At 62.2% G+C, this 56,991-nt stretch carries 56 protein-coding genes, 1 other RNA gene and 1 riboswitch (1 of these 58 only partly in view); of the genes, 26 read left to right on the top strand and 31 right to left on the bottom strand.

Annotated elements, in window-relative coordinates:
* Positions 1–215, top strand: partial view of a helix-turn-helix transcriptional regulator gene (locus tag B5E43_RS15340; protein ID WP_206406976.1) — the 3' end only. The gene continues 1,456 nt to the left of window position 1, outside the view; the window shows 215 of its 1,671 coding nt (coding positions 1,457–1,671); the start codon falls outside the window, past its left edge; its stop codon occupies positions 213–215.
* 61 nt (positions 216–276) lie between these two features.
* On the opposite strand, the gene B5E43_RS09675 is transcribed toward B5E43_RS15340, so the two are convergent.
* Complete coding sequence (locus B5E43_RS09675; RefSeq protein ID WP_087396211.1) at positions 277–540, bottom strand: metal-sensing transcriptional repressor; 264 nt, start codon at positions 538–540, stop codon at positions 277–279.
* A complete protein-coding gene (locus B5E43_RS09670) occupies positions 537–3,125 on the bottom strand; it encodes a heavy metal translocating P-type ATPase (RefSeq protein WP_087396209.1) in 2,589 nt (862 codons plus the stop codon). The genes B5E43_RS09675 and B5E43_RS09670 overlap by 4 nt, the downstream gene beginning before the upstream one ends.
* 221 nt (positions 3,126–3,346) lie before the next feature.
* Here B5E43_RS09670 and B5E43_RS09665 point away from each other — a divergent pair, with 221 nt between their 5' ends.
* The 6 genes from B5E43_RS09665 to B5E43_RS09640 all read left to right on the top strand — a co-directional run bounded on the left by B5E43_RS09665 (position 3,347) and on the right by B5E43_RS09640 (position 11,184).
* Positions 3,347–4,780, top strand: coding sequence for a HAMP domain-containing sensor histidine kinase (locus tag B5E43_RS09665; RefSeq protein WP_087396207.1), 1,434 nt, complete (start codon positions 3,347–3,349; stop codon positions 4,778–4,780).
* Positions 4,758–5,450 carry a response regulator transcription factor gene (locus B5E43_RS09660; protein WP_087396205.1) on the top strand — a complete coding sequence of 231 codons (693 nt, stop codon included), beginning with the start codon at positions 4,758–4,760 and terminating at the stop codon, positions 5,448–5,450. The genes B5E43_RS09665 and B5E43_RS09660 overlap by 23 nt, the downstream gene beginning before the upstream one ends.
* A 170-nt stretch (positions 5,451–5,620) precedes the next feature.
* On the top strand, positions 5,621–7,360 hold the full coding sequence (locus B5E43_RS09655) for an HlyD family efflux transporter periplasmic adaptor subunit (RefSeq protein WP_158099015.1): 1,740 nt from the start codon (positions 5,621–5,623) through the stop codon (positions 7,358–7,360).
* A 1-nt stretch (position 7,361) separates the two neighbouring features.
* On the top strand, positions 7,362–8,108 hold the full coding sequence (locus B5E43_RS09650; protein WP_087396200.1) for an ABC transporter ATP-binding protein: 747 nt from the start codon (positions 7,362–7,364) through the stop codon (positions 8,106–8,108).
* Entirely contained in the window at positions 8,105–9,295 is a 1,191-nt protein-coding gene (locus tag B5E43_RS09645; protein ID WP_087396197.1) for an ABC transporter permease, read from the top strand. Before B5E43_RS09650 ends, B5E43_RS09645 begins: the two co-directional genes overlap by 4 nt.
* 20 nt (positions 9,296–9,315) lie before the next feature.
* Positions 9,316–11,184: an S-layer homology domain-containing protein gene (locus B5E43_RS09640; protein WP_087396194.1), complete on the top strand. Its 1,869-nt coding sequence runs from the start codon at positions 9,316–9,318 to the stop codon at positions 11,182–11,184.
* Positions 11,185–11,260: 76 nt separating this feature from the next.
* Here the strand turns inward: B5E43_RS09640 and B5E43_RS09635 are convergent, their stop codons facing one another.
* The gene (locus B5E43_RS09635; RefSeq protein WP_242964789.1) at positions 11,261–11,791 is read right to left on the bottom strand and encodes a QueT transporter family protein; all 531 of its coding nucleotides are present in this window, start codon (positions 11,789–11,791) and stop codon (positions 11,261–11,263) included.
* A 376-nt stretch (positions 11,792–12,167) separates the two neighbouring features.
* Between B5E43_RS09635 and B5E43_RS09630 the strand changes: the two genes are divergently transcribed.
* The 3 genes from B5E43_RS09630 to B5E43_RS09620 all read left to right on the top strand — a co-directional run bounded on the left by B5E43_RS09630 (position 12,168) and on the right by B5E43_RS09620 (position 15,758).
* Positions 12,168–12,635 (top strand): SseB family protein, encoded by a 468-nt coding sequence (locus B5E43_RS09630; RefSeq protein WP_158099014.1) that lies wholly within the window; start codon positions 12,168–12,170, stop codon positions 12,633–12,635.
* 318 nt (positions 12,636–12,953) lie between these two features.
* Positions 12,954–13,883, top strand: coding sequence for a LysR family transcriptional regulator (locus B5E43_RS09625; RefSeq protein ID WP_158099013.1), 930 nt, complete (start codon positions 12,954–12,956; stop codon positions 13,881–13,883).
* A 60-nt stretch (positions 13,884–13,943) separates the two neighbouring features.
* Positions 13,944–14,034, top strand: a riboswitch (ZMP/ZTP riboswitch).
* A gap of 59 nt (positions 14,035–14,093) precedes the next feature.
* On the top strand, positions 14,094–15,758 hold the full coding sequence (locus tag B5E43_RS09620; protein WP_087396188.1) for a formate--tetrahydrofolate ligase: 1,665 nt from the start codon (positions 14,094–14,096) through the stop codon (positions 15,756–15,758).
* Positions 15,759–15,818: 60 nt separating this feature from the next.
* Here B5E43_RS09620 and B5E43_RS09615 read toward each other — a convergent pair whose 3' ends face one another.
* The 6 genes from B5E43_RS09615 to B5E43_RS09590 are packed head-to-tail and all read right to left on the bottom strand — an operon-like array spanning position 15,819 to position 20,678.
* Complete coding sequence (locus B5E43_RS09615; protein WP_087396186.1) at positions 15,819–16,253, bottom strand: acetolactate synthase; 435 nt, start codon at positions 16,251–16,253, stop codon at positions 15,819–15,821.
* 16 nt (positions 16,254–16,269) lie between these two features.
* On the bottom strand, positions 16,270–17,571 hold the full coding sequence (locus B5E43_RS09610; protein WP_087396184.1) for a phenylacetate--CoA ligase: 1,302 nt from the start codon (positions 17,569–17,571) through the stop codon (positions 16,270–16,272).
* A gap of 37 nt (positions 17,572–17,608) precedes the next feature.
* Positions 17,609–17,977, bottom strand: a complete 369-nt coding sequence (locus B5E43_RS09605) for a CrcB family protein (RefSeq protein ID WP_087396182.1) — start codon at positions 17,975–17,977, stop codon at positions 17,609–17,611.
* A gap of 3 nt (positions 17,978–17,980) precedes the next feature.
* Positions 17,981–18,553, bottom strand: a complete 573-nt coding sequence (locus B5E43_RS09600) for an indolepyruvate oxidoreductase subunit beta (RefSeq protein WP_087396180.1) — start codon at positions 18,551–18,553, stop codon at positions 17,981–17,983.
* Between the two features lie 4 nt (positions 18,554–18,557).
* Positions 18,558–20,303 (bottom strand): indolepyruvate ferredoxin oxidoreductase subunit alpha, encoded by a 1,746-nt coding sequence (gene iorA / locus B5E43_RS09595; RefSeq protein WP_087396178.1) that lies wholly within the window; start codon positions 20,301–20,303, stop codon positions 18,558–18,560.
* A gap of 60 nt (positions 20,304–20,363) precedes the next feature.
* Positions 20,364–20,678: a YerC/YecD family TrpR-related protein gene (locus B5E43_RS09590; protein ID WP_087396175.1), complete on the bottom strand. Its 315-nt coding sequence runs from the start codon at positions 20,676–20,678 to the stop codon at positions 20,364–20,366.
* A 300-nt stretch (positions 20,679–20,978) separates the two neighbouring features.
* On the opposite strand from B5E43_RS09590, the gene B5E43_RS09585 reads away from it, so the two are divergent.
* Entirely contained in the window at positions 20,979–22,613 is a 1,635-nt protein-coding gene (locus B5E43_RS09585; protein WP_087396173.1) for a class I adenylate-forming enzyme family protein, read from the top strand.
* A 122-nt stretch (positions 22,614–22,735) separates the two neighbouring features.
* Entirely contained in the window at positions 22,736–23,674 is a 939-nt protein-coding gene (locus B5E43_RS09580; RefSeq protein ID WP_158099012.1) for an AEC family transporter, read from the top strand.
* 60 nt (positions 23,675–23,734) lie between these two features.
* Here B5E43_RS09580 and B5E43_RS09575 read toward each other — a convergent pair whose 3' ends face one another.
* The 20 genes from B5E43_RS09575 to B5E43_RS09480 form a co-directional block, all read right to left on the bottom strand.
* The gene (locus B5E43_RS09575) at positions 23,735–24,298 is read right to left on the bottom strand and encodes a DUF2313 domain-containing protein (RefSeq protein ID WP_087396170.1); all 564 of its coding nucleotides are present in this window, start codon (positions 24,296–24,298) and stop codon (positions 23,735–23,737) included.
* A complete protein-coding gene (locus B5E43_RS09570; RefSeq protein WP_087396168.1) occupies positions 24,295–25,350 on the bottom strand; it encodes a baseplate J/gp47 family protein in 1,056 nt (351 codons plus the stop codon). Before B5E43_RS09570 ends, B5E43_RS09575 begins: the two co-directional genes overlap by 4 nt.
* 13 nt (positions 25,351–25,363) lie before the next feature.
* Entirely contained in the window at positions 25,364–25,717 is a 354-nt protein-coding gene (locus tag B5E43_RS09565) for a hypothetical protein (RefSeq protein ID WP_087396166.1), read from the bottom strand.
* Between the two features lie 2 nt (positions 25,718–25,719).
* On the bottom strand, positions 25,720–26,130 hold the full coding sequence (locus tag B5E43_RS09560) for a hypothetical protein (RefSeq protein ID WP_143382983.1): 411 nt from the start codon (positions 26,128–26,130) through the stop codon (positions 25,720–25,722).
* A gap of 3 nt (positions 26,131–26,133) precedes the next feature.
* Positions 26,134–27,084, bottom strand: a complete 951-nt coding sequence (locus tag B5E43_RS09555) for a hypothetical protein (RefSeq protein ID WP_087396163.1) — start codon at positions 27,082–27,084, stop codon at positions 26,134–26,136.
* Positions 27,081–27,659, bottom strand: a complete 579-nt coding sequence (locus tag B5E43_RS09550; RefSeq protein WP_242964788.1) for a LysM peptidoglycan-binding domain-containing protein — start codon at positions 27,657–27,659, stop codon at positions 27,081–27,083. Before B5E43_RS09550 ends, B5E43_RS09555 begins: the two co-directional genes overlap by 4 nt.
* A 12-nt stretch (positions 27,660–27,671) precedes the next feature.
* Positions 27,672–28,289, bottom strand: coding sequence for a hypothetical protein (locus B5E43_RS09545; RefSeq protein ID WP_087396161.1), 618 nt, complete (start codon positions 28,287–28,289; stop codon positions 27,672–27,674).
* The gene (locus tag B5E43_RS09540) at positions 28,286–28,546 is read right to left on the bottom strand and encodes a hypothetical protein (protein WP_087396159.1); all 261 of its coding nucleotides are present in this window, start codon (positions 28,544–28,546) and stop codon (positions 28,286–28,288) included. The genes B5E43_RS09545 and B5E43_RS09540 overlap by 4 nt, the downstream gene beginning before the upstream one ends.
* Positions 28,540–28,923 (bottom strand): hypothetical protein, encoded by a 384-nt coding sequence (locus B5E43_RS09535; RefSeq protein ID WP_087396157.1) that lies wholly within the window; start codon positions 28,921–28,923, stop codon positions 28,540–28,542. The genes B5E43_RS09540 and B5E43_RS09535 overlap by 7 nt, the downstream gene beginning before the upstream one ends.
* Positions 28,924–28,928: 5 nt before the next feature.
* Positions 28,929–29,318: a hypothetical protein gene (locus B5E43_RS09530; protein WP_087396155.1), complete on the bottom strand. Its 390-nt coding sequence runs from the start codon at positions 29,316–29,318 to the stop codon at positions 28,929–28,931.
* A gap of 188 nt (positions 29,319–29,506) precedes the next feature.
* The gene (locus tag B5E43_RS09525; RefSeq protein WP_087396153.1) at positions 29,507–30,565 is read right to left on the bottom strand and encodes a phage tail sheath C-terminal domain-containing protein; all 1,059 of its coding nucleotides are present in this window, start codon (positions 30,563–30,565) and stop codon (positions 29,507–29,509) included.
* The gene (locus B5E43_RS09520) at positions 30,562–31,065 is read right to left on the bottom strand and encodes a hypothetical protein (protein ID WP_087396152.1); all 504 of its coding nucleotides are present in this window, start codon (positions 31,063–31,065) and stop codon (positions 30,562–30,564) included. The genes B5E43_RS09525 and B5E43_RS09520 overlap by 4 nt, the downstream gene beginning before the upstream one ends.
* Positions 31,062–31,385, bottom strand: a complete 324-nt coding sequence (locus tag B5E43_RS09515) for a hypothetical protein (RefSeq protein ID WP_087396150.1) — start codon at positions 31,383–31,385, stop codon at positions 31,062–31,064. Before B5E43_RS09515 ends, B5E43_RS09520 begins: the two co-directional genes overlap by 4 nt.
* The gene (locus tag B5E43_RS09510; protein ID WP_087396148.1) at positions 31,382–31,732 is read right to left on the bottom strand and encodes a hypothetical protein; all 351 of its coding nucleotides are present in this window, start codon (positions 31,730–31,732) and stop codon (positions 31,382–31,384) included. The genes B5E43_RS09515 and B5E43_RS09510 overlap by 4 nt, the downstream gene beginning before the upstream one ends.
* Before the next feature lie 2 nt (positions 31,733–31,734).
* Positions 31,735–32,748, bottom strand: coding sequence for a phage major capsid protein (locus tag B5E43_RS09505; RefSeq protein ID WP_087396264.1), 1,014 nt, complete (start codon positions 32,746–32,748; stop codon positions 31,735–31,737).
* A 20-nt stretch (positions 32,749–32,768) separates the two neighbouring features.
* Entirely contained in the window at positions 32,769–33,107 is a 339-nt protein-coding gene (locus B5E43_RS09500) for a hypothetical protein (RefSeq protein WP_087396146.1), read from the bottom strand.
* Positions 33,108–33,162: 55 nt separating this feature from the next.
* A complete protein-coding gene (locus B5E43_RS09495; RefSeq protein ID WP_087396144.1) occupies positions 33,163–34,092 on the bottom strand; it encodes a hypothetical protein in 930 nt (309 codons plus the stop codon).
* Positions 34,089–35,228, bottom strand: coding sequence for a serine/threonine protein phosphatase (locus tag B5E43_RS09490; protein WP_087396142.1), 1,140 nt, complete (start codon positions 35,226–35,228; stop codon positions 34,089–34,091). Before B5E43_RS09490 ends, B5E43_RS09495 begins: the two co-directional genes overlap by 4 nt.
* 42 nt (positions 35,229–35,270) lie before the next feature.
* On the bottom strand, positions 35,271–36,524 hold the full coding sequence (locus B5E43_RS09485) for a PBSX family phage terminase large subunit (protein ID WP_087396262.1): 1,254 nt from the start codon (positions 36,522–36,524) through the stop codon (positions 35,271–35,273).
* 12 nt (positions 36,525–36,536) lie between these two features.
* Positions 36,537–36,833 carry a hypothetical protein gene (locus tag B5E43_RS09480; RefSeq protein ID WP_087396140.1) on the bottom strand — a complete coding sequence of 99 codons (297 nt, stop codon included), beginning with the start codon at positions 36,831–36,833 and terminating at the stop codon, positions 36,537–36,539.
* 250 nt (positions 36,834–37,083) lie between these two features.
* Here B5E43_RS09480 and B5E43_RS09475 point away from each other — a divergent pair, with 250 nt between their 5' ends.
* From B5E43_RS09475 to B5E43_RS09450, 6 genes are all read left to right on the top strand, one after another.
* The gene (locus tag B5E43_RS09475; RefSeq protein WP_087396138.1) at positions 37,084–38,229 is read left to right on the top strand and encodes a D-alanyl-D-alanine carboxypeptidase family protein; all 1,146 of its coding nucleotides are present in this window, start codon (positions 37,084–37,086) and stop codon (positions 38,227–38,229) included.
* A gap of 195 nt (positions 38,230–38,424) precedes the next feature.
* Positions 38,425–40,563 carry a 1,4-alpha-glucan branching protein GlgB gene (gene glgB, locus B5E43_RS09470; protein WP_242964787.1) on the top strand — a complete coding sequence of 713 codons (2,139 nt, stop codon included), beginning with the start codon at positions 38,425–38,427 and terminating at the stop codon, positions 40,561–40,563.
* An 84-nt stretch (positions 40,564–40,647) separates the two neighbouring features.
* Positions 40,648–41,856: a glucose-1-phosphate adenylyltransferase gene (locus B5E43_RS09465; protein ID WP_087396136.1), complete on the top strand. Its 1,209-nt coding sequence runs from the start codon at positions 40,648–40,650 to the stop codon at positions 41,854–41,856.
* Positions 41,853–42,968: a glucose-1-phosphate adenylyltransferase subunit GlgD gene (gene glgD, locus B5E43_RS09460; RefSeq protein ID WP_087396134.1), complete on the top strand. Its 1,116-nt coding sequence runs from the start codon at positions 41,853–41,855 to the stop codon at positions 42,966–42,968. The genes B5E43_RS09465 and glgD overlap by 4 nt, the downstream gene beginning before the upstream one ends.
* 134 nt (positions 42,969–43,102) lie before the next feature.
* A complete protein-coding gene (gene glgA, locus B5E43_RS09455; protein ID WP_087396132.1) occupies positions 43,103–44,539 on the top strand; it encodes a glycogen synthase GlgA in 1,437 nt (478 codons plus the stop codon).
* A gap of 202 nt (positions 44,540–44,741) precedes the next feature.
* Positions 44,742–47,174: a glycogen/starch/alpha-glucan phosphorylase gene (locus B5E43_RS09450; protein ID WP_087396130.1), complete on the top strand. Its 2,433-nt coding sequence runs from the start codon at positions 44,742–44,744 to the stop codon at positions 47,172–47,174.
* A gap of 72 nt (positions 47,175–47,246) precedes the next feature.
* Here B5E43_RS09450 and B5E43_RS09445 read toward each other — a convergent pair whose 3' ends face one another.
* On the bottom strand, positions 47,247–48,152 hold the full coding sequence (locus B5E43_RS09445) for a LysR family transcriptional regulator (RefSeq protein ID WP_087396128.1): 906 nt from the start codon (positions 48,150–48,152) through the stop codon (positions 47,247–47,249).
* A 34-nt stretch (positions 48,153–48,186) separates the two neighbouring features.
* The gene (locus B5E43_RS09440) at positions 48,187–49,110 is read right to left on the bottom strand and encodes a carbon-nitrogen hydrolase family protein (RefSeq protein WP_087396126.1); all 924 of its coding nucleotides are present in this window, start codon (positions 49,108–49,110) and stop codon (positions 48,187–48,189) included.
* Between the two features lie 322 nt (positions 49,111–49,432).
* Between B5E43_RS09440 and B5E43_RS09435 the strand changes: the two genes are divergently transcribed.
* From B5E43_RS09435 to dnaX, 8 genes are all read left to right on the top strand, one after another.
* Positions 49,433–50,155 (top strand): creatininase family protein, encoded by a 723-nt coding sequence (locus tag B5E43_RS09435; protein WP_087396124.1) that lies wholly within the window; start codon positions 49,433–49,435, stop codon positions 50,153–50,155.
* Between the two features lie 35 nt (positions 50,156–50,190).
* Positions 50,191–50,739 carry a TRAP transporter small permease gene (locus B5E43_RS09430; protein ID WP_087396122.1) on the top strand — a complete coding sequence of 183 codons (549 nt, stop codon included), beginning with the start codon at positions 50,191–50,193 and terminating at the stop codon, positions 50,737–50,739.
* A gap of 16 nt (positions 50,740–50,755) precedes the next feature.
* A complete protein-coding gene (locus B5E43_RS09425; protein WP_087396120.1) occupies positions 50,756–52,033 on the top strand; it encodes a TRAP transporter large permease in 1,278 nt (425 codons plus the stop codon).
* A 76-nt stretch (positions 52,034–52,109) separates the two neighbouring features.
* The gene (locus B5E43_RS09420; protein WP_087396118.1) at positions 52,110–53,138 is read left to right on the top strand and encodes a TRAP transporter substrate-binding protein; all 1,029 of its coding nucleotides are present in this window, start codon (positions 52,110–52,112) and stop codon (positions 53,136–53,138) included.
* A 107-nt stretch (positions 53,139–53,245) separates the two neighbouring features.
* Positions 53,246–54,427, top strand: coding sequence for a M20 family metallopeptidase (locus tag B5E43_RS09415; protein ID WP_087396116.1), 1,182 nt, complete (start codon positions 53,246–53,248; stop codon positions 54,425–54,427).
* A 116-nt stretch (positions 54,428–54,543) separates the two neighbouring features.
* Positions 54,544–55,341, top strand: coding sequence for a cell wall hydrolase (locus B5E43_RS09410; protein ID WP_087396114.1), 798 nt, complete (start codon positions 54,544–54,546; stop codon positions 55,339–55,341).
* A 136-nt stretch (positions 55,342–55,477) separates the two neighbouring features.
* Positions 55,478–55,742: signal recognition particle sRNA large type (gene ffs / locus B5E43_RS09405), an RNA gene on the top strand.
* Between the two features lie 47 nt (positions 55,743–55,789).
* Positions 55,790–56,991: DNA polymerase III subunit gamma/tau (gene dnaX, locus B5E43_RS09400; protein WP_143382982.1), on the top strand; the 1,202-nt coding region annotated here is incomplete at its 3' end.

Raw genomic sequence — 56,991 nt, 5'->3', positions numbered from 1 at the left:
CCGGACAGCTCACCGGGCTGGACCTGGCCCAGGCCTGGTATGACCGCCTCCCCCTCATTTCCGGCGGTCCCATTGTGGACCGGGGCACCGGCCCCTACTTCGAGCCCGCCCTGTTTTTGGCCGACGGACGGTCCTACTCGGTGGAGACCAACGATGACCTCCACGTCCTTACCCACCTCCAGGGACCATACCCTAAGGATTTTATCACCGGCTAAGGAACACCAAACGAACACAGGGACGCCCCCCGTGGGGCGTCCCTGTGTTTTTTGATTGGGTTCAATCGGCCAGTTTATCCAGCAGGGCGGCCAGCTCCTCCAGCTTCTCCTGGGGGTCGCCGGACTCCACCGCCTCCTTGACGCAGCAGCTCATATGGGCTTTGAGCACCATGCGGTTGGCCTTTTTCAGGATGGATTGGGTGGCCATGAGCTGGTTGGACACGTCCAGACAGTACCGGTCCTCCTCCACCATCTTCAAAATGCCGTCGATCTGGCCCCGGGCGGTTTTCAGCAGCCGGGTGACCTGGGCGTGGTCGGCCTTCACTGGATGGACACCACCTCATACCCCGCCTGGGTCACGGCCTCCTTCAGCTCCTCATCGGAGACGGGGGCAGCCAAGGTGACGGTGGCGCACTTGCCCTCCAGGTCGGCCTTGGCGGAGGTCACACCGCCCAGAGCGGTCAACGCCTTCTCCACATGGGCCACACAGTGGGCGCACATCATGCCCTCGATGCCAATTTTCTTTTCCATACCTTCAGTTCCTCCTTGTGGTTTTGATTGTGATGGTTCCCCTGCCGGTGCCTCCACCGGGCAGGCTCCGTTGCACGCCGCCGGCTCCTGGGAAGGGGAGGCGGGGCGGAACTTACTCTCGAAAAACCGCAGCCGTAAGGCATTGGACACCACGCACACCGAGCTTAAGCTCATGGCGGCGGCGGCAAACATGGGGTTTAGCTGGTGGCCGGTGAGGGGGACCAGCAATCCGGCGGCCAGTGGGATGCCCAGGCTGTTGTAGAAGAAGGCCCAGAACAGGTTCTCCTTGATGTTCCGGATGGTGGCCCGGCTGAGCTCCACCGCCGCGGCGGCGTCCAGCAGGTCGGACTTCATGAGCACGATATCCGCCGACTCGATGGCCACGTCGGTACCCGCTCCGATGGCCATGCCCACGTCTGCCCGGGCCAGGGCGGGGGCGTCGTTGATGCCGTCGCCCACCATGGCCACCTTCTTCCCCTGCTCCTGGAGCAGGGCCACCTGGCGCTCCTTGTCCTGGGGGAGGACCTGGGCCAGCACCTGGCTGACTCCCAGCTCCTTTCCGATGGCCTGGGCGGTGCGCTGGTTGTCCCCGGTGAGCATGACCACCTCCAGCCCCAGCTGACGGAAGGCGGACACCGCCGAAGCACTGGTAGGCTTGGGGGTATCGGCCACTGCCACCAGGCCCAGCACCCGGTGTTCATCCGCAAAGTACAAAGCGGTCTTGCCCTGGTCGGAGAGCTCCTCCGCCTTCTGGGGAAAGTTTCCCAGGTCGATCCCGCTCTCCTCCATCATGGCCCGGTTGCCCCCCAGGAAGATACGCCCCCCCAGGGTGGCCCGGACCCCCCGGCCGTGAATGGCCTGGAAACCGGAGACCGGCGCAGTGTCCAGCTTTCTCTCCCTGGCCTGCTCCACAATGGCGGCGGCCAGGGGATGTTCAGAGGGTCCCTCCAGGCAGGCGGCCAAAAGGAGCAGCCCCTCCTGGTCTATATCCTCCCCGGGAACAATGTCGGTGACCACCGGCTTGCCCTGGGTGAGGGTGCCCGTTTTATCCAGCACCACGGTGTCGATGCTGTGGAGGGTCTCCAGGGCCTGGGCGGATTTGATGAGGATGCCGTTTTCCGCCCCCTTTCCGGTACCCACCATAATGGCCACCGGGGTGGCCAGCCCCAGGGCACAGGGACAGGAGATGACCAGCACCGCCACTCCGGCGGTGAGGGCCCTAGTCACGTCCTGACCCGAGGCAAAGAACCACACCAGGGCGGTAATGGCAGCGATGGCCATGACCACCGGCACAAATACCCCCGCCACCCGGTCGGCCAGCTTGGCAATGGGGGCCTTGGAGGAGGCGGCCTCCTCCACCAGGCGGATCATCTGGGCCAGAGTGGTGTCCTCCCCCACCCGGCTGGCCTCAAAGGTAAAGAAGCCAGACTTGTTGAGGGTGGCGGCGGCCACCAAGTCCCCCGGTCCCTTATCCACCGGCAATGACTCCCCGGTGAGGGCGGACTCGTCCACCGCCGACTCCCCCTCCAGGATGACGCCGTCCACCGGGATGGACTGTCCCGGCCGGACCACCACCCGGTCTCCCACCTTCACCTGCTCCACGGGGATCTCCACCTCCGCCCCGTCCCGGAGGACGGTGGCCGTCTTGGGTGCCAAGTCCATGAGGCGGGTGATGGCCTGGGAGGTCTTGCCCTTGGAGCGGGTCTCTAGGAACTTGCCCAGGGTGATGAGGGTGAGGATCATCCCCGCCGACTCAAAGTACAGGTCCATGTGGTACTGCTCCACCAGCGCCCAGTCCCCGTGACCCAGGCCGTAGCCCATCTGGTAGATGGCAAACACTCCGTAGATAACTGCCGCCGCCGAGCCTACGGCGATGAGGGAATCCATGTTCGGTGCCCGGTGCCACAGGGTTTTGAACCCCACTTTATAGTATTTGTCGTCGAGATACATAATAGGCAGGGTGAGCAGCAATTGGGTCAGGCCGAAGGCCACCGCGTTCTCCTGCCCCGACAAAAAGCCGGGGATGGGCGCCCCCATCATATGGCCCATGGAGAGGTAGAACAGGGGGAGCAGAAAGACCAGGGAGCCGAAAAAGCGCCGCTTCATCCCGGCCAGCTCCTCCTCCATGCCAGTGCTCGCCTTGGAGGCCCCGCCAGTCTCCTTTTTTCCCGGAAGGGCGGCTCCGTAGCCCGCCTTCTCCACGGCTGCAATGATATCCTGCTCCGACAGTTGCCCCTCGTCGTATTCCGCCGACATGGAGTTGGTCATCAGACTCACTGCCGCCGTCTTGATGCCCGGCAGTTGGTTGACCGCCTTCTCCACATGGGCCGAGCAAGCCGAACAGGTCATGCCGGTAATCTCAAATTTTTGCTTTTTCATAGAGGATGCCCCTTTTTTCCCATTCAATCCCCGGTCAATAACACCCCCCGGGGGTGGGGTATTATTATCATACTGATTTTGTTCCCTTTTTGTCAAGAGGAAAATACCGGCTGTCTCCCCTCCTGTTTACGAAAACTTTAGAATTTTCCCTTTTCCTGTTTAGATTTATCCGCTACAATAAAAACAATTCCGGTGAAATCCAAACAAAAGGAGGGCCCACCATGGGACGGCGGCTCTTTCTCTTTCATACCCTCACCCTCATCGGGGCCATGGCCATCCTGCTGCTGGTCAACGGTCTGGTGGTCCACTGGGTATCCAACTTCTACCGCCATTCCACCGCCCCCTCTGACGGCGCCCAACAGGCCCAGGAGCTGCTCTCCGATCTGGACGGCTCGGAGAACGACTGGAGGGAACTGGACCGGAAGCTGAACAAGCTGGACTACAACCTGATTGTTTTGCGGGGGGAGGAGGTTGTCTTCTCCACTCTGGACCAGATTCAGGACGACCTGTACCGCCGGGTGGCCCAGGGGACGTCCTGGCCGGAAAACGGGGCCCTGGCGATGCAGAACGACAATATGGTGATCATCGGCCGCACCCTGGGGGAGCACACCCTCATTGCCCTTCCCCGACCCAATGTCCCGCCGGTGCTGGGCCGCCAGCGGCCCCAGGACGAGGCGATGATCCTGTCCATGTTTGCCAGCGGAGCGGTGGCCATCGGGGCTATCATGCTTTTCAGCCTGGCCTTCTCCCGCTATCAGATCCGGCGGATCATGCGCCCGGTCAACGCCCTCACCGACGCCGCCCGGCGGGTGGAGGCGGGGGACCTGTCCACCCCGGTGGCCTACCAGGGACAGGATGAGTTTACCTCGGTGTGTACCGCCTTTGACCAGATGCAGGTCCACCTGCTCCAGGAGCGGGAGAAAAATGCCCTCTACGAGCAGGCCCGCACCGACCTGGTAGCCGGGATCTCCCACGACCTGCGCACCCCCCTCACCTCCGTGAAGGGCTATATCAAGGGTCTGCGGGACGGAGTGGCCCAGACCCCGGAGCGCCAGCAGCAGTATCTGGACATTGCCTACCGGAAGGCCTGCGACATGGATGTGCTCCTCCAGCGGTTGTTTTACTTCTCCAAGCTGGAGACGGGCAACCTGCCCCTGTTCCCCGAACAGGTGGATTTAGGGGAATTTGTCACCTCCTTTGCCGCCGAGACCCGGGGGGAGCTGGCCAACCGGGGCGGCGACATCCAGGTGTCGGTATCCCAGCGGCCCCACCCCGTCCGGATCGACACCGAGCAGATGTACCGCCTGCTCACCAATCTGACGGAAAACGCCCTGCGCTACGCCCAGGCCAACCCCCTGCTGCTCACCATCTCCGTTTGGCGGGAGGAGGGGATGGAACACCTGCGCTTTGCCGACAACGGCTCCGGTGTGCTCCCAGAGCAGCTGCCCCACCTCTTCGAACAGTTCTGGCGGGGGGACCAGGCCCGGGGCCGGGGCCGGGGCGAGGGCAGCGGACTGGGGCTGTATATCGTAAAATATATCGTGGAGGCCCATGGCGGCGCCATTGAGGCCGGGAATGAATCGGGGCTGGTGTTTGACATCACCCTGCCCGTAGGGGAGGCTTTACCGGAACATGAACCGCATTCTGATTGTTGAGGACGACCAGGAGATCGCCATGCTGGAGCGGGACTACCTGGACATTGAGGGCTACGAGACGGTCCTGGTGAGCAACGGCCAGGACGCCGTTCGGGAGGCTCTTCAGGGGGAGTATGCCCTCATTCTGCTGGACCTGATGCTCCCCGGCTGCAACGGCTACGACGTGTGCCGGCTCATCCGGGACAAGGTGGACGTGCCCATTCTCATGGTCACCGCCCGCTCCGAGTCGGTGGACAAGATCCGGGGCCTGGGGCTGGGGGCGGACGACTACATCGCCAAGCCCTTCGACCCGGCCGAACTGGTGGCCCGGGTGAAGGCCCACTTGAGCCGCTACGCCCGCCTGACCGGCGGCGCGGCCGAGCGTCAGGACGTGATTACCATCGGAGATGTGCGCATCCTGCCCCAGAGCTGGAAGGTCTATAAGGGGGGGCAGGAGGTGAAGATGCCCAACCGGGAATTTGAGCTTTTAAAGTTCCTGGCGGAAAACCCCAACATTGTCTTTTCCAAGGAACGGCTCTTTGAGGCCATCTGGGGCTACGACTATGTGGGGGACAGCGCCACGGTCACCGTCCACATCGGCCGGGTCCGGGATAAAATCGAAGATGACCCATCCAACCCCAAGATCATCGAAACCGTCTGGGGGGCGGGCTACCGCCTCAACCGAACCTGATCGCCTGTTGAAAACGCCTCCGCTCTCTGGGAAGTGCCCGGGAGCGGGGGCGTTTTGAAATGTTTGGATTCTGTTTCGAAAAAATTTCGTTTCTTGCCTCTGACTGTTTAAATTTCCCTCATACAATAGCTTTCGCAATGAAACCACCATATGGAAAGGACGGTATCTCCATGAACCTGCCATTTCTCAAGCCCTCTCCCTCCCGCACCGACGACACTCCAGCCGTCTCCGCCCCCCGGGCTAAGGGCTTTTGGAAGCGAATCCGATCAAAACGTATCCTAGCCCTGCTCCTGGTTGTTGTGCTGATTGGGGTAGGAGCCTCTCACTTCCTGGGAGGGGGAGGCGGGACCGCAATGGCCGCCGACCTGACCTACACCACCGCCTCGGTGGAACGGATGGACATCACCTCCACCATCACCGGCAGCGGCACCCTGGAGGCCGCCGACTCCTATTCGGTGACCACCCTGCTGGAGGACACCATCCTCACCGCCGACTTTGAGGAGGGGGACCAGGTGGAGGAGGGCACCGTGCTCTACACCCTGGACTCCTCTGACGCCTCCAGCTCCCTGGAGCAGTCGGAGATCTCCCTGAACCAGGCCCAGCGCAGCTACGAAAAGCAGCTGGAGAACCAGGCCGACCTGAACGTCGCCGCCACCGCCTCCGGCCGGGTCTACTCCCTGGATGTGGAGGTGGGGGACGAGGTAAATGCCGGCCAGACGGTGGCCACCGTCCGCAACTCCGACGTGATGACCCTGGAGCTCCCCTTCCCCGCCGACGAGGCCGTCGGCTTCTACGTAGGTCAGGGAGCCACTGTCACCCTGGACTCCACCTTCGAGACCCTGTCGGGCACCATCTCCCAGGTCAGCGGAAACGTGGAGGTCCTCACCGGCAACGTCCAGGTCCGCACCGTCACCATTGATGTAGAAAACCCCGGCGGCCTGTCCACCGCCCAGAGCGCCACCGCCGCCGTGGGCTCCGTCACCAGCACCTCCAGCTCCACCTTTACATACAGCCAGGAGAAATCCATTACCGCCAAGGTATCCGGCGAGGTGGCCTCCATCCAGGTCTCCGAGGGGGACTGGGTGGACAAGGGGGATACCCTGGTGGTTCTCACCAGCAGCGACGTGTCCGACTCGGTCCAGAGCGCTTCGGAATCCCTGCGCAACGCCGAGATCAATCTGGAGAACCGCTACCAGCAGCTGGATGACTACACCATCACCGCTCCCATCAAGGGGACCATCGTGGATAAGTATTACAACGCCGGAGAGATCACCGAGTCCAACCAGGTGCTGTGCACCATCTATGACCTGAGCTACCTCACCATGACCCTCAGCGTGGATGAGCTGGACATCGCCTCCATCGCCGTGGGCCAGACCGTCACCATTACCGCCGACGCTGTGGAGGACACCGTCTACGAGGGTGTGGTCACCAAGGTGAGCGTGGCGGGCACCTCCTCGGGCAGCGCCACCACCTATCCCGTCACCATCCGCATCGACGAGACCGACGGACTCCTTCCCGGCATGAGTGTGGACGCCACCATAACCCTGGACAGCGCCACTGATGTTCTGGCCGTCCCCTCCGCCGCCCTTCAGCGGGGCAACACCGTTCTGGTCACCGCCGACTCCCCCAGCGCCGCCAACGGCACCCCCGTCACCAGCGGAGAGGAGGGAGAAACCGAGACTACCTACTACTCCGTCCCGGTCACCGTTGGGGTAGGAAACGATGACTACATCGAAATTACCTCCGGCCTGCAGGAGGGGGACACCGTGGCCTACATCGCCACCAGCTCCTCCGGTGACAGCTTCCAGATGGGCATGATGCCCGGCGGCATGGGCGGCGGCATGATGGGCGGCGGCGGCATGCCCAGCGGCGGCGGCGGCATGCCTGGCGGCGGCATGGGAGGGCGCTGACATGGAACCCCTCATTGAATTTCGCCAGGTATGCAAGTATTACCACATGGGAGACACCACTGTGGTGGCCGCCGACCACATCTCCTTTCAGATCTTCAAAGGGGAGTTTGTGGCCATCGTAGGCTCCTCCGGGTCGGGCAAATCCACCTGTATGAACATCATCGGCTGCCTGGACGTCCCCTCAGAGGGGACCTACCTCCTCAGCGGACGGGACGTGGGCAAAATGAACAAAAATGAGCTGGCCGAGATCCGCAATGAGCTTTTGGGCTTTATTTTCCAGCAGTATAACCTGCTGCCCAAGCTCAACTTGGCGGAAAATGTGGAGGTCCCCCTGATGTATGCCGGGGTCAACAAACTGGACCGCCGCCGCCGGGCCCTGGAATCCCTGGAGCGGGTGGGGCTGCGGGAGAAGTGGCGCCATAAGCCCAGTCAGCTCTCCGGCGGCCAGCAGCAGCGGGTGTCCATTGCCCGGGCCCTGGTGGGCAACCCCTCGGTGATCCTGGCCGACGAGCCCACCGGCGCCCTGGACTCCAAGACCGGCCGGGAGGTGCTCGCCCTCCTCCAGGACATCCACGCCGCGGGCAATACCGTGGTCCTCATCACCCATGACAACTCCATCGCCGTCCAGGCCCAACGGATCATCCGCTTGGAGGACGGCCAGGTGGTCTACGACGGCCCCTCCGACGCCCCCGAGGCGGTGGTCACCCCCCGGGCCGCCGGAATCCGGCAGGGAGGTGGAGACGCATGAGCATTTGGGAATCCTTTACCCTGGCGGTGAAAAACATCGTCTCCAGCAAGACCCGCACCCTGCTGACCATGCTGGGCATTATCATCGGCGTGGCCGCCGTTATCGTCATTGTGGGCCTGGGCAACGGCCTGGAGGGCTACATCACCGACAGCTTTTCCGCCATGGGCACCGATACCCTCACCGTCACTGTCATGTCCCGAGGCTCCACCCGCACCCTCAGTGTGGACGATATGTATGCCATCGTGGAAGAGAACAGCGACTATCTGGACCTGTGCTCCCCCACAGTGGCCATGATGGGCTATGTGAAAATCGGCGCTGAGACCATCAGCTCCACCTCCTGCATGGGGGTGAGCGAGGACTACCTCACCATCAAGCACTATGACATTGCTCAGGGCCGGAACCTGCAATACAGCGACATTGCCCTGCGCAGCAAGGTGTGCGTCATCGGCGCCTACCTCAACCAGGCCTACTTCGGTGGAAATGCCGTGGGCCAGACCCTGCGGGTGGGCGGCCAGACCCTCACGGTCATCGGCGTGATGGAGCAGCAGGAGGACAGCATGGACGAGGGAGGCGCCGACGACTGCCTGTACCTGCCCTACTCCACCGCCTCCCGCATCTCTGGCGAGGTGAGCAGCTACACCGTCACCATGCAGAGCGAGGACCAGATCACCGCCAGTGTGGAGGTCCTGGAAAACGCCCTCTACCAGGTCTTTGCCAGCGACGACTACTACACCGTCACCAGCATGGCTGAAATGCTGGAGACCATGACCGACATGGTGGATATCCTGGTCTATGTTCTGGCTGGCATCGCCGCCATCTCTCTGGTGGTGGGCGGCATCGGCATCATGAACATCATGCTGGTCTCCGTCACCGAGCGCACCCGGGAGATCGGTATTCGCAAGTCCCTGGGTGCAAAGGAGCGCTACATTATGGAACAGTTCGTCATCGAGGCGGCCACCACCAGCGCCCTGGGGGGTATCCTTGGCATTGTGCTGGGGGACGGCCTTTGCGTGATAGCCTCCCGGGTGGTCACCTCCGTGATGGAGGCCACCCTCACCGTCTCCCCCACCATCGGAGCGGTGCTGCTGGCCTTTGGCATCTCCGTAGGCATCGGAGTTCTCTTCGGCTACCTGCCCGCCAAAAAGGCCGCCGCCCTCAACCCCATCGACGCGCTGCATTATGATTAACGGAAAAGGAGATCTGTGAGATGAAACATCGACTGCTTTCCCTCCTCACTGCAGGAGTGTTGACCTTGTCTCTGTGTACCGGCGCCCTGGCCGTGGACAGCTCTACCAAGCTGGAAGCGGTGCGGGTGCTGGGCATCATGGCCGGAGACAGCTCCGGCAATCTGAACCTGTCCTCCAACGTCACCCGGGCTCAATTTGTCACCATGATGACCGCCGCCTCCCCCTACCGGGACTCCGTGGGCAGCGGCTACGGGGTGTCCCTGTTCAAGGATGTGAAGAGCGATCACTGGGCCAGCGAGTACATCCGCCTGGCGGTGGAGCAGGGCTGGATGAGCGGCTATGTGGACGGCACCTTCCGCCCCGACCAATCCATCACCCTGGAGGAGGCCTGCACCGCCCTGCTGCGGCTGCTGGGCTATGACTCCTCCTCCCTGGCCGGCTCCTTTCCCACCGCCCAGCTGTCCAAGGCCAGCGCCATCGGTCTGCTGGATGATGTGACCGCTACCCAGGGCCAGACTCTTACCCGGAGCGACTGTGTGGAGCTGTTCTACAACCTGCTGCTGTGTCAAAACAGTACCGGAGCTACCTACGGCACCAGCCTGGGCTACTCCATCTCCAACGGCGAGGTGGACTACGCCACCCTGGTCACCGCCGACACCAAGGGGCCCTATGTGGCCACCGGCAGCGGCTCCCTCTCCCTCCCCTTCTCCTCCTCCGCCGCCACGGTCTATGTGGACGGGGCGCTAGGCTCCCTGAGCCAGGTGGAGCAGTACGACGTGTACTACTACAACGCCAACCTGTCCACCGTCTGGGTCTACACCACCCGGGTCACCGGCACCCTCACCTCCCTCTCCCCCAGCGCCGCCGCCCCCACCGCCGTCACCGTGGCCGGAGTCACCTATGACATCGACTCCTCCTCCTCCGCCTATAAACTCTCCAGCCAGGGCCAGTTCTCCCAGGGTGACCTGGTCACCCTTCTGCTGGGGATGAATGGGGGCGTAGTGGACGTCATCTCCCCCCATGAGAGTGAGACCACTTACTACGGCGTGGTGGTATCCAGCTCCAAGGCCGCCTCCTCCTCTTCCACCGCATCCTCCTCCACCACCAGCGTCCAGGCCTCCACCCAGGTGGCCTGCTCCGACGGCACCGTCCGCACCTTCTACCACTCCGGCGGCGTCCAGTCCACCGGCAAGCTGGTCTCCGTCTCCGTCACCCAGTCGGGCACCACGTTGAAGAGCTTACAGGAAAAGTCCCTCTCCGGCTCCTTCTCCTCCGACGGTTCCACCTTCGCCGGCTATGGCCTGTCCGGCTCGGTGGAAATTCTGGACACCGACTCCAACGGCGGCTACGCCCGGATCTACCCCTCCCGTCTGGCCGGATGCAAACTCTCCGGCGACGAGGTGCGCTACTACACCCTGGACTCCAACGGAGACATTGACTGCCTCATTTTGGACCAGGCCACCGGCGACACCATGACCTACGCCTATGTCACCTACGCGGAGAAAAACTCCACCGACACCTCCGTCTCCGGCAGCTACCAGTACATTCTGGATGGAACCACCTATTCCCTAAACACCAACGGGGCCTACAGCATTTCCACTGGCGGCGCCCTCCTCACCTATGAGGACGGACAGCTCAAGAGCATGCGCCAGCTCTCTTCCGTCACCATTACCGAGCTGACCAGCCTCACCGCCACGGCGGGGAATCAGGAGTATGACCTGGCGGAGGACGTTCAGGTGCTGCTGAAGGACACCGCCTCCAACCAGACCTACTACGCCACCACCCTCTCCCAGATCAACACCTCCGACTACACCCTGAAGGGGTGGTATGACAGCTTCGGCTACTCCGCCGGAGGCCGCATCCGCATCCTAGTGGCCACCCCAAAATAACTCCAAAAGCATAAAAAACAGCTGTGCCGGACCTCCACACGTCCGGCACAGCCGTTTTATGTTCGATTCTGTATGATCAAGAATTGTGATGGGACAAGCGTTCCAGCTGCCGCTGGGGGATCAGCTCCCGGAAGAAGGAGAGCTGAGGCAGGGCGTTGAGCAGCAGGGAGCCCAGGATGTAGCAGGCAGCCAGCTCGCCCAGGCCCACGGTAAAGGCGTTGAAGGCGTAGGCGGGCCAGAAGGCGGCGGTAAAGCCCGCCTCAAACCAGGCGATCTCCGCTCCCACGATGACGGCGTTGCAGATCACCGGAGGCAGGGGGGCCAGCCAGCGGTTGGGCATGTGCTGGGTCCACAGGCAGGCCAGCAGGGTGGCCAGGGAGCCGCACACCACGTCCAGGGGATAGGGAGAGAAGAGGTTGGCGATGATACACCCGATGAACAGCCCCGGGGTGGCTGCTGGGAAGAGGAAGGGCAGCACCGTCATGGCCTCGGCCAGACGGATCTGGATGCCGCTGTACTGGGGGATGGGCAGGGCCACGGTGAGCACCGCGTACACCGCCGCCAGCACGGCGGCCAGGGTCAGGTGCCGGTTGGACATTTTGGACATAAAAAAGCCTCCATTTTCTTATTTAGAGAACGGTGGGAGACCACCGAACGAACACAGAAGAACCTAGGTGTTTACTGGGGCTGTGGGCCGATCACGCCTCGGTCCCTTCGCGGTCGGGTCGCTAACCCCTCCGACTCCGCCGGCAAACACTCGGGCCTTCGGCCCTCCTTGGTTTGCCCGCATCCGCTCCGGGCTTAGCTCCCCTGCTCAGGGATTCGGCGCTTCCTTCCGTGCTTGGACGAGGTGTGGAAGAAACTCGTCAACAGGCATCTTAGCACACATTTTTTCCCTTGTCCAGCCCCAGCCCTTGCCAGTACCCCCTCTTTCGTCCTATAATAACCTCAAAATGCTGCACTTCATTTTCAGGAGGTCCCCTATGGACGAACAGAAACAACCCATTACCAATCCCGAACTGCTCTCCGCCGTGGAGCGGATGAACCGGGAGAGCTCCCGGCCCAGCCGGGAAGCCGTGCTGGACCTGGTCATCTCCTCCGCCCGCTTCCTCGCCCCGGTCACCATTACCCCCGACCCGGATGCCGCTGGCTCAGAGGAGGCCCTGGGCACCGGTACCGCCATCCAGTTCCAACTGCTCCCCAATCAGGACGGCCAGCCCTTCTTCCCTGCCTTCACCGGCTGGGAGGAGCTGCGCAAGCTCTGCGGCCCCAAAAACCAGCAGGTGCTGGTCCTCTCCTTCGATGACTACGCCGGCATGATCCTCCGGGACAACCGGGCCGCCGGTTTTGTGGTGGACCCCTTCGGCTGCTGCCTGTCCTTTGACCGCTCCATGGTGGGACATCTGGCCCAGAGAAAAGCCCAGCAGGCCTCCTGCGGCCAAGACGCCTAACGGCTCCCCCTCCCTTGCGGAAAAATTTTTCGTTTTTCTCGATTTTGGTGTTGACAAAGGAGTTAGCTCGTGCTAATCTATGGTTGGTTAGAGATGGGTAACTCCTCCTCACACCTCCCTGCTTTCTTCCCCCTCACAATGAAATTCCACTCTGACCACCAGAAATCCGCTGGGCAGGCATCCCCAGCGGAGAACCCCGGCCGTGAGCATACACGCGGCCGGGGTTTTTATTTTGCCGAGAGAAAAGTTTTTCTTCCCCAGCACAAATAGGTATGTTACAATACAAGCAATAACTTTTTACCCATGGGAGGTGGCGCCATGTTCATCAAAAACCCGGAATACTTTCTCGCCATCGTCAAGGAGCGCAGCATTTCCAAGGCCGCGGAACGGCTCTACCTCTCCCAGCCCTACCTCAGCCAGTACCTGGCTAAGCTGGAGGCCAATTTGGGCGTTATGCTGCTGGACCGCTCCCACACCCCCCTGCGCCTCACCCCGGCCGGTGAGGTGTTTCATGCCTACCTGGAGCGGCAGAACTTTTTGGACCAGCAGCTGGTCAGCGACCTGCGGGATTTAAAGGACAAGCGCCGTCCGGTGCTCCACATTGGAGTCTCCCCCTGGCGGGGCTCCACCCTGCTGCCCGACGTGCTGCCCGAGTTTACCAAACACTATCCCGATGTGCAGGTGGTCCTCCACGAGGCCCCTGTCCCCCATCTGGCCCAGTTGGCTGAGGACAGTGTCACCGACTTCTGCTTTATGCAGATCCCCGACGACCTGACCGCCCTGACCTATGAGACTCTGATGCGGGAACGGATCTTCCTCATCGGCCACCGGGACCACCCCCTGCTCCAGGACCTGGAGAGCACCTACGACCAGCCCCAGCCCTTCCCCGACCTGCGCGCCCTGGAATATGAGCGGCTCATCATGCTCCCCCCCGACTGGCGGCTGTCCAAGCTGCTCCACAACACCTTCTCGGTGCACAATCTGGAGCCTCAGAATATCCTCATCACCACCAATAACACCACCGCCATCAACCTGGTGGCGGAAAATATGGGCTTTGCCTTCCTCCAGGCCAGCGGCATCGCCCGCACCCCCTATCTGGACCGGCTGCGCTGCTTTACCATCGGGGACCCGCCCCTCACCTGCCCCATCACCGTCACCTACAAGAAAAACGGGTTCCTCTCCCCAGCCGCCCGCACCTTCATCGACCTGACCAAGGAGCGCTACAGCCCCTTTAACTACCCCCTGTAGCTGCCCACATTTTCTCCCCCTCCAGCCTCTTGACGGGGCGTTGGGGCCGTGATACACTACATTCAGCCATACAACTGACGGAAGTGGAGCGACCACATGGAGTATGGCGGGACGTTATGCGTCCTTTTTGCCGACCGTCTGGGCGCACTAAGCTGAAACTGGTGCGCCCTTTTTTTATCCTTAGGGCGCAGGAAGAAAGGGGTATTTGTTATGAAATCTGACATCGAAATCGCCCAGAGCGCCAAGATGCTTCCCATCGGCCAGGTGGCCGCCCAGGCTGGGATCTCTGAGGAGCTGCTGGAATATTACGGCCGCTACAAGGCAAAAATCGACATCACCCCGCTGCGGAACAAGCCCCGGAAGGGCAAGCTGATCCTGGTCACCGCCATCAACCCCACCCCCGCCGGAGAGGGGAAAACCACCACCTCCGTGGGGCTGGCCGACGCCCTGCGCCGGCTGGACAAAAATGTGCTGCTCTGCCTGCGGGAGCCCTCTCTGGGCCCGGTATTCGGCGTGAAGGGCGGCGCGGCCGGAGGCGGCCTGGCCCAGGTGGTGCCCATGGAGGACATTAACCTCCACTTCACCGGGGACTTCCACGCCATCGGTGCGGCCAACAATCTGCTGGCCGCCATGCTGGACAACCACATTCAGCAGGGGAACGCCTTGGGCATCGACGTGAAGAAAATCACCTGGCGGCGCTGCGTGGACATGAACGACCGGCAGCTGCGCAACATCGTGGACGGCCTGGGCGGCCGGATGCAGGGCGTCCCCCGGGAGGACGGCTTTGACATCACCGTGGCCAGCGAGATCATGGCCGTTTTGTGTCTGGCCACCGGCCTGAAGGACCTGAAGGAGCGGCTGGCCCGGATCATCGTGGGCTACACCTACGACGACAAGCCCGTCACCGCCGCCGACCTGAAGGCCCAGGGTGCCATGGCCGCCCTGCTGAAGGATGCCATCAAGCCCAACCTGGTCCAGACCCTGGAGAACACCCCCGCTCTGGTCCACGGCGGCCCCTTCGCCAACATCGCCCACGGCTGCAACTCCGTCTCCGCCACCGACACCGCCCTGAAGCTGGCCGACTATGTGGTCACCGAGGCGGGCTTCGGCGCGGACCTGGGTGCTGAGAAGTTTTTGGACATCAAGTGCCGCTGCGCCGGCCTCCACCCCGACGCGGTGGTGGTCGTGGCCACAGTGAAGGCCCTGAAGTATAACGGCGGCGTGGCCAAGGCCGACCTGGGCAAGGAGAACGTGGCCGCTCTGGAAAAGGGCCTGCCCAACCTCCTCAAGCACGTGGAGAACATCACCCAGGTCTTCGGCCTGCCCTGCGTGGTGGCCATCAACCGCTTTGTCAACGACACCGACGCCGAGCTGGAGCTCATTCGCTCCAAGTGCCGGGAGCTGGGCGTCCACGTGGCCCTGTCCGAGGTGTGGGGCAAGGGCGGCGAGGGCGGCATCGACCTGGCCAACGAGGTGCTGCGCCTGACCCAGCAGCCCAACTCCTTCACCTTTGCCTACCCCCTGGAGGCCTCCCTCAAGGAGAAGATCCAGGCCGTGGTGGAGAAGGTCTACGGAGGAACGGACGTTTCCTACACCCCCGCCGCCGCCAAGGAGCTGGCCCGTTTGGAGAGCCTGGGCTTTGGCTCCCTGCCCGTGTGCATGGCCAAGACCCAGTATTCCCTCACCGACGACCCCACCCAGTTGGGCCGACCTTCCGGCTTCACCATCCACATCTCCAAGGTGAAGGTGTCCGCCGGAGCGGGCTTTGTGGTGGTTCAGACTGGGGAGATCATGACCATGCCCGGTCTGCCCAAGGTGCCTGCCGCCGAGAACATCGACGTGGACGAGAACGGGGTCATCTCCGGCCTGTTCTGATTTCCAGATTCATAAAAAAGGGGAGCGCCCGGCGGCGCTCCCCTCTCTCTCTTTTTCCCTTTACAGGTTGACCACCTGCTCCTGGTCGATGACCTCAATGCCCCGGCTGGCCAGGGCGGCGGTGGCGGCGGCGTTGTCCGCCACCCGGAAGATCATGTAGGCGTGGTTGACGTCCTTGCCCCCCATAAAGGCGTACATATACTCCACGTTCACCTTGGCGTCGGTGAGCACCTGGAGCACCCGGTACAGGCCCCCGGGCATGTCGGGGATGCGCACCCCCAGCACGGGGGTGACGGAATGGACATACCCCGCGTCCTTCAACACGGTGGTGGCCTCATAGACGTTGTCCACGATGATGCGCACGATGCCAAAGTCCTTGGTCTCCGCCAGGGACAGGGCTCGCATGTCCACCTTGTGCTGGGCCAGCACCCCGGTCATGGCGTACAGGGCCCCGGGCTTATTCTCCACAAAGACGGAAATCTGCTTGATGCTCATGCTGCGTCCCTCCTTCTTAAATCTTGCGCTTGTCGATGACCCGGACGGCCTTGCCCTCGCTGCGAACAATGGACTTGGGAGCCACCAGGGTGACCTTGGCGGCCAGACCCAGCATGGAGCGCAGGCCGTCCACCAGATCCTTCTGCCGACGGTCGATCTCGCCCAGGTTGTCGGTGAACATCTCGGGGGTCATCTCCACCTGGACGTCCAGGGTGTCAGTGGAACGGACCCGGTCCACGATGATCTGGTAGTTGGCGGGGTAGCCGTGGTTGAGGAGCACCGTCTCGATCTGGGACGGGAACACGTTTACGCCCCGGATGATGAGCATGTCGTCGGAGCGGCCCATGGGCTTACACATCTTCACATGGGTGCGCCCGCAGGAACACTTCTCCCGGGTGAGCATGCAGATATCCCGGGTGCGGTAGCGCAGCAGGGGGAAGGCCTCCTTGGTGATGGAGGTAAACACCAGCTCACCCTTGCTGCCCTCGGGCAGGACTTCCCCGGTGTCCGGGTCAATGATCTCAGCAATAAAGTGGTCCTCATTGATGTGCATACCGCTCTGGGCGGAGCACTCAAAGGAGACGCCGGGGCCGGACAGCTCGGTGAGGCCGTAGATATCATAGGCCTTGATGCCCAGGGTGTTCTGGATGTCCTGGCGCATCTCCTCGCTCCAGGCCTCCGCCCCGAAGATGCCCGCCTTCAGGGGGATCTGATCGGGGGTCAGGCTCATCTCCTTCATGGTCTCGCCCAGATAGGCGGCATAGGAGGGGGTGCAGCAGAGGATGGTGGCGCTCAGGTCCCGGATGAACATGATCTGCCGCTCGGTGTTGCCCGAGGAGGTGGGGATGGTGAGGCAGCCCACCTTGTGGCTGCCTCCGTTGAGGCCGGGGCCGCCGGTGAACAGGCCGTAGCCGTAGGACACCTGACACACATCCTCGTTGGTGCCGCCGGCGGCCACGATGGCCCGGGCGCAGCAGTCCTCCCACAGGTCGATGTCGTGCTGGGTGTAGAAGGCTACCACCCGCTTGCCGGTGGTGCCAGAGGTGGACTGGATGCGCACACAGTCCTTCAGCGGCTTGGCCACCAGGCCGTAGGGATAGGCCTCCCGCAGGTCGGCCTTGGTGACGAAGGGCAGCTTGTAGAGGTCGTCGGAGGACTTGATGTCATCGGGGGTCAGGCCCTTCTCCTCCATCTTTTTGCGGTAGTAGGGCACGTTGTCCCACACATGGCGCACCTGCTTGACCAGGCGCTCATCCTGCCAGGCCTTGATCTGTTCCCGAGACGCACACTCGATCTCGGGCTGATAGTATCGTTCCATGGGTATCATTCCTTTCTATCTCCGCAATCTAATCCCCTCACGGGGCAAGGGAGCGGCCCAGCCGCTCTCCAAGGATCACCCCAACCAGACACAGCCCCACGCTCAGGGCCATATACCCTCCGCCGGCGAGCCAGCGGCCCTGGCGCAGCAGGGTCACGCTCTCCAGGGAGAAGGTGGAAAAGGTGGTAAAGCCGCCGCACACCCCCGTTTTCCAAAAGAGGGTGCCGCCGGAGGACAGCCGCCCGCCGCCGGCCAAGCCGACAATCACACCGATGAGCAGCGCCCCCAGCAGATTGGTGCACAGGGTGAGCAGGGGAAAGTCCCCCTTCACCGGGATGAGGCTGACGCCGTAGCGGCACATGGCGCCCAGCCCCCCTCCCAATCCCACCAGGACCAGATTTCCCATAACTCAGGCGTTTTTGCCCAGCTGGAAGGCCTTTTTGTTGAGTTCCAGGAACTTGGGGGGCACCATGGCCTCCAGGGAGGCCTGCCAGGCCTCCTCGGGCAGGTCGAAGTAGTGGGACAGCCGGCCCATGAGGACAATGTTCACCGCCTTGCTGCTGCCGGCCTCCTCGGCCAGAGCCAGGCAATCCAGGGCGTCCACCTTGGCCCCGGCGGCCTTCATCTTGGCCACCAGGTCCTCAGGGTACTGGGCCGCTCCGGTAATGACGGGCATGGGGTCAATTTGCTGGGTGGAGGTGACGATCTGTCCCTCAGGCTTTAGGTACTCCAGCCACCGGGCGGCCTCCAGCAGCTCGAAGGAGACGATGAAGTCGGCCTCCCCCTTGTCGATGACGGGGGAGTGGACCTTGTCGCCGTAGCGCACATAGGTCACCACGCTGCCCCCCCGCTGGGACATGCCGTGGACCTCAGACACCTTCACGTCGTAGCCCTGCTCCATGAGCAGGTGGCCCAGCAGCTTACTGGCCAGCAGGGAGCCCTGGCCACCCACGCCCACAATCATAATATTCTTTGTTTCCATTGTCTTACCCCTCCTTGCCGGTACTCTCAAAGGCGCTGACCGGGCACAGCTGCTCACACACGCCACAGCCCACACACAGGGTGTTGTCCACGTGGGCCTTGCCCTCCTTGATGGAGATGGCCGGGCAGCCAATCTTCATGCAGCTCTTGCAGCCGATGCACTTGTCGGTGTTCACCTTCAGAGGGGCCTTGTGCTTGACGTACTTCAGCAGCGCGCAGGGGCGGCGGGAGATGATCACCGAGGGCTCCTTGGCCGCCAGCTCCTCCTTCACCGCCTGGTCGCAGGCCTTCAGGTCATAGGGGTCCACCACTCTCACCCGGTTGAAGCCCATGGCCCGGCACAGGGACTCCAGGTCGATCTTACCCGCGGGGTCGCCCTTGATGTTGTAACCGGTGGTGGGGTTCTGCTGGTGGCCGGTCATGCCGGTGATGGAGTTGTCCAGGATGATGACGGTGGAATTGGACTGGTTGTAGGCGATGTTGGCCAGGCCCGTCATGCCCGAGTGCATAAAAGTGGAGTCGCCGATGACGGCCACCGTCTTGCCCTCGCTCTCCTCCCCGCGTGCCTTGTTGAAGCCGTGGATAGCGGAGATAGAGCCGCCCATGCACAGGGTCATGTCCATGGCGGACAGGGGGGCCACAGCGCCCAGGGTATAGCAGCCGATGTCACCCAGAACGGTGCACTTATTCTTGTTCAGGGTGTAGAACAGTCCCCGGTGGGGGCAGCCAGCACACATGACAGGGGGACGGGGAGGAATGGCGTCGGCGAGAGCCTTGCCGGTGTGGACGGGCAGGCCCAGCTTCTCGGCCACCAGGTTCTGGGAAAACTCGTCGATACAGGGGAAGACGTCCTTGCCCACCAGGGCCAGGCCCAGGGAGCGGCAGTAGTCCTCAATGAAGCCGTCCAGCTCCTCCACGACGGTAAGTACGTTGACCGAGGCGGCAAAGTCCCGGATCTTCTGCTCGGGCATGGGCCAGGCCATACCCAGCTTCAACACGGGGAAGCGGTCTCCACAGACCTCCTTCACATACTGGTAGGAGGTGGAGGAGGTGATGATGCCGATCTTGTGGTCCTCACCGGGCTCCACGCGGTTAATTTCCGCCGTCTCCGCCCAGGCCTGGAGTTTTTTCGTCCGCTCCTCCACCACTGGGTGGCGCTTTTTGGCGTTGCCGGGCATCATGACGTACTTGGCGATGTTCTTCTCATAGGGCTTCATCTCGGGCTCCACCCGCTCGCCGCACTCCACCAGGGATTGGGAGTGGGCCACCCGGGTGCACATCTTCAGCAGCACGGGGGTATCGAACTGCTCGGACAGCTCATAGGCCAGCTTGGCAAAGGCCCGGGCTTCTGCGGAGTCGGAGGGCTCCAGCATGGGCACCTTGGCGGCCTGGGCGTAGTGGCGGGAGTCCTGCTCGTTCTGGGAGGAGTGCATGCCAGCGTCGTCGGCCACCCCAATGACCAGGCCGGCGTTTACCCCGGTATAAGACATGGTGAACAGGGGATCGGCGGCCACGTTCAGACCCACGTGCTTCATCCCACAGAAGGAGCGCTTGCCGGCCAGGCACGCGCCGAAAGCGGTCTCCATCGCCACCTTCTCGTTGGGAGCCCACTCACAGTAGATCTCGTCGTACTTGGCCCCCTCCTCGGTGATCTCGGTGCTGGGGGTACCGGGATAGCTGGAGATCACACAGCACCCAGCTTCATACAGCCCCCGGGCAACGGCAGCGTTGCCCAACATCAGTTGCTTCATCGTTTTCTTACTCCCTGCTTTCTAAAATAAGTTCCCGACCCTTGTCGGCTCGTGTGGTTTTCAGGTCTTGTCCGGAGGGGTACCCAACCCCTCCCGCAGGATCACATCCTGCATCACGCCTCCCGCTCCGTTGTCCAGCATAGACCGCCGGACCCGGCTGATGGTGGCGCTGCTGGCCCCCGTCTTTTCCAGAATATCCAGGTACACCAGCCCCTGCTGGAGATAGACCGCCACGTCAAAGCGCTGCTCCATGGACCGCAGCTCCGTGGGGGTGCACAGGTCGTCGAAAAAGCGGCAGCATTCGTCCAGGTCCTTTAGTTTTAAAATGGTCTCATACAGGGCCAGACTGCGTTCCCGCCGCTCCGTCTTTGCCATAGCGTCGTCCTCCTTGTGTTGTCTTCCGGCGTGGAGTTCCCTCCACCGGATTGGTTCAGCGGCTTTTTTCCCTTGTCCGCGGACTGCCCGACCTCAAGGCCGTTCACCCGTGTTAGCCCAACTATAGCACATTAAAGCGTGAAGGTAAACACTTTTTCACGATTCAAAGCAAAAAAGTTTTTTTGCCCTTGACACCGCCCCTCTTATGGGGTATGATACTTCAACAGTTTAAAGATTGAAACCGTTGAAGTGAGGCGGCGCCACCGGCCCACTTCAACTTAGAAAGGAAGACTGAGCGCCATGCCCATTACCGATCTGCTGGAACGAAACAGCAAGCTCTACGGCGAGGAGACCGCCCTGGTGGAAATTAACCCCGAGATTCAGGAGCAGCAGCGGGTGACCTGGAAGGAATATGAGCTCATCCAGCCCACCTCCGCCGTCCCCTACCGCCGGGAGATCACCTGGTCGGTCTTTGACGAGAAGGCCAACCGGGTGGCCAATCTGCTGCTCAGCCGGGGGTTGAAGAAGGGGCAGAAGGTGGCCATTCTGCTGATGAACTGTCTGGAGTGGCTACCCATCTACTTCGGCATTTTAAAGGCCGGATGCATCGCCGTGCCCCTGAACTTCCGCTATACCTCCCAGGAGATCGACTACTGTTTGAAGCTGTCGGAGGCCGACGTGCTGTTCTTCGGCCCGGAGTTCATCGGCCGGGTGGAGGCCATTGTGCCCAAGTTTTCCCACAAGCTGCTGATGTTCTTCGTGGGAGAGAGCTGCCCCTCCTTTGCCGAGGACTACCACCGGGCCACCGCCAACTGCTCCTCTGTGGCCCCCAAGGTGCTCATTGATGATGAGGACGAGAGTGCCATCTACTACTCCTCCGGCACCACCGGCTTCCCCAAGGCCATTCTTTTGAAGCACGCCGCCCTCCTCCAGGCCGCCCGGATGGAAGCCATCCACCATGCCACCACCCACGAGGATGTGTTTTTGTGTATCCCACCCCTGTACCACACCGGGGCCAAGATGCACTGGTTCGGTTCCCTGTTTACCGGCGGCAAGGCGGTGCTCCTCAAGGGCAACTCCCCCCAGGCCATCTTCCATGCGGTGTCCCAGGAGCGGTGCACCATCGTGTGGCTGCTGGTGCCCTGGTGCCAGGACATCCTGGCTGCTCTGGATCGGGGAGACCTGAAGCTGGAGGACTACCAGCTCTCCCAGTGGCGGCTGATGCACATCGGCGCCCAGCCCGTCCCCCCCTCTCTCATCAAGCACTGGCTGAGCTACTTCCCCCACCACAAATACGACACCAACTATGGTCTGTCCGAGTCCACCGGCCCGGGCTGCGTCCATCTGGGCATGGACAACATCCACAAGGTGGGCGCCATCGGCGTTCCCGGCTACGGCTGGAAGTGCAAGATCGTGGACGAGAACGACCAGCCCGTCCCCCAGGGCGAGGTGGGCGAGCTGTGCGTGAAGGGCCCCGGAGTGATGGTGGGCTACTACCACGACCCCCAGGCCACCCAGGCCGTTTTGAAGGACGGCTGGCTCCACACCGGCGACATGGCCAAGCAGGATGAGGACGGCTTCTACTTCCTGGTGGACCGGAAGAAGGACGTAATCATCTCCGGCGGCGAGAACCTCTATCCCGTCCAGATTGAGGACTTCCTGTCTGCCTACCCCAAAGTCCACGATGTGGCGGTCATCGGCCTGCCGGACAAGCGTCTGGGTGAGATCGCCGCCGCCATTATCCAGCTCAAGGAGGGCATGGCCTGCACCGAGAGCGAGATCAACCAGTTCTGCATGGACCTGCCCCGGTACAAGCGTCCCCGGAAGATCATCTTCGCCAATGTGCCCCGCAACCCCACCGGCAAAATCGAAAAGCCCAAGCTGCGGGAGCAGTACTGCGGCGTGCGCCTGGTGGAGGCCCAGGCCAAGGGATAATCATAAAACAAACAGGCAGGCGGCCCGAAAAAAGGCTGCCTGCCTGATCTTTTTCTTCCCCCCGCCTGAAAATGTGTTACAATAGGGTCTGTATTGCTCGATTTCCCAACAGGAGGGCCCACATGGAAAATTTCATCGTCTCTCTCAACTGCGTCATTCCCATGTTTCTCACCCTATGCGTGGGTTTTTTGGTCCGCCGTGCCCAGGTGGTCCCCGAGGTGATGTTCCACCACCTGAGCACCCTCAGCTTCCAGGCTCTGCTGCCCTGCCTGCTGTTTTACAACATCTACTCCACCGACCTCACCGCCGCCGTCCAGTCTGACCTGCTGGCCTACCTGATCGCCTGGGTGCTGGTCTGGTTTGCCCTGTGCTATGCCTACTATACCCTCCGGGAACCGGATCCCAGACGCCGGGGAGCCTATATTCAAAACTCCTTCCGCAGCAACATCGCCGTCATCGGCGTGTCCCTGGCCCAGGTTATGATGTCCTCCCACGGGGTGGCCCTGCTGTCCATCGCCATCAGCCTGGTGGTCCCCCTTTTCAACATACTGGCTGTCATCACCCTGGAGACCTGCCGGGGGAACCGGGTGGACCTGCGCCACACCCTGTCCGGCATTTTCCATAACCCCCTCATTCGGGCCTGCCTGCTGGGCATTTTGTTTTTGCTGCTGGGAATCCGGCTGCCCTCCTCTGTGGAGCAGGCGGTGAGCAGCCTGGGCAACGCAGGCAGCGTCACCACCCTGCTGGCCTTGGGGGCTTCCTTCCGGATTGGGGGTCTGACGGGCCAGATCTGGACCGTGGTCCGGTGCAGCCTGGTGCGGCTGGTTCTGGCCCCCGCCGCCGCCCTCATTCCCGCCATACTTTTGGGGTTCCGGGGAGACACCCTGGGCGCCATCCTGGTCTGTGTGGCCACCCCCACCGCATCCTCCTCCTACCCCATGGCCCTGGCCTGCGGCAGCGACCACGAGCTCACCGCCCAGCTGGTGGTGTCCACCTCCCTGTTCTGTAGTCTGACCCTGTTTTTATGGATATTTTTGTTGAAACAGATCGGGCTTCTGTAGAATTTTACCGAGAAAGAAAAGGGCCCCGAGGCGGTTGCCTCGGGGCCCTTTCTATTTTCTCTAATCCACGCAGGTCTCCAGACCTTCCCAGGTCAAATCCCGGTCCTCAATATCCTGCCAGCAAGAGAACTTCTCCTCCAGCTCCGCCCAGGTGAGATACCAGAACCAGTACTCGATCTCCACATGGGCAGGGAGGATCTCCTCGATGATCTTCTTGCGTTCCTCGAAGCTGGGCGGGATGCCAGCGATCCCCGGAAAGGTCACCCGCACCCGCTCCACCCCTGTCTCCTCCACCCGGGCGGGCACACCGCAGCCGGCAATGGTGTCGTTGATGGCCGAGAGGGTGAAGCTGTCCCCGCCGATGCGAAGGAGGGCCGCCAGGGCCTGGGCCAGCTCCTGGGGACTGTCGGCCACCGGACGGCGGGTAAACAGCCGGGCCACCTGCTCCAGGCCCCAGTCTTGGGCGGTGGACAAATTGGCCTCCCGGTCCACCTCTTCCAATTGGCTTTCCATTTGGTCCAGAGCCTGACCGGCGGCATCCAACTCCCCACCATTGAAGGGGGCATCCAGGTCGTACACCCCCAGCGGGAGAAGCAGCTCCCGAAGATATTGGCCGTAGCTCATGCCATCCCTCCCACGCTCAGGCTGCCCAGCACCGGGAGCACCCCCGTCTGGGCGGCCACGTCGGCGGCGGGAGCGGTGAGGACATAGTTGGCCACCCCATCACAGGAGTAAACCAGGTTCCCGATTTCCGCCCGCAGCACCCCCCGGCCCAACAGCTTGCCGGTGAACCAGGTTTCCAGCGTTTGCTTCACCTGGGCGGACACGGTCTCCAAATCCCGGCCGCCCTCCACGGCGATCTGAACCGACAGGTCCACCGTCTTGGTCTCCGGCCCCTTTACCGCCACATCCACCGCGATCTCCCGGCGGGCCTGGAAGTAAGCGGTTAGTTCCTCCAGCAGCTCCTCCTCCGGTGTTCCGTTCAAGGTGGCGACGATCACATCCACCGTCCCCGTACCCCGGGGCCGGGGCACCACCTGGGCCGCCGCCACGGAGTCGAAGGACATGGCCTGCTGCTCATAGTAGGCGGCGTTGGCCCCGTTGGGTAGGCGCTGGAAGCTCTCCAAAATTCGCTGCCGCAGCTCCTCATCCCCCTCCTGGTCTCCGCCCCCCGTACAGGGCTGGGGATTGGTACAGGCGGATATCCCCGTGGGCGCCACCGCCATGGCTACGATGGTCTCCGCCGCAACGTTGCCCGCAGCACCCGCCTCCAGGGCCTGGACGGGGACGTCCACAGACAGAGTTCCGGCCAGCAGTCGGGCGGGCTGGGTGGTGGCGAAGCGGATGAGCCCCGCCGTCATGCACACCGTGCCCTGGGGGATCTCCCGGTCGTAGTCAGAGGTCTCCCCGGTGGAGAAGCGCACTACTCCCTGGGCATAGACTGCCTGCTTACGCTCCAGCCCCCGCAGCTGGGCGTGGCGGTCCAGATACTCCCCTTCCGCCGTCTGGGGAAAGGCCTGCCGGGCCACCCAGTCGGCCTGGGCATAGAGAGCATATACCTGGGCGGCCAGGGCATACAGCCGGGCGGCTAGATCACAGCCCTCCCCCATCTCCAGGCCCGTTCGTTGAGCAAAACAGGCCTGCATCTCCTGATAAATTTCCTCTAGCTCTTTCATCTCTCGTCCTCCCTCAGCCCAACCGTCCCAGCTCCACTGTCACTGACAGGGGCTCCCCCTGCCACTCCAGGTAGGCAGTGAGCTGTCCTGGGTCCTCCCCAAACAGCTCCACCCCGGTGACCCGCAGGTCGGGCTCCTCCTTCAGGGCCTCCGTCACATACTGGGCGGCCAAAGCCTGGCGGGCCGAGGGCTTCTCCCGCAGCACCAGGCGCAGCCGGCTGCCCAGATTGGGCAGAAAGGGCAGGCCGCCCCGCCGGGCGGTGAGCCGGAACAGCACCCGGCCCAACACCTCCTCCGCCCCCGACAGGCGGCACATGCCCCCCGTCCCGTCGGGGACGTAATCCCCATTGACCAGCTTCAGTTCCACGCTCACACCTCCAGATTGCTTAAAATTTCCGCTACCACTGCCGCAATCAGATCTACCAGCCCCACTCCGTTAATGGTCACGTTCCCCCGTAGGTCCAGTTGTCCTGTTTTCAGATAAACCGCGCTGTCTCCTCCCGACACCGCTGTCTCTCCCGGCCCCAGATTCAGGTCTCCCTGTACCCGTCCTACGATGCAGGGAGACTCCCGCTCTGCTCCCGCCTTGAGCACCAACACCTGGTCACCCACCGAGGGGCGCCAGGCGTAACCGCCGGGACCATAGACAGGGATGCTCCTGCGCTCTCCCCCCAGGACTACCCCGGCGGGGTCTCCGCCCAGGGTCACCTCTCCCAGCTCCGCCCCCGGCTCTTCCACCGGAAGCAGCCTGCCCTGTTGTCCGCTCCACATCTCCCTCACCTCTCACACCACAAAGTCCGGCCTGGCCAGCTCCAGCCGGGTCCACTCCCCCGAGGTGTCCAGTCCCACTGTGGTCTGGACCACCCGGAACAAGCCATTGCGCTCCCAGCCGCTGCGCTGGATGCGCACCAGCTCCCCCGGCCAGGCGCAGAATGGCTGGGCGATCTGTACCTCCAGCCGCTCCAGCTCGGAAGCGGATTTGTCCAGCTGGAACTGGCCCGTATAGCGCATGGCCTTATAGTTGCTCCGCCCGGGCATAGTCAGCACCCGCCGGGCCCGTCCCCCCGAGGCGGCAAAGCTCTCGTTTTCTTCTGTCTGGACACTGCCGCTGTACCGGTCCCGCACCAGCACCTGGGACAGAACCCCATACCGCCGGTCCCGGCACACCAGCTCGGTCACCGGCGCTCCGTCCCCCAGCAGCTTCTCCTCCCCCGCCGGCCAGCCGGTGAGGACCAGGCGGCCCTCCCGGTCAAAGCGGGGTGCAATTCCTCCGTAATAGCGGGCAAATTCGTAGACCACCGACCACTCGCTGCTGCCGGTGGACACCGAAAAGGGGCTGACGGCGGGCAGGCTGGCCCCCGGGGCGGCGGCAATGCCGTAGGGCTCCACGTGGTCCCGCAAAATATCCTCCAGGGTGGCGGTGCCGTAGTCCTGGCCCAGGGCCTCGTTGTCCAGAAGCAAAGCGGCCATTCCCCGGCCGGACACCTCCAGCAGCCCGCCCCCTTCGTTCTGGGACACCTGGCACTCATCCACCACCCCGGTGAACACCCTCTCCCCCTCCTGCTGGGCTTCAAACCGCACCCAGGCGGCGGGGTTGGCGGTGTTCTCCCGGCTCCAGGGACAGCGGATCCAAAAGCTGTCGCAGGGCACTCCGGCGGTATATTCCAGCCGCCAGGCCACCGCCTCCGGGAGTAGCCAGCGGCCTCCCGCCCCGTCGGTCACATAGCCTCTCACCGCACTCTCACCTCGTCTCCCACATGGATGAGGTTGGGGTTTTTGATCTGGGGGTTGAGGGCGATAAGCTCGCTGAGCCCAATGCCGTAGGTGTTGGCGATGGCCCAGAGGGTATCTCCCTTCACCACCCGGTGGTACACCGGCTGGATGGCAGTAGAGCTATCTTGCTCCGGTTCACTCGCTCCCGCCCCCTGGGTCACCGATACGGCAAGGCCGGTGTACCAGCTGTCGTCCTCCCAGAAGGAGAAGGAGTAACGTACATAGTCGGGCCGAGGCTCCTGCTCCAGACGTAGGGAGACAAAGTAGGCGTTGGCTGCCTGCCACAGGGGGTGGACCAGCAGCCCGGGGCCACTGTCATAGAACACGTTGGCCAGTTGCCCGAACTGGGCATAGGCCCCCTCCCCCACAAACTCCCCCTCTCCCTCCATAATCCGGTTGGTCCGGCCCAGGTCCTGGAGATGGAACAGGCCGAAGGGGGTCTTATGCAGGGCCATCTTCCGCTCATAGTCGATGGAGTAGACCCTTGGGTTGTGGGGCCAAGTGTAGGTTTTATAGCGCATGGGTGACAAATCCACGAAAATCCCTCCTCAGTACAGGAAAAAGCCGCCATCATAGCGGCGGCTGTCCCGGCGGAAGATCCGGTCCATCCGCCGGGCCTCCTCGGTCTCCCCGTCCCAGGCCGCCGCCCCGGACCGGGGACTTCCCGGACGTGTCTCCCCGCCCAAGCCCAGGTCCTTGAGGTCGGCGGCACCGCTCCTAGGCAGCAGACGATCGGGCCATTTCTCCTGCTGGCGGGACCCTCTCTGCATCAAGGCCTCCTCCCGGCCCATGGCCGCTCCCCGCCAGGGTCCCACGAGGGCACTTCCCTCACCTGTCCCTGCCCGCAGAATGTCCAGGCCCGCCAGAGCCGCCTCCAAAGCCTCGGCCTGCTCCAGCAGGGGAGAACTCTCCTCCCCCCTTTCGAAAGAGGTCCGGTTCTCCCCCTCCTCTTCCTTTTCCCAATCTCGGGCCCGGATGAGGGCCGTCTCTGTCTCCGCGGCTATCTGACTCCCAGGCAGAAAAGCCGGGGCGGCAGACTCTTCCGCCACCCCTGCTGCCTTCTTCGAGGCACCCGGCCCCAGAGCCACCAGAGCCTCCTCCAGCCGCGCCAGGTTCTCCTCCAGAGCCTGGGCCTGCTCCTCCTGCTCCTCCAGGTAGTCGGTCATCCTCCGCCGCCCCCTTTCAACTGTTCAAACCGGCTCTGGTCAAAGGCCGGATTGACTTCTCCCTCGCCCCAATCCTCCGCCGCCCGGCCGCAAACGGGGCAGTGACGCTCCTCCGCCCGGGCCCGGCAGTCGGGGCACAGGCGGCTGAGCTCCTCCTCCCGGTCCAGCAGCTGGTGGACCAGGCACCACAGGTAGTCCCGGTCCTTCATTTCCCGGGCCCGGGCCTCGGTGGGCAGGGCCCCGAAGTCCCTCAGCACCCGCCACCGCAGCCGGTCATTGGGGTCGGAACGGAGTTTTTTTTTACTTCCTCCAGCTCCTCTTTGTCCAGCCCCAGCCCGGGGTCGCTCTCCCGGCGCAACTGGGACCAGCGCCGGGCCAGGGCGGCGATCTCCTCCACCGTCAGCCCGGCCAGCACCGCCTGGCCGCTTTCAAATACCGGGGTGTGGTCCTCCCCATGTTCCAGTGCCCGGGCCAGCAGACAGGCGTTGGAGCATAGGGCCCGTTCCCGCTCCTCTCCCGCCAGCTCTCCCGCCTCCCGGCGGGCCTGGAGGACCTCCAGGGCGGAGAGCAGACGCAGCTCCATGCCATTGGGCAGGGCGATCCGGTCCCGCTGGGCCAAAATGGACCCCTCCATGGCCCTTACACCTCCGTCTCGATGCGGCGGGAGGCCACCAGAGTGACCTTCTCCAGCACCATGCTGCCCAGGGTGGCGTTCTCCTGGATAGAGCTCCACTGGCAGTCGGAGTAGATGATCTTCCGGTCCGGCTTGCAGATGACCAGGGAGAAGCCGGACAGGGAATAGAAGTCAATGCCGTCCTGAATGGCCTCGTCGGTGGCATACAGCCGGGTCAGCTCCAGCACATGGGTGGCCTGACCGGGGATGGTAGCCACAGGCTCCGACTCCCCAAAGGCCTCCACCGCCGTACTGGACTTGGTGGCCTTGGCGGTGTAGCTCTGAACCACAGCCACCCTGGTGCCGTCCACCTCCAAATAAATATCACTGCTGGTTGGGAACCCTGCAATGCTCATGTTTCGACCTCCTTATCTTCAAACGCAAACTCCCCTGTTGGGGCATTCGGCGCTTTTCTCACGCCTCAGTCCCCTCACAGCCGGGTCGCTAACCCCTGCGTCTGCGCCGCCAAACGTGTGGGCCTCGGCCCCCACTGGTTTGCCGGCCTCCGCTCCGGGCTTAGCTCCCCTGTTCGGGGATTCGGCGCTTATACCGTAATATGGGCGCTGAGCCAGATCTGGTTCAGACCGTGGGCCACCGTGAAGGAGAACTCCACCAGGCACCGGGTGGGGTCCTCGCTGTCGGCAGCCACCGACACATTTTCATACCCGGTGATGATCTCCCGCTCCAGCTTGTTTTCCAGCTCCAGCACCACCTGGGCCCGGATGGCGCTACGGCTCTGGGGGGTATTCTTGGCCCGGCGGAATTTGCTGCGCAGAGCAGAACGCAGGCTGGGGATGACGTCATCCACAATGCGGATGGTGGCCAGCTCCCGCCAGGTGCTGTCCGCCGCCTCACCGGTGGTGGTGCGGGTGGTGATCCCCCGGACCACGCTCACTACGCCCCCCACGCTCTCCACAGGGGTGACGCCCCCCAGGATCAACAGGTCCAGATCCCCGTCTCCGTAGCGTCCATCCAGGCCGTACAGGCCCACAAGCTCCGCGCCTCCCAGAGGCAGGGCGGGGTCACCGCCCCCGGCCAGCACCCCCGCCACAGCGGCGGCCACAGCCAGGCCGGAGATGGCCTCTCCCTCCCGGTCCACCGCCCCGGGGGCCACCAGTACCACCCGCTCGGAGTTGAGCTCCTTGGCCCGGGCAATAAGGGCCTCCACCTCTTCTGCGGTCCCTCCAGCCACCACGGCCAGCCGCTCTCGGCGAGTCTGGGAGGCCTGTACCACACTGTCCCTCTGCTTCTGCTGTACGGTCTGGTCGGTACTGTCACAAATCACCACCGCCAGGTCCTCCACCTCCGCCAGGGTGTCAAAGGCCGCCTGGTAGCCGTCCTCACTGGCAATGGGGACGGCCACCACCCCGCTGGCCCCGTTTTTCAGGGCCAGACGAATGAGTTCCGCCATGTCCTCATCTCCGGTGGAGCCGAAGGCGGTCACCGCCTTGTCGTAGCTGGTGATGGTCTGGGGCACCCCGGCCTCGCTCTGGGTATTTACCGCCACCAGACCCACCAGCCGGCCGCTGCCGCTGCCGCTGACCACCGAGGAGGCGTCGTAGGAGGAGTAAACCCCCGGACGCTGATGTACCGTTATGCTCATCCCTTCATTTCCCCTCTCAATGTAAAGTCTGTAAACAGTCCGCCCTCCTGGGCCACCGCGTAGAGGCAGGCCTGGCACACCGCCTCCGCCTTACGCCGCAGCAGGCGTGCGGACGGGTCGTAATCCGTCTCCCCGCAGGAGAACTCCACCAGAGCCAGCCCCTCCGGTCCACCCTGGGTCAGAGCCTGGGAGAGGGCGTCAAAGGAGGTTTGAAGCCGTGCCCCGTCCCCGTCCCGGCCGTCATACAGGTCCAGTCCGAAGGTGATCTCCGCTTTCCGCCCGTAGAGCTCCTCCCACATACCTGTCTCCTGGTTATACCGCTCTCCCAGGTAGTCCTGGAACCCGGCAGGCCCCGCCTTGCATCCTCGAAGAGACACCACCACCACCGGTTCCTCCAGGCGGCTGCGCGTCTCCCCGGGCCAGGCCGTGACGGCACGGACCCCACAGCTGTTCAGATACTCCGCCATCCGCTCCCGGATGGCCTGCAATCCCGTGTTCATAGGCTCTCCTTATCCCTGGGCCGCAGAATGGCCCACCAGTGGTGGTCCCCCACCAGGTGAGCGCTCTGGACCTCGTATGTTCCGTCCTGACAAACCACCTGGCTCTCCCCGGCCTGAAGGGCCGCCTCCTTGGGGCCCAAATACAAAAAGCGGTCCTCCCGCCGCATGCCCAGGGGGGAGGGGACCTGTTGCTCCCCGGTACGCTCCAGCACCGGCTGCACCATGGCCCGGAGGGTAGTTCCCTCCGGGTATTGAGGGGAATACAGGGTCACATCCCGGCCGTAACGAGTCAAAATGGCCTGCCACTCCCCGTCCATCATCCCCTCACCCCCTGAAAGGCGAAGCCCGTCTCTCCCAGCCAGGGGGCCATGAGCCGCTCGGCCTGGGCGGTGCGGGAATCCTTGGCAAATCCGCTCTCTGTCCGGATAGACACCTCCCCTGCGGTAAAGGAGGTCATCCCTCCGCCGCCGCAGGCGTAGTTCAGGCCGTCCATAGCCACCATGGCGGCAGCCAGAGGGAAGGCGCTGCCGCAGTCCTCCGGTGTGATGCCGGTGCGCAGACGCCCAGTGAGAGCGTCGGTCACCGCCCGGATCAGGGGGCGCAGCAGCGCCTCCTGATCCGCCCCGGCCCCCATGGCCCGGCACAGCTCCAGGATCTCCTCCTCCATTCTTAGACCTCCAGCACCCGGCTGGCGTCCTGGAACACCTTGGCAAAGCCGCTGATGGTGGTGATGGCCGCCCGCTCCAGTTGCCGGTCAATGAGCTTGTCATACTCCACCATCACGTCGCTGCCCTGTACCATCTCCAGGGCGAAGCGCTTGTCCAGGCCGATGGCAGTGCCGGCGGGGAGCACGCTGGTGCGCAGAAGGGTGGCCCCCAGGGGGGTGGTCAGCTTACCGGTGCCCTGGAAGTTGAGACCGGTGAGGGGATTTTGCAGCTCGGTGAGCTTGAGCATTTGGACCATCACGTCTCCAGAGACCAGCAGGGCGTTCATCTCATAGGGATCGAACTTGGCCCAGAAGTCCACCAGATCGTTATAGGTCAAAGTGCCGTCCGAGGACACCTGGTCCACCGTGGCGGCATTGTCGTTGCCGTCGCCGTTCATCAGCACATCCACCGCGTCCTCCAGATGGGCCCGGGCGATGTGGGCGCCGATCTGGCGCAGGGTGACGGAGAACAGGTCCAGCTTCTGGTAGCGCACCGCCTCATAGCTGGCCACCAGCATGCGGCCCCGCTTGCGCAGCTTGACCAGGTTGGCCTGGACCTTGATGGTGGTGGCGGGGATGGAGGCGCCCTCATCCACCTGGCGCAGCTCCTTATCCTCGCCCCCGGCCTCGGCGGTGATGGAGCGGTAGTCCATGCCGTCGAACTTGGTGACGGCGGCGGTGATGTGGGGCAGGATATCCCCCTCCTCCATGCCCTGGCGCACCGAACGGGCGATATACTCGGGGAAGAGGACGGCGGAGTCGGCGGTGCGGAAGAACTTCTCCACCACGTCGCTGCCCGCCCCCTTCACCTTGATGTCAAAGCGCTTGAGCTGGCGCTGGAAGGCGTCCAGGCCCTCCAGGGAGGTGCCCTTATACTGCTCGCTGGGGTCCTGGCGCTCCAGCACCTGGCTAAAGGTGCTGCCCGCCTCCTGATACATGCCCTTGTCCAGCTTCAGATTGTCATAGGAAAATGCCATCATATCCCTCTCCTTTCCGTTTACAGACACACCACAGCGGTGTCCACACCGTCCACGCTGACCACCAGGGCCTGTACGCCGGTGGAATTGGCCTTCACGCCGCCGCTGCCGTTGGCGGCCAGGGTGGCCCATCCCAGGGTCAGCTCCCCGGTGTAGGGCACAGTGACAAACCCCTTCACCTGCACCGCCGCGCCCCCTTTGCGGGGCTCCATGGCCACGCCGCAGAAGGCCTCCCCGTCACCGCAGGCATCCACGGTTCCGTTTTCCGTCACCTTCACCACCTGGCCGCCCTTCACGCCGCTACCCGCGGCGAAGGTGGCCACCACCGCACCGATGTCCTCAAAGGAAAATTTGCTCATACCTTGCTGCCTCCCTTATGTATTTTGGAAGGGCGGGTCCCCCCGCCGCTCTCCCTCAGATCAAAAAGGCCCCGTCGGCCTGGTTCTTTTCCTCCCGCTGGCCGTAGCTCAGCTGGGGCCGGATTGGATAGCGCTCCCCCGCCCGGCGGCCGTAGGCCTCCTTGGCGGACAGGAGCTGCTCATAGTCCAGCTTATCGGCCATGCTTTGGAGCACCTCCCGTTCCAGGCCCAGGCCCGCCAACAGCCCCAAACGGACCACCTCGTCCCGCAGTCCCTTGAGATAGTCCCGGCCCATCCGGGCCTCCTCCTCCAGCTGCTTCAGCTCCCGCTCCAGCTGGCCGTCCCCGGCGGCCAGATCTTTCAGGCGCATAAGGCCGCTCCCCCGGCCCTTCACCACCCCCGCCCGGGGCTGGGCGGGCACCGCCACAAAGGAGAACTCATAGGCGTCGGCCGCCCCCTCCAGGCTGGCGTAGCACAGCCGCCCGTCGTAGACCTCCCCCTTCTTGTGGCCGCAGCTCTCCTTACACAGGTCCTTCCCGCAGATGGAGCACACCGAGCGCTCCACGGCGCAGCCCACGCTCACCTCTTTTTTGATGCCCCCCTCGATCTCGGCAATCAAGTCCTTGGTTTTGTCGGTACGTACCATGTAGGCGTAGCCCTTCAGCCAGCAGTAGGGGTCTCCCGCCCGGGTGAGGGCGGTCTCCCGGATGACCTCCGTCTTGTAAATTCGGGCGGCCTGACCCTGGGCGGACCACTGGTGGTCAAAGATGCCGCTTTTTCCCACGAACAGTCCGGCCAGCTCCTCCAGGGTCTGGGGGGCGAAGCGCTCAAAGTCCCGGTCCACCTCGTTGTCACACAGCCGCACCGAGAAGGTGTATACCTCCTCCGCCCCCATCTCCTTCCGAGCCAGAGCACTGATAAGGGCCAAATCCTCTCCGCTGACGGGGGCACGCTGGCCCCCCTGGGATTCCTTTACAATATTCACGCCTTCTCCTCCTTGTACTGTTGGGCCTGGGCCTGATAGAGCTGGGCCTTGGCCTCCTCCACAATGTCCTGGAGGTTGATGTCCTCCCACACCAGCTCCACCCGGTCGTCAAAGCCATGTAGCCGCAGCCACAGCTCCGCCACCCGGTACAGCACCGGCTCCACACTGCGGCGGATGGCGGTGATCTCGCTGGTGAGCAGGTCGGCCTGCTGGGTGCTCATCCGCTCGGTGGAGGACCAGGACAGCCCCAACATAAAGGGCGGGATGCCTGTCCGGGCCACCAACTGCTCCAAAATCTGCCGCACGGGCACCTGACTGTCCAGGACGGGGCTGTCGGCGCCGATGACCTTGATGTCCACGTCCCCCACCGCCACAAAGTCCCGCACCGTCCCCGCCCGTCCGGCGTCCATGGCCGCCGACCACTCCCCGGCAATCTGGCGGCAGCGCTCCTGGGCAAAGGCCCCCTCGCCCTCCTCGGGCTTACACACTACGGCGAAGCGCAGGTTGCCTGCCCGCTCCCAGTTCTGACCGGTGGCCTGGAAAATTTTCAGCAAAATACCCGCCAGAAAGGGCATGGAGCTCAGCAGAGACACCCCGTAGGGGGCGTCTGCCGTGGGCTGAAAGGGGGTGAAGAGGAGCAGCTCCTGCCAGGGCAGCTCCTCCGGCTCCCCCACCCCCCGCAGGCACAGCTTGAAGTCCATGGGGCTCTCCCCCTCCTTCACCTCCACCTGCCGGGAGTCGGCACACAGCAAAGCGGCGATCTCCCGCCCGTCTCCGGACAGAACTATCTCCCCCAGACCGTGGCCACAGGTGAACAGGTCGTCCAGATACCGGTCCAGAAAGGACTGTACCCCCCGCTGGCCCCAGCCGGTGTCCACCGTCCGCCAAAACCGCTCCAGCTCCGCCTGGGCCCGGCTGTCCCCGGCCTTCACCGATACCCCTCCGCACAGGCGTACCAGCTTCCACACGGCGGCGTCCACAATGGGCACCCCCTCCCGGATGGTCCGGTACAAATTCAGTTCCCCGGTGTGCAGGGGAGTGTAGCGCTCCAGCATCCCAAAGGGATGGCCGTTCTCCCGGCGCACCTGGACCACTGGGGCTGGAAGCTCCCCTCGCTTTCGTTTCCACCACTTCATTCCACGCGTCCCCTCTCCCTTTTCCATAGGTTTTGTCTGCCCTCAAAAGGCGCCCCGCTCCACGCCCAGGGCAAAAAATTCACCGCTGCCCGTGTCCCTGGCGGCCACAGTAGCGGCAAAATAGCGGATCTCATCCATGGCGTGGTCGTGCTCCTTTCGCACCCGGTCCTGACCGTCCCCTTGCTCCTCCCAGCGGTAGAGGGAGAACTCCCGGATGGCGTCGGCACAGCCCTGGCAGATTACCAGGCGGCGGCTTTTCAGCAGCCGGGCGGTGAGGCGGATGCCGGCGAGCACCTCGTTGTGGGCCTTCCGCACCCGCCAGCCCCGGCGGCGCAGGGTCTCCAGAAAGCTGGCCGCCGATGGGTCCACCACCACTCCCTGGATCTCCCGTCCTCCCGCCAGGGCGGCCAGGGCGTCGGCGTACTCCTCGTCGGTCTTCTGCCTGCGCTGCTGCCGGGCGTCGTAATAAAATTCCGCCACCCGGTACCACACCCCGCCCTGCCGGCCCCACAGGCCCATGGAGGTGGGGTTGAGGGTGCCGTAGTCGCAGGAGATGTGCCAGTCGGTAAGCTCCCCCTGGGGAAGGGGCGCGACATAGCTCTCATCAAAGAAGTCGTAAACTCGCCCCTCGGCGGCCACCCACTCCCCCAGCACGAAGCGGCGGTAAAAGGTGCCCTGGAACATGTCCTGATACCGCCGAAGCACCTCCGGGGACAGCCCGGGATTGTCCGCCATGGTGAACTGCAGGCGTAAAACCTTTTTCTCCTCCGCCTTTAAAATCCACTCCCGGTAGAACCAGTGGGCAGGGGACTCGGGGTTGCAGGAGAACCACAGCCGGCTCCCCGTCACCGAGCACCGGGCCACCGCCTGCTCCACAAAGGAGCGGGGCATGAGGGCCACCTCGTCCAGGAGGGCCCCTGCCAGGGTAATGCCCTGGATGAGGGCGGCGGAGCCCTCATCCTTACCGCCAAAGAGGTAAAAGGTGTTGGCGTGGTTGCCCAGTCGTACCTTCAGGATGTTCCGGGACACCTTCTGGTCACACTGAAAGCCCATGCTCTGTAGCAGGGGAAGCAGCTCATCCAACAGGTTCCGCCGCACCGAGACGATGGTTTTGCCGCACAGGGCAAAATTTCTCCGATGGAAGGAGCGCATGGCCCAGCAGAAAAAGGACAGGCCGGTGCACAGGGTCTTGCCGCTGCGCACCGCCCCGTCGCAGATGATGGCCTGGCGGTCCCAGTGGGGGGAGTTGGGTCTCCACCAGGTGAGCACCTGGCGCTGTTTGGGGGAAAACACCATCTCCTCCACGGCTTACTCCCCCTTCTCCTCCATGGCCCGCAAAAAGCGGTCCACCTGCTCCTCTCCGCTGTGGTCACAGGCGTCCAGCAGCCGCTCCAGCAGCCTGCCCCGGTCGGAAAACTTCAGCTCGATGACCCCGTTGGCCCCCCGTTTAAATTCCGTCAGGGCGTCCAGCTCCAGGTTTTCCAGCGTGCCCCACTGCTCCTCGGGGAAGCAGGCCAGCCGCACCGCGTCTCCCACTCCGGTGTTGGCCAATTTCCACATCCGCTTTAAAATCTGCTCCCGCCCCGGGAGCCCAGCCTTTGCCATCCCATCCCTCCTCACCCTCCCCAGGCAGGGGAAAAAAGTTGCACAGTTGCGTCCCGATTGGAAAAAAATCAAAAAACCTGCGCCACCATGGTCCCTTCGCCCCCTTTCGGCAGAACTCACAGACAAAATGGATTAAGGTATGGAATGAGCTTGTCCGGAAAAAATACCGTTTTTTTCCTCCGCATAGAATTGTCCTTGGCTCCACATCCTGATTTCATCCAAACGACGATGGATCAGGAGGAATCATACTATGAAGCGAATTTCCGCTTTCCTATTGACGGCCGCTGTGCTGTGCGCCGGAGTGCCCGCTGTCTCCGCCCAGGAGTCCTCCGGGCTGGCGCTGTCCTGCGCCTCCTCTATTTTGATGGAGAAGGAGACGGGGACCATTTTGTACGAGCAGGACGCCCACGCCAAGCTGGAGCCGGCCAGCGTGACCAAGATCATGACCCTGCTGCTGGTGATGGAGGCGGTGGACTCCGGCCAGATCGCTCTGGAGGACACGGTCACCGTATCGGCCTACGCCGCCGGCATGGGGGGCTCCCAGGTGTACCTGAAGGAGGGGGAGCAGATGACGGTGTCGGAGATGATCAAATGCGTCACCGTGGTCTCGGGCAACGACTGTGCGGTAGCCCTGGCAGAGCATGTGGCGGGCAGCGAGACCGCCTTTGTAGCCCGGATGAATGAGCGGGCCCGGGAGCTGGGCATGGAGGACACCAACTTTCTCAACTGCACCGGCCTGCCCGCTGACGGCCACATCACCTCCGCCTATGACATTGCCCTGATGTCCCGGGAGCTCATTTTGAACCACCCCAGCATCCGGGACTACACCACCATCTGGATGGACTCCATCCGGGACGGCACCTTTGGCCTGACCAACACCAACCGCCTAGTGCGGTTCTACCCCGGGACCACGGGACTGAAAACCGGCTCCACCGACTCGGCGCTGTACTGCATGTCGGCCACGGCGGAGCGGGACGGCATGGAACTCATCGCCGTCATCATGAAGGCCCCCACCACCGCCCAGCGCTTTGAGGACGCCAAAAAGCTGCTGGACTACGGCTTTGCCAACTACGCTGTGGTGAATGTCTATCCGGAGACTCCTCTGGCCCCGGTGGACGTGCTGCTGGGTACAGCGGCCCAGGTGCAGCCCCAGCTTCAACGCAGCTGTAAAATTTTAGTGTCCAAGGGGGAGGCCAGCCAGGTGACCACCCAGCTGACCATTGCCCAGGACGTGGAGGCCCCGGTGGAAGAGGGACAGACCTTGGGGCAGCTGGAGGTCTATGTGGGGGACCAGCTGCGGGACACCATCCCCATTGTGGCCGCCCAGCCGGTGGAACGGCTGACTGTACCCGGTATATTTTCTCAAATGCTGCGGCAGCTTCTCATGGCCCGGTAGCGTATTCCCGCCAGTTTGGCGGGATACATAGCCACTTTTTTGACCTCATGACAGAAAAACACCGTTTACACCTATTTTACTTGACTGTACCTATTCACTGTTGTATAATTTATATAAATATATATCAGCTGTTTTGACGCCCCATTGTGCTTTTTGGCTGATATTACAGTTTACTCTACTTCTGAGGTGATCACTTTGTCTAAATATTTGGAAAATCTTTCCTCTCACGACCTGTTTTTAGAGCTGGAGGCCTTTTCCGAGGGGCGTTCCACCCGGGCCTGGCGGTGCTTTGGCTCCCACCCGGCCCGGACGGAGGACGGCACAGAGGGCTACCTGTTCCGGGTCTGGGCACCCAACGCCCCCAAGGTCACTCTCATTGGTGATTTCAACGGTTGGGACCTGGAGGCCACCCCTATGGAGAAGGTGGAGGGCGGTATTTGGGAGGTGTTTGTGCCAGGGCTGAAACGGTACGACTCCTATCAATACGCCATACACAAAGAGGAGGGGGGCTTTGTGGGCAAGGCGGATCCCTTTGCCTTCCACGCCGACACCCGCCCCAACGTCTCCTCCAAAATCTACGATCTGAACACCGGCTACCAGTGGGGGGATCAGGCCTGGATGGAGTACCGCTCCAAACAGGTTCCTTATACCGCCCCCATGAATATTTATGAATGTCATCTGGGCTCCTGGCGCCGGACGGGGGAGGGCGAATTTCTCAGCTACCGGGATATCGCCTCCTACCTGGTGCCCTATTTGAAGGAGATGGGCTTCACCCACGTGGAGCTGCTCCCGGTGACGGAACACCCTCTGGACGCCTCCTGGGGCTACCAGTGCACCGGCTACTTTGCCGCCACCAGCCGCTTCGGCATCCCCGACGATCTGAAATACCTCATCGACCAGCTCCACCAGGCGGGCATCGGGGTGATTATGGACTGGGTCCCCGCCCACTTCCCCCGGGACGCCTTCGGTCTTTACAACTTCGACGGCACCCCCACCTATGAGTACGCCGACCCCCGGAAGGGGGAGCACGCCGACTGGGGCACCGACGTCTTTGACTACGGCCGCAATGAGGTGCGCTCCTTCCTGTTCTCCTCGGCCATGTTCTGGCTGGAGGAGTACCACATGGACGGCCTGCGGGTGGATGCGGTGTCCTCCATGCTGTACCTAGACTACGGCCGGCAGGACGGGGAATGGGTGGCCAACGTCAACGGCGGCCACGAGAACCTGGAGGCCATTGAGTTTTTACAGAAGCTGAATACCGCCGTCTTTGCCGACCACCCCGACGTGCTGATGATCGCCGAGGAGTCCACCGCCTGGCCCAAGGTGACCTATCCGGTGGACGAGGGTGGTCTAGGCTTCAATTTCAAGTGGAACATGGGGTGGATGAACGACATCTGCCACTACATCAAGCTGGACCCCTATTTCCGGCAGTTTAACCACCGGGACATCACCTTCTCCCTGATGTACGCCTTCTCGGAGAACTACATCCTGCCCCTGTCCCATGACGAGGTCGTCCACATGAAGGGCTCCTTCTTCGGCAAGATGCCCGGAGACAACCCCCTGAAATTCGCCGGAGTGCGGGCCTTCTACACCTACATGATGACCCACCCGGGCAAGAAGCTCACCTTCATGGGGGCGGAGCTGGGTCAGTGGAACGAGTGGCACTACGAATATTCCCTGGACTGGCACCTGCTGCAATATGAGCCCCACCGCCAGACCCAGTCCTTCTTCAAGGCCATGAACGCCTTCTACCTGGAGCAGCCCGCCCTGTGGCAGCAGGACGACTCCTGGCAGGGCTTCCAGTGGCTGTGCGCCGATGACAACACCGCCAACACCGTCTCCTTCCTGCGCTGGGACAAGAAGGGCAATCCGCTCATCGTGGTGTGCAACTTCTCCCCCAACCGCCGGGAGGGCTACCGGGTGGGCGCCCCCTTTGGCGGTACCTGGGCTCCCGTTTTCAATACCGATGAGACCCGGTTTGGCGGCCAGGGCACAGGCGATATGGCTCCTTTGAAGACGGAAAAGGTCCCTTGCCACGACCAGCCCCAGTCTCTGGTCATTGACCTACCCGCCATGTCGGCCATGATCTACCGCTGCACCCGGCGCAACCCGGTTCGCAAGCCCAAGACGGACAAAGCGCCGGACAAAGAAGCTAAAGCTCCCGCCGCCAAGGCCAAAAAATCCCCCGTCAAGGCCGCGGAGGAGAAGGCTTCCGCTGAAGCAAAGGCCACCGTCAAGGAGAAGAAAGCTCCTGCCCGGAAGAAAGCGACCACTCCTAAGGACCCCGCCGCCCCCGCCAAAAAGGCCCGGGCCCGGAAGGCCGACAAGACTTGAGCATTGGAAATCTCAGGACCCCTCCGGTCCTGGTTTCATAGATTCCCCAGTCCCCGCGCTCGAAACAGACAAGAGGTGAACAGCATGAAGAAAGAAGTTGTGGCCATGTTGCTGGCCGGCGGACAGGGCAGCCGCCTCTACGCCCTGACCAGCCACGTAGCCAAACCCGCCGTACCCTTCGGCGGGAAGTATCGCATCATCGACTTTCCCCTGTCCAACTGTGTCAACTCCGGCATTGATACGGTGGGTGTTCTCACCCAGTACCGTCCCCTGGAGCTGAACAGCTATCTGGGCAATGGCCAGCCTTGGGACCTGGACCGCTCCGACGGCGGCGTGCACATCCTTCCCCCCTACATGCGGGAGGGCGACCAGGGCACCTGGTACAAGGGCACCGCCAACGCCATCTATCAAAACATCGGCTTTTTGGACCTGTATGACCCGGACTATGTGGTCATCCTGTCCGGCGACCACATCTATAAGATGGACTACGCCGACATGGTAGACCTACATAAGAAGACCGGAGCCGCTTGCACCATCTCGGTTTTAGAGGTGACCATGGAGGAGGCCACCCGGTTTGGCATCATGAACGTGGATGAGAACGACCAGATCTATGAGTTTGAGGAGAAGCCCCCTCAGCCCAAGAGCAACCTGGCCTCCATGGGCATCTACGTCTTTACCTGGTCCAAGCTGCGGCAATATCTCATTGAGGACGAGGCTGACCCCAACTCCTCCAATGACTTCGGCAAGAACATCATCCCCAACATGCTGGGAGCCGGGGAAAAGCTTATGGCCTACCGCTTCCACGGCTATTGGAAGGACGTGGGCACCATCAACTCCCTGTGGGACGCCAACATGGATATGCTGGCCCCCCGGAGCAGCATCGACCTCTTCGACCCCAGCTGGCCCATTTACGCCCGCACCCCCATCCGTCCCCCCCATGTGACGGGTCCCAACGCCAAGATCTCCCACTCTCTGGTCACCGGCGGCTGCCAGGTGGACGGCACGGTGGAGAACTCGGTGCTGTTCCACTCGGTCACAGTGGAGGAGGGCGCCGATGTGCAGTACTCCATCCTCATGCCCGGCAGTGTGGTGAAGGCGGGGGCTCAGGTGTCCTACGCCATCGTGGCGGAGAATGCCGTCATTGAAGCGGGGGCCCAGGTGGGCACCGCTCCCACCGACGACCCCAACTGGGGCATTGCCGTGGTGGCCGGAGGGGTCACCATCGGAGAAAAGGCCGTGGTGTCGCCCAACGCCATGGTCCGGGAAGACGTGAAGGGAGGTGAGCGGGCATGAATGATCTCCACGGCATCCTGTTTGCCTACCGCTCCGACTCCAACCTGGGGGAGCTGACCCGCCCGCGTAATACCTGTTCTCTGCCCTTTGGCGGCCGGTACCGCCTGATCGATTTCATGCTGTCCAACTATGTCAACGCCGGCATCACCGACGTGGGCATTATCGTCCATGAGAGCTACCAGTCCCTGCTGGACCACCTGGGCTCCGGCAAAGACTGGGACCTGTCCCGCAAGCACGGCGGTCTGCGCATCCTGCCCCCCTTTAGCTACGCCGAGCACGGCCACGGGGAGTACCGGGGCAACATGGAGGCCCTGGCCGGCGTGGCTGGCTACCTCAACAACATCCGCCAGGAGTACGTCATCATGGCTTGGGGCGATACCGCCCTGAACCTGCCGGTGGCTAAGGTGCTGGAGCAGCACATCGCCACCGGAGCCGACGTCACGGTGGTGTGTACCCCCACCCCCCACGGAGCGCCCCGGTTCTCCGAGTATGTGGAGGTGAGCGCCGAGGGCCGGGTCACTGACCTGTCCATCCACCCCACCGCCGCGGACAAGGCTCTGGAATCTCTGGAAATTTATATCCTTTCCAAGCAGCTGCTGCTGGACATGGTGGACTACTGTGCCGCCCACGATGTGGTCAGCTTCAGCCGCGGCGTGCTTCAGCCCCGTCTGAAGTCTCTGAAAATGGTGCCCTACGTCCATGAGGGCTATGTGGGCCGCTTCCAGTCGGTGAGCGACTACTTCCAGCACTCCATGGACCTACAGGACCCCGCCATCCGGGCCGACCTGTTTAACCCCGACCGTCCCATCCGCACCAAGGACCAGTCCAACCCCTCCACCTACTATGGCCCCAGCAGTGTCTCCACCCGCTCCCTGGTGGCCGACGGCTGCTACATCGAGGGCGAAGTCACCGACTCCATCCTCTCCCGCGGCGTCATTGTGGAGAAGGGCGCCAAGGTGTCCAACAGCGTGCTGATGCAGGGCACCGTGGTAAAGGCGGGAGCCTCCCTGTCCTATGTCATCACGGATAAAAACGTGACCGTCAACGAGGGCCGGATGCTCATGGGCCACAGCAGCTACCCCCTGGCCATTGCCAAGGGCTCCGTGGTCTAATTCACGTTTCCATGTCAGGCCGCAAGGGCGCGGCAGTACGCCCGCGCCCCTGCGGCTGTCCGTTTTCGTTGGGGGGATGATCAGATCACACGCCCCCCTCCCCGAGGAATCTTGTGATCGGAAAGGGGATCTCTATGAAGATTTTGTTTGCCTCGCCCGAAGTTGCTCCCTTTATTAAAACCGGCGGTCTGGCCGATGTGGCCGGCTCCCTGCCCCAGGCCCTGGCCAAGGAGGGCCACGAGGTGAAGGTCATCCTGCCGCTGTATGAAGGTATTGGCGGCGACTGGCGCAGCCAGATGACCTTCCTGAAGTACTTCAACGTCACCCTCTCCTGGCGGCAGGTCTACTGCGGCATCTTCCAGCTGGAGCGGGAGGGTGTGACCTACTGGTTTGTGGACAACGAGTATTACTTCAAGCGCTGGCAGATCTACGGCCACTTCGATGACTGTGAGCGCTTTGCCTACTTCTGCCGGGCCATCATCGAGACCCCGGGCCAGCTGGATTGGGCGCCGGACATCATCCACTGCAACGACTGGCAGACCGCCCTGGTCCCCGTATATCTGCTGGAGGAAAAGTACCGCATCCCCCAGCTGGGAAACGCCAAGACGGTGTTCACCATCCACAACATCGAGTACCAGGGCCGCTACGGCGACCAGGTGCTCCAGGATGTGATCGGCCTGGACCGCAGCTACCTCAACGAGGGCATGTTGGCCTACTTCGGGGACGTGAACCTGATGAAGGGCGCCATTCTGGCCTCCAACTTTGTCACCACCGTCTCCCCCACCTACGCCCAGGAGCTGCGCACCCCCTTCTATGCCCGGGGCCTGGACGGCGTGATCAACCAGCAAAGTGGTAAAATTGAGGGAATCCTCAACGGTATCGACATGGACCTCTACGACCCGGCCACCAATCCGGGCCTGGCCTGCAACTACAGTGTCAAGGCCCTGGTGAAGGGGAAGGACGAGTGTAAGGCCGCCCTGCAGCGTGCGGTGGGCCTACAGGAAAATCCGGACCTTCCCATCATCGCCTGTGTCTCCCGCCTGGTGGGCCACAAGGGCTTCTCCCTCATCACCGACACCCTCCACGAGATCATGGGCATGGATGTACAGATGGTGGTGCTTGGCACCGGCGACTGGCAGTATGAGGAGGCCTTCCGCCACGCCCAGAGCCAGTACCCCGGCCGGTTTGCCGCCCAGCTGACCTACTCCGCACCTCTGTCCACCATGATTTACGCCGGAGCAGACCTGTTCCTCATGCCCTCCATCTCCGAGCCCTGCGGTCTGTCCCAAATGATCGCCATGCGCTTTGGTACCGTACCTGTGGTGCGGGAGACGGGCGGACTGAAGGACACGGTCACCCCCTACAACAAGTACACCGGCGAGGGCCGGGGCTTCACCTTCTCCAACATCAACGCCGGCGACATGGTGTGGGTGCTGCGGGAGGCGGTGGACCTGTACCTCAACAATAAAAAGGCCTGGCGTGGCCTACAGAAGGAGGACATGACGGCCGACTTCTCCTGGACCAATTCCGCCAAGCAGTATTTGGACATCTACCAGCGTATTCTGGGCTGAGCCCCTCTTCCAGCCCCCGCTTCCTTGGGAAGCGGGGGCTTTTTGTTGTCAAAAACACAAGGAACGCCCTTGTCCTCCCAAGGTTTTACAACCCTTCTGCCGATTGACGCTCTACAGGAAATCTGTTACAATTTCCTTGTATGGGCGCAGGAAGAGCTGCACACCCATTTTCACATTTTATACAAATCAGGAGGCTTCTGTTATGGCTGAATATACAAAGGCCCAGCTGACCGATATGATTATAGGCAAGCTTCAGCGCAACTTTGGACGCACCGTGGATGAGGCCACCCCCAACCACATGTTCAAGGCCTGTGCTCTGGTGCTGCGGGACATCATGTCCCGCCGTCAGATGGAGACGGACAACCAGGTGTGGGAGGGCCAGAAGCGCCAGGTCCACTACCTGTCCCTGGAGTTTCTGATGGGCCGCTCTCTGGAGAAAAACGCCTACAACTTAGGACTGCTGGACACCCTAAAAAGCGCCCTGGAGGGCCTGGGCTTCTCCGCCTCCGACCTGTTTGAGTCCGAGCCCGACGCCGGTCTGGGCAACGGCGGTCTGGGCCGCCTGGCCGCCTGCTATCTGGACTCCATGACCACCCTGGAGATCCCCGCCACCGGCTACTCCATCTGCTATGAGCTGGGTATTTTTAAGCAGAAGATCATTGACGGCAAGCAGGTAGAGCTGGCGGACAACTGGCTGGGTCTGGGCGACGCCTGGCTCATTCCCAAGCTGGACGAGACCGAGGAAGTCCGCTTCGGGGGCACCGTGGAGGACCACTGGGACAGCCAGGGCCACAACCACCCCGAGCACGTGGGCTACACCACCGTGCTGGCCATCCCCCGGGACATGGAGATCGCCGGCTACAAGACCCGCCATACCAACACCCTGCGTCTGTGGGACGCCAAGAGCCCGGTGCCCGTGGACATGTCCCTCTACTCCCGGGGCGAGTACCTCAAGGCGGTGGAGCAGCAGGCCATGGCAGAGGTCATCGCCAAGGTCCTCTACCCCGACGACAACCACTATGAGGGCAAGTCCCTGCGCTTAAAGCAGCAGTACTTCTTTGTCTCCGCCACGGTGCAGTCCATCATCCGGCAGCACCGGGCCCAGTACGGCACCCTGCGCAACTTCCATGAGAAGCACGTCATCCAGATCAACGACACCCACCCCACCCTGGTCATCCCCGAGCTAATGCGGATTTTGCTGGATGTGGAGGGGTATTCCTGGGACGATGCCTGGTATATCGTCACCCACACCGTGTGCTACACCAACCACACCATCCTGGCCGAGGCCCTGGAGCGCTGGCCCCAGAGCCTGATTGAGACCCTGCTGCCCCGGATCTGGCAGATTTTAAAAGAGATTGCCCGCCGCTACCAGGATGAGCTCCAGGGCCGCTACGGCAACGACCAGGGAAAGATCGCCCACATGGCCATTATCTGGGGTGGCGAGGTGCGCATGGCCAACCTGTGTGTGTGCGCCTGCCAGGCCATTAACGGCGTGTCCGCTCTCCACTCCGATATCCTCAAGCGGGACGTATTCCACGACGCCTATGTGGCCAACCCGGAAAAGTTCAAAAACGTCACCAACGGTGTGGACCACCGCCGCTGGCTGTCCCAGATCAACCCCAAGCTGGACGCCCTTATCCGGGAGTGCACGGGGGGCAGCAAATACCTGCTCCACCCCGAAGCCATTAAGGGACTGGAAAAGTACAAGGACGATCAGTCTGTCCTCAGCCGTCTGGAGTCCATCAAGAATGAGAATAAGCGGCGCTTTGCCAGCTATGTGGCCCGGGAGTCCGGTATCATCCTGAACACCGACGCCCTCTTTGACGTCCAGGTCAAGCGGCTGCACGAGTATAAGCGGCAGCTGCTCAACGTGCTGCACATTGTCTATCTGTACCAGCAGCTCCAGGATAACCCCAACATGGACTTTACGCCCCAGACCTTCCTCTTCGGCGCCAAGGCCGCTCCCGGCTACCATGTAGCTAAGGAGATCATCCAGCTCATTAACTCCCTGGCCGCCCAGATCGCCAACGACCCCATCTGTAAGGATAAGCTCCAGGTGGTCTTCCTGGAGAACTACCGGGTGTCTCTGGCGGAGAAGCTGATGCCCGCCTCCGAGCTTAGCGAGCAGATCTCCACCGCCGGCAAGGAGGCCAGCGGCACGGGCAACATGAAGTTCATGATGAACGGCGCGCTGACCATCGGCACCCTGGACGGGGCCAACGTGGAGATGCACCAGCAGGTGGGCAGTGAGAACATCTTCCTCTTCGGTCTCACCGCCGACCAGGTGGCTGAGCGCAAGCGCCAGGGCTACCGCTCTCTGGACTACTACCAGCAGAACCAGGCCCTGAAGCGGGTCATCGACCAGATCTCCGCCGGCTTCGACGACCATATCTCCTACAACGACCTGACCAACCGCCTGCTCTTCGGCTCCGGCGGCAGCATGGCCGACGAATATATGCTCCTGGCCGACTTTGACAGCTACTGTGCCGCCCACCGCCGGGCCCTGGAGACCTACGCCGACCGCAAGCGCTGGAACCAGATGTCTTTGATCAACATCGCCCGGTCGGGCATCTTCGCCGCCGACCGCTCCATTATGGACTACGCCAAGAACATCTGGCACGTCCCCACCCGGTAAAAACTCCCCGGAACAAAAAAACACCGCCCCCGGAAGCGGCTGCTCCCGGAGGGCGGTGTTTTTCATTGTTACTCAGGTCCTCAGCTCCCGGATCCAGAGCTTGGGAGCGTAATACTCCTCCAGCATATCCACCAGCTGATGGGCATAGGGGTTGCTGTTGTACTTTTTGATGATGGCGTAATACTTTCTGGGCCGGTAGGGCGGGGACAGCTGCCGGGTGACCACGTTGGGATAGCTTTGCACACTGACAAAGGCGGGGATAAAGCCCACCCCCCGGTTGGCGTTGACCAGCATCAGCTTGGTCTCGTGGGTGTTCACGTAGTCCAGGGAGGACAGGGGGAACCACTGGTGGAAGGCGTTGCGCACCACGTTGATGCTCCCCTCATTCATGGTGATAATGTTCTGGTCGTAGAGCAGGTCCATCTCCACCGGGTCGGAGGCCGCCAGGGGGTTGTCCCGGTGAATGGCCACCACCCAGGCGTGGTCGTGGAGGAGCACCATCTCCAGATCTTTCTTTGAGACGGTGTGGAGGAACTGATCGCTGGTGACGATCACATCCAGCCGGTCCCGTTCAAACTCCTCCAGCAGCTCCCGGTACTTGTACTGTACGCAGTTGATCTTCTGCACCGGGTAGCGCCCGGTAAATTCCTCCATCACCGGCACCAGCAGGGCGTGCTCATAGACGCCCACGCCGATCTGGATGGAGTCCCGCAGTCCCCGGTCCATGTTCTGGGCCCGGATGACGGCCACATCGTAGTCCTCCAGGATGGGGAGCACCTGGTTGTAAAACTCCTGTCCGGCGCTGGTGAGCCCCACCTGATGGTGGTTGCGGGTAAACAGCTGGGCGGAGAGCTCATTTTCAATGCTGGTGATCTTCCGGCTCATGGCGGTCTGGGTAATGTGGGCCTTCTCCGCCGCCCGGGTAAAGTTCAGCTCCTGGGCCAGGATGACAAAGCAGCGCAGATTGTCAATGGTCATATGGCATCCCCCCTGTCATAGCTGTGACCGGTCTTTAGCGGTCCACTACCGTCAGCTGTAGCACATCGGGACGGGCATAGTGTCCGCACACATCCAGTTCCATCTTGCTCATGGGCACCTTGTCCATGTCCAGTTGGGCGTAGATGATCTCCTCCTTATCCCAAACGGGCTGGGTCACATAGTGGCCATAGGGGTCCACAATGCAGCTGCCGCCCCGGCAGACAATGTCGGGCAGGACCTGAATCTCCTGCTGGCAGTGCAGGTCCTTGGGATACATGTCCTTAGTAAAGAACATGTCGCAGTTAATAAAGTAGCACCTTCCCTCCAGGGCGATGTGCTGAATGGTGCTCTGCCACTCGGGGTTGTCGTTGGTGTTGGGGGAGATGTACAGGGAGACGCCCTTCTGGTACAGGGCCACCCGGGCCAGGGGCATGTAGCTCTCCCAGCAGATCAGGCTACCCATCACGCCCCAGGGCGTCTGGGCTACCGGGAAATAGTCCTTGTCTGCATCGCCCCACACCACCCGCTCGGCCCCGGTGGGCTTGAGCTTGCGGTGTACGGTAATCAGCTCTCCCTCGGGGGAGAAAAAGAGGTTGGTGTTATAGAGGGTCCCGTTCACTGCGTCCCGCTCGGACACGCCGATACTCACATAGGCCTTGGCCTTTTTGGCCGCCTCACCCAGCTGGCGGGTCTCCGCTCCGGGCACCACAATGGACTGGTCATAGTAGACCTTCCAATCCTTTCGTCCCTCTTCGTTCCGGCTGCCCACGGTAAAGCCAAAGGTCATGCCGTAGGGATACCCGGGCACGAACAGCTCGGGGAATACGATCAGCTCGGCCTCCTGCTCCGCCGCCTGGGCGATCAGATCCACGGCCTTTGCCGTACAGGTAGCCCGGTCAAACATAATGGGCGCCGCCTGCACCACGGCGATCTTACAGGTCTGTTTTAAATCTGTCATTCTTGCACCACCTAAAAAATGGATATAAAAGTTTCTGTTCATTCCATTATACACCCATTTTGTCCCATTGTCATTCTTTTTTTTGCTGAGACTACAGGTAAGAATTTTCCTCTCTCTATCCCCCTTGATGCCAGTCATAATTTCTTATTATTACAAAAAAGCATAACAGCATGCGCAATCCTCAGTTCCTTTTCTGGACAAACATGTTAAGATAATATTAAATACATGTATTCCCTTTGGCATTTCTCTTTCTCTTCACCACAAATTGGAACGGTTCGCATCTGCGCTCCGCGTCCTATATTTTAAATGGGAGGAATCACTCATGGAATATCAGATTCGTAAGCTCAGTGGCAAACAATACCTTGCCCGTCTGAAGGCCAACCCCACCGTCATCATCCCCACCGGTGCCTGCGAGGTCTACGGTCCCCAGCTGCCCATGGGCACCGACCTGCTGGTGGCTCAGAAGATCGCTGAGCTGATTGCCCAGCGCACCGGCGCTCTCATTGCCCCCACCGTGGAGATGGGTGAGTCCAGCGCTCTGGCCTCCTTCCCCTGCACCTTCGCCATGCCCCGCAAGATCCTGGAGGACTACCTGGAGGCTCTGATCAACATCCTCATCGAGGACGGCGCCAAGAACTTTATCTTCATTACTGGTCATGCTGGCAATGTGGACACCGTCAGCTACCTCATCAAGAAGCACCTGCACCAGGGCATCAAGGCCTGCCAGATCGACTGGTGGCGCTTCACCAATGCCAACAGCGGCGAGATCTTTGACTACAAGGGCGCCATGGCCCACGGCCACGCCAGCGAGTGCGGCACCAGCGTGATGCTGTACCTCTACCCCGAGCTGGTGGACCACAGCGAGATGACCTGTGTTCAGGCCAAGGCCAATCCCTTCCCCGACGTGCTGCAGTACGAGCATTTCACCGAGAAGACCCCTAACGGCACCATCGGCGATGCCACGGTTGCGACCCGCGAGAAGGGCGAAGCCATTGTCAACGCCTGTGTGGAGCGGATCATGAGCTATCTGAACACCGCGTTTTAATTTCCCCGCTCCAGTGTGTTTAGAGAGGAGAAGTTATGAAAAAAAAGATTGATTTCGCACTTCCCGTTCGCCATTTTGTAGGCCTTACCTTCGCGGTAGTCATTTTTGTCACCTGCCTACAGGTTATCTGCCGGTACGTGTTCAACAACTCCCTGGTGTGGAGTGAAGAGCTGGTCCGGTTCCTGGTGGTGTGGATGTGTCTGGTGGGCTCCGCCGTCTCCAACTTTGACGACGACCACATGACCATTAACATCATCGTAGAGAAGTTTCCCCGCAAGGTCCAGTTTGTAGTTTACACCATCCGTCAGGCTATGATCATCGTCTTCTGCGTGGTCTCTTCTTATGCCAGCATTCCTCTGCTGAAGGCGGCCGGCGGCTCCAACCTGGGCGCGCTGCCTATCCCGGGCTATGCCTGGCGTGGGGCGGCCACCATTGGTCTGGCCGTCATGGCTCTGATGACCCTGTTCCGCTGGTTCAATGACTTTGGCCGGTTCCGCCGGGGCGAGTTCTGCCTGAAGGACGCGGACACCGAGGTGGCTGAGCAGGCCAGCGGCGCTGCTGCGGACCAGCTGGACAACGAATAACGGGAGGAGCCAGAGAATGATTGTAGGTATCTTTTTTCTAACGCTAATCGTCCTGATGCTGTTGGGCGTGCCTGTGGCATACGCTCTGGGCATCTCTTCCGCCGGCTATATGCTGGCTACCGGCACCTCCCTGGCTATGATTGCCCAGCGGATGGTGAACGGCGCCAACTCCTTTACCATGTTGGCCATCCCCTTCTTCTTCATGGCCGGCGAGCTGATGAATATCAGCGGCGTCACCGATAAGATCATCATCATGGCCAAGGCCCTGGTGGGTCACATGAAGGGCGGCCTGGCCCAGGTCAACATCGTGGCCAGCGTGTTTTTTGCCGGCGTGTCCGGCTCCGCTACCGCCGACACCGCGGCTCTGGGTTCTTCCCTGATCCCCGCCATGGTGAAGGAGGGCTACGACCTGGACTTCTCCGCTGCCATCACCGTGGCCTCCTCCTGTGTGGGCCCCATCATCCCCCCCAGCATCACCCTGGTGCTCTACGGCATCCTGTCTGGCACTGACGTGGCCCGGCTGCTCATCGCCGGTATTCTTCCCGGTATCGTGGTGGCCGGCACCCAGATGATCTACACCCACTTCTACTCCATCAAGATGGACTACCCCAGCTACCCCAAGGCCACGCCCAAGGAGATGGGCAAGGCGGTCACCACCGGCTTTAGCGCTCTGATGATGCCCATTATCATCATCGGCGGTACCATGACCGGCGTGTTCACTCCCACCGAGTCCGCTGCCATTGCCGTTCTCTACGGCATTATCATTGGCTTCTTCCTGTACCGGAACATCACCATCCCCCAGTTCTACAACTCCCTGAAGAAGGTGGGCGTGGCCAGCATGAACAACATGTTCATCCTGGCGGCCGCCAGCTGCTTCTCCTGGGTATTGACTATGTCCAAGGCTCCTGATATGCTGGTGGAAGTGATGCTGGGCATCAGCACTAACAAGTACGTATTGATCTGCATGATCCTGGTCCTGCTGATCTTCATCGGCTTCTTTATGCAGGCCTCCCAGGCTCTGGTGGTTCTGACCCCCATCCTGATGCCCGTCATCGAGGCCATCGGTGTAGATCCCATCCACTTTGGTCTGATCATGGTGGTTACCCTCACCTTCGGCGGCTGCACCCCCCCTGTTGGCAGCATGCTCTTCGTGGTCAACAGCATCACCCGCATGGGCTTTGCCCGTCTGACCAAGGCCATGCTCCCCCTGTACATCCCCCTGATCGCTGCCATTCTGATCATTACTTTTATTCCCCAGGTCAGCCTGTTCCTTCCCAACCTGATCTTCGGATAATCCATTCTTTTATCAACCCTCGGCATAGCGCCGCGGTAAATAACAACCCAACAACACATCGAAAAGGAGAATTGAAATGAAGTTTAAACGCGTTCTGGTTTCTCTGCTCTCCGCTGCCATGATGCTGTCCGTCCTGGCCGGCTGTGGCGGAAACTCCGGCAGCTCCGCTGCCTCCGGCTCCAGCACCGGCGAGCCTGCTCAGGGCAGCATTGTCATCAAGTACTCCACCTGGGCCAACGAGGGCGAGGCCGCCTATGAGGGCATGATGAAGTTCAAGGAGCTGGTGGAGGCCGGTTCCAACGGCGTCATCAAGGTTGAGACCTATCCCTCCAACCAGGCCGGCACCACCAACGAGCAGGTGGAGCAGCTGAGCATGAACCAGCTGCAGATGATGTCCAGCGGTGACCCCGCCATTGAGGAGATTGAGTATCTGTGCCTGCCCTACCTGTTCGACAGCCTGGACCAGTACAGCGAGTTCCTGGCCAGCGACCTGGGCCAGCAGTACATCCAGCAGGGCATTGACGAGCGCAACGCCCGCGTTCTGGACACCCTGCCCCGCAGCCCCCGTATCATCTCCAGCAACTTTGCCATCAACTCCCTGGCTGACATGAAGAACATGAAGATCCGCGCCCCCGAGAAGGACTACTACGTCAAGACCTTCGAGGCCTTCGGCGCCAACCCCACTCCCATGGATCTGGGCGAGTGCTACTCCGCCATGCAGACCGGCGTTGTGGACGGCCAGGAGAACCCCATCGAGACCATCGTGTCCTACGGCTTCCAGAATGTTAACAAGTACCTGGTCATGACCAACCACATGATCAAACCCGCCTTCGTTATGATCAACAACGACTTCTTCACCGGACTGTCCGAGGAGTATCAGCAGCTGATCATCGACGCCTGCGCCGAGTCCAAGGCCGCCGCTGAGGAGTACATGGAGAGCGCCATGGAGAAGGATCTGCAGACCTGCATTGACGCCGGCATGACTGTCTGTGAGCCCGACCTGGCCGAGTTCGAGGCCGCCACTCAGAGCGTCCGTGACGAGCTGGGTGTAAAGATCTGGGGTGAGGACGGCTACGCCGCCATCAAGGAGATTGCCGGTAAATAATCCAGCTTCCCCAACCTGAACGGATCTTTGTCGTATCCACCCGGGGCGGCCTACCGAAGGTGGGCCGCCCCGGATTTTTTATCGTTCCGCTACGAAAGGATGATACCATGAACGTGAAAGAACGCATCGACCAATATGCTCCCCACGCCGTGGAGCTGCGCCGTGCTCTGCACCGCAACCCGGAGCTGAGTCTCCACGAGATCCAGACCACCGACCTCATCCGCCGGGAGCTGGAATCCTACGGCATCTCCATTGTGGACTCCGGCCTGGAGACCGGTCTGATTGCGGAGATCCACGGCACCAAGCCGGGCTCCGGTAAGACCGCCGCGGTCCGGGCAGACATTGACGCCCTCCCCGTTCAGGAGGAGACCGGCCTGGACTTCTGCTCCCAGATCCCCGGCGTGAGCCACGCCTGCGGCCATGACCTGCACACCGCCGCCCTGCTCCTGGCCGCCCGGGTGCTGAAGGAGATGGAAAGTGAGTTCAGCGGCACTGTCCGCCTGCTCTTCCAGCCCGCCGAGGAGACCGGCCGCGGTGCCCACATGATGATTGAGCACGGTGCCATGGCCAATCCTTTGCCCGATGTAGTGCTGGGCATCCACACCTGGCCGGATACCCCCGCCGGCATGATCGGTGTCCGTCCCGGCGCATCCCACGCCTCCTCCGACACCATCACCATCAAGGTCAAGGGCAAGGGCGGCCACGGCGCCCACCCCTACCGCTGCGTTGACCCTATCATTGTCAGCGCCTATCTGCTCACCCAGCTGCAGTCCATCGTCTCCCGGGAGCTGCCCATGGTGGAGGGCGGCGTGCTCACCTTCGGCCTGATCCGGGGCGGCACCGCTGCCAACGTCATCCCCGGTGAGGTGGAGCTCCAGGGTACCCTGCGCACCCTCAACGCCAAGTGGCGGGAGGAGATGATCGCCTCCATCCAGCGCATCGCCAAGTCCTGCTGTGAGGCCATGCGTGCCCAGGCCGAGGTGACCATCAAGGAGGGCATGCCCGTTTTGTACAACACCCCCGAAATCATCGAGGGCATTCGCTCCAGTGCCAACACCGTTCTGGGCCCCGACTGTGTCCAGGAGCTGCCCGCCGCCTCCCCCGGGTCGGATGACTTCTCCTGCTATCTGGCCCTGACCCCTGGCGCCCTGTTCCGCATGGGCACCGGCAATGAGGACCCCGCCACCCACGTGGGCCTCCACAACGGCGGCAACCGCTTTGACGAGCGGGGCATCGCCACCGGCGGTGCCGTGATCGCCCAGTACCTGCTGGATTTCCTCCAGGGCTAAGCCCCTTTCCCCCGGCGCATATTGCGCCGGGGGTTTCTTCTTTCCAGGAATTACAGCTTGCCCTCCCTCTCAAAAAAGGTTACAATTTGGTTACAAACTCAAAGGAGGATGTAATCATGCATCGACGATGGAAGGGAGCAGCTGCTGTCCTGCTCACCGTTTTTACATTAACTGTCCCCACTCTGGGGGCTCAAATTGTGGCGGATGGAAAGTTTCTTACTCAGGAGCAGGCCTGGGTGGAGGACGGAACCAGCTACATAACCCTGCGGGCCTATGCGGAACTGACCGGCCAGACCCTGACCTGGGAGGGAGGGGCCGCCCGACTCACCGGCAGCAGCCTGGAGCTGTGGGCCAAACCCGGCGCTTTGTATCTGGAGGCCAATGATCGGGCACTGTACGTGGACGGAGGCGTCCAGGTACCCCAGGGCAAGACCGCTCTGCCCCTTCGGGTGTTGTCCAACGCCACCGGGGCCGGCCTCTACTGGGATGAGGCCACCGCCACGGTAGCGCTGAATACGGTGGGGGCCCGGGCTCCCCAGGCCGACTACGACGAGGAGGACCTGTACTGGCTGTCCCGGATCATCTCCGCCGAGAGCCGGGGCGAGCCCTTGCTGGGACAGATTGCCGTTGGCAATGTGGTCCTCAATCGGGTGAAAAGTAGCCGCTATCCCAATACCATCCGGGAGGTCATTTTCGACAGAGAATACGCCGTCCAGTTTGAGCCGGTGGCCAACGGAACCGTCTATGACGATCCCACCCTCTCCTCCGTCCTGGCCGCCAAGCTGTGTCTGGAGGGAGCCAACGTGGTGGACGACTGCATGTACTTTTTTGCCCCCGCCCTGTCCCCCGGTACCTGGATCGTCAATCACTGTACTTACTACACCACCATTGGCGCCCATCAATTTTATTTGTAACGGTTTTGCCGCCGCTCCCACTGGGGCGGCGGCTTTCCCTTTGGAAAAAACGGGGAATTTAAAAAATAGTCGTTGCGAAATCGGGCAGGATATAGTAATATATAGGTTAGCTCTGCTCCTTCGGCGCGGAGCAAGGCCGCACTAGTTGGGGAGATAGCGGTGCCCTGTACCCGCAATCCGCTACAGCGGGGATGAATCCCGGCCCCCGGACGTGTGATGTGTCGTCTGCCCTGGATAAGCAGTGATGATAGACCGGTCCCGCGCAACGCGGCTCCGTGAACCGTGTCAGGCGGGGAACCGAGCAGCACTAAGCGGCCCGCCGCGTGTGCCGCGGGGTCACTGTTCTTGAGCCGGCTGTCCAGGTAACGGGCATATCTCACGCTTCAAAGGCCGGTGTGCGGCCTTGCTCTGCGCCGATTTTATTTGTTTTCAGACCTGAGGTGATTGGATGTACCAAGCCCTATACCGCAAGTGGCGCCCCCGTACCTTTGACGACGTGGTGGGCCAGTCCCACATCACCGAGACCCTCAAGCAGCAGGTGATGGGGGACCGCCTGTCCCATGCCTACCTCTTTACGGGCACCCGAGGCACGGGAAAGACCACCTGTGCCAAAATTCTCTCCCGGGCGGTGAACTGCCAGGCGCCGGTGAACGGCAATCCCTGCAACCAGTGTCCTGCCTGCCTGGGCATTGAAAACGGCTCCATTCTGGATGTGCTGGAGCTGGATGCCGCCTCCAACAACGGCGTGGACCAGGTCCGGGCCCTTCGGGACGAGGCGGTGTATACCCCCGCCGCAGTGCGCAAGCGGGTGTATATCGTGGACGAGGTCCATATGCTCTCCACCCCCGCCTTCAACGCCCTGCTGAAGATTCTGGAGGAGCCCCCCGCCCATCTCATGTTTATTCTGGCCACCACGGAGCTGCACAAGGTGCCCGCCACCATCCGCTCCCGGTGCCAGCAATTTGCCTTTAAGCGGATCCTCCCCGGTCAGATTGCCCAGCGGCTGTCCTATGTGGCGGACCAGGAGAGCATCGATCTGACGCCAGACGGAGCTGCCCTTCTGGCCCGCCTGGCCGACGGCGGTCTGCGGGACGCCCTGTCTCTGCTGGACCAGTGCTCCGGCGGCCGGAACCAGGTGGATGAGCAGGAGATCTTGGACACCCTGGGGTTGGCAGGCAACCTGGAGACGGCCAAGCTCATGGGCCAGATCGCCCTCCGGGACACCGCATCCGCTCTGGACACCCTCTCTCGCCTCTACGCCAACGGCAAGGATGTGGGCTCGGTGTTGGGAGAGCTGTCCGCCCTGGCCCGGGACCTGCTGCTGCGGAAGACCGCCCCCCAGGGGGGCTCTGCCCTGCTCACCGGCGGCTACGATGAGGCCACCATGCGCGCCTTAGGGGAGCAGTTTACCGCCCAGCGGCTGCTCCAAACCCTCACGGTGCTCCAGTCGGCCTGTGCCGACCTGTCCCGGAGCAGCAACCGACGTACCGACGCCGAGCTGTGCCTGATTCGCCTGTGCGATGAGTCCCTGGACCAGTCCTTTGCCGGTCTGGCCGCCCGAATTGCCCGGCTGGAGGAGCGGCTGGCTCAGGGTGGGACCATCCCGGCAGCCCCCTCGGCTCCTGCCCCTTCCCAGTCCAATCCCCGACC

Source organism: Flavonifractor sp. An100, from assembly GCF_002161175.1.
Lineage (GTDB): Bacteria > Bacillota > Clostridia > Oscillospirales > Oscillospiraceae > Lawsonibacter.
The sequence above is the reverse complement of the archived record's forward strand: the minus strand, read 5'-3'. Positions and strand labels throughout refer to the sequence as shown.

Coding starts and splice junctions, on each gene's coding strand:
- glgA (WP_087396132.1), top strand. CDS start 43,103: ATGAAGATTTTGTTTGCCTCGCCCGAAGTTGCTCCCTTTATTAAAACC.
- B5E43_RS09420 (WP_087396118.1), top strand. CDS start 52,110: ATGAAGTTTAAACGCGTTCTGGTTTCTCTGCTCTCCGCTGCCATGATG.
- B5E43_RS09415 (WP_087396116.1), top strand. CDS start 53,246: ATGAACGTGAAAGAACGCATCGACCAATATGCTCCCCACGCCGTGGAG.
- B5E43_RS09445 (WP_087396128.1), bottom strand. CDS start 48,152: ATGACCATTGACAATCTGCGCTGCTTTGTCATCCTGGCCCAGGAGCTG.
- B5E43_RS09545 (WP_087396161.1), bottom strand. CDS start 28,289: ATGACCGACTACCTGGAGGAGCAGGAGGAGCAGGCCCAGGCTCTGGAG.
- B5E43_RS09615 (WP_087396186.1), bottom strand. CDS start 16,253: ATGAGCATCAAGCAGATTTCCGTCTTTGTGGAGAATAAGCCCGGGGCC.
- B5E43_RS09625 (WP_158099013.1), top strand. CDS start 12,954: ATGTTCATCAAAAACCCGGAATACTTTCTCGCCATCGTCAAGGAGCGC.
- B5E43_RS09485 (WP_087396262.1), bottom strand. CDS start 36,524: ATGGTGTTTTCCCCCAAACAGCGCCAGGTGCTCACCTGGTGGAGACCC.
- B5E43_RS09510 (WP_087396148.1), bottom strand. CDS start 31,732: ATGGAGGAGGAGATCCTGGAGCTGTGCCGGGCCATGGGGGCCGGGGCG.
- B5E43_RS09450 (WP_087396130.1), top strand. CDS start 44,742: ATGGCTGAATATACAAAGGCCCAGCTGACCGATATGATTATAGGCAAG.
- B5E43_RS09500 (WP_087396146.1), bottom strand. CDS start 33,107: ATGAGCAAATTTTCCTTTGAGGACATCGGTGCGGTGGTGGCCACCTTC.
- B5E43_RS09630 (WP_158099014.1), top strand. CDS start 12,168: ATGGACGAACAGAAACAACCCATTACCAATCCCGAACTGCTCTCCGCC.
- B5E43_RS09580 (WP_158099012.1), top strand. CDS start 22,736: ATGGAAAATTTCATCGTCTCTCTCAACTGCGTCATTCCCATGTTTCTC.
- B5E43_RS09635 (WP_242964789.1), bottom strand. CDS start 11,791: ATGTCCAAAATGTCCAACCGGCACCTGACCCTGGCCGCCGTGCTGGCG.
- B5E43_RS09465 (WP_087396136.1), top strand. CDS start 40,648: ATGAAGAAAGAAGTTGTGGCCATGTTGCTGGCCGGCGGACAGGGCAGC.
- B5E43_RS09640 (WP_087396194.1), top strand. CDS start 9,316: ATGAAACATCGACTGCTTTCCCTCCTCACTGCAGGAGTGTTGACCTTG.
- B5E43_RS09435 (WP_087396124.1), top strand. CDS start 49,433: ATGGAATATCAGATTCGTAAGCTCAGTGGCAAACAATACCTTGCCCGT.
- B5E43_RS09480 (WP_087396140.1), bottom strand. CDS start 36,833: ATGGCAAAGGCTGGGCTCCCGGGGCGGGAGCAGATTTTAAAGCGGATG.
- B5E43_RS09670 (WP_087396209.1), bottom strand. CDS start 3,125: ATGAAAAAGCAAAAATTTGAGATTACCGGCATGACCTGTTCGGCTTGC.
- B5E43_RS09535 (WP_087396157.1), bottom strand. CDS start 28,923: ATGGAGGGGTCCATTTTGGCCCAGCGGGACCGGATCGCCCTGCCCAAT.
- B5E43_RS09525 (WP_087396153.1), bottom strand. CDS start 30,565: ATGAGCATAACGGTACATCAGCGTCCGGGGGTTTACTCCTCCTACGAC.
- B5E43_RS09620 (WP_087396188.1), top strand. CDS start 14,094: ATGAAATCTGACATCGAAATCGCCCAGAGCGCCAAGATGCTTCCCATC.
- B5E43_RS09605 (WP_087396182.1), bottom strand. CDS start 17,977: ATGGGAAATCTGGTCCTGGTGGGATTGGGAGGGGGGCTGGGCGCCATG.
- B5E43_RS09655 (WP_158099015.1), top strand. CDS start 5,621: ATGAACCTGCCATTTCTCAAGCCCTCTCCCTCCCGCACCGACGACACT.
- B5E43_RS09590 (WP_087396175.1), bottom strand. CDS start 20,678: ATGGCAAAGACGGAGCGGCGGGAACGCAGTCTGGCCCTGTATGAGACC.
- B5E43_RS09475 (WP_087396138.1), top strand. CDS start 37,084: ATGAAGCGAATTTCCGCTTTCCTATTGACGGCCGCTGTGCTGTGCGCC.
- B5E43_RS09575 (WP_087396170.1), bottom strand. CDS start 24,298: ATGAGCTACGGCCAATATCTTCGGGAGCTGCTTCTCCCGCTGGGGGTG.
- B5E43_RS09530 (WP_087396155.1), bottom strand. CDS start 29,318: ATGAGCATTGCAGGGTTCCCAACCAGCAGTGATATTTATTTGGAGGTG.
- iorA (WP_087396178.1), bottom strand. CDS start 20,303: ATGAAGCAACTGATGTTGGGCAACGCTGCCGTTGCCCGGGGGCTGTAT.
- B5E43_RS09650 (WP_087396200.1), top strand. CDS start 7,362: ATGGAACCCCTCATTGAATTTCGCCAGGTATGCAAGTATTACCACATG.
- B5E43_RS09440 (WP_087396126.1), bottom strand. CDS start 49,110: ATGACAGATTTAAAACAGACCTGTAAGATCGCCGTGGTGCAGGCGGCG.
- B5E43_RS09425 (WP_087396120.1), top strand. CDS start 50,756: ATGATTGTAGGTATCTTTTTTCTAACGCTAATCGTCCTGATGCTGTTG.
- B5E43_RS09410 (WP_087396114.1), top strand. CDS start 54,544: ATGCATCGACGATGGAAGGGAGCAGCTGCTGTCCTGCTCACCGTTTTT.
- B5E43_RS09600 (WP_087396180.1), bottom strand. CDS start 18,553: ATGGAAACAAAGAATATTATGATTGTGGGCGTGGGTGGCCAGGGCTCC.
- B5E43_RS09490 (WP_087396142.1), bottom strand. CDS start 35,228: ATGAAGTGGTGGAAACGAAAGCGAGGGGAGCTTCCAGCCCCAGTGGTC.
- B5E43_RS09645 (WP_087396197.1), top strand. CDS start 8,105: ATGAGCATTTGGGAATCCTTTACCCTGGCGGTGAAAAACATCGTCTCC.
- B5E43_RS09505 (WP_087396264.1), bottom strand. CDS start 32,748: ATGGCATTTTCCTATGACAATCTGAAGCTGGACAAGGGCATGTATCAG.
- B5E43_RS09660 (WP_087396205.1), top strand. CDS start 4,758: ATGAACCGCATTCTGATTGTTGAGGACGACCAGGAGATCGCCATGCTG.
- B5E43_RS09520 (WP_087396152.1), bottom strand. CDS start 31,065: ATGAACACGGGATTGCAGGCCATCCGGGAGCGGATGGCGGAGTATCTG.
- B5E43_RS09610 (WP_087396184.1), bottom strand. CDS start 17,571: ATGGAACGATACTATCAGCCCGAGATCGAGTGTGCGTCTCGGGAACAG.
- B5E43_RS09585 (WP_087396173.1), top strand. CDS start 20,979: ATGCCCATTACCGATCTGCTGGAACGAAACAGCAAGCTCTACGGCGAG.
- B5E43_RS09665 (WP_087396207.1), top strand. CDS start 3,347: ATGGGACGGCGGCTCTTTCTCTTTCATACCCTCACCCTCATCGGGGCC.
- B5E43_RS09430 (WP_087396122.1), top strand. CDS start 50,191: ATGAAAAAAAAGATTGATTTCGCACTTCCCGTTCGCCATTTTGTAGGC.
- glgD (WP_087396134.1), top strand. CDS start 41,853: ATGAATGATCTCCACGGCATCCTGTTTGCCTACCGCTCCGACTCCAAC.
- B5E43_RS09515 (WP_087396150.1), bottom strand. CDS start 31,385: ATGATGGACGGGGAGTGGCAGGCCATTTTGACTCGTTACGGCCGGGAT.
- B5E43_RS09570 (WP_087396168.1), bottom strand. CDS start 25,350: ATGAAAGAGCTAGAGGAAATTTATCAGGAGATGCAGGCCTGTTTTGCT.